We start from the raw sequence: 57,671 nt of genomic DNA on the forward strand, positions 1-57,671 counted from the left end.
CCCCGCGGAGCGGGTCCCACAGCGCTGCGCGCTGTGCAAGCGAACACCCCCGCTCCGCGGGGGTGTTGCGCTCCCGCTCCGCGGGAGCGCACATGGGACGCTGCGCGTCCCATGTCAACTACGTTGCTGCGCAACATAGTTGCGCTCCGTCCGCTGCGCTCCCGGAGCTTACGGAGGCTGCGCCCCCGTGGTGGCTTCCGCTGCGCTACAGCCACCTATGACGCTCCGCGTCACCAGGCGTGCCACGCTCCGCGCGGCCCACCAACGGGCCTGGCGGCCCGGCAGTAAGGCGTCGTCACCGGCTGGTGTGGTGTAGCCGGGTTGTGTTGTGCTTCAAAATTACGTGTGGCTTGAGTCTGGAACGGATGGATCACTCCGATCCTCCTGCCGGGTGATCAGTGTCGCCGGTCAGTGAACGTCTGCAGCCGCGACCACCCCACGCTCATGACGCGGATCACCAGCAAACGACGGCATCCACCGAGCGTAGCCAGACACGACCCGCCCCCACCCAGCGTTCCGCCACACCCACCCACAGGGGCGACAAGCACCCCACACACCAAACGACAACAACCTTCACCAACACAACGACACCCCCATACCGCCACACCCCAGCCCTGCACCAATGAAAACCGATGACCCACACCCAGTGCACACCACACGACGCCCATCAACTGTGCTGCAGATGCCGGGGCGGCTTCCGGGCTAGGCTGCTGCTGTGAGCGCCGGGAACGAAGGTCCTGAGGTCGGACGGTGGTTGGCGGACACCCGGGATTCCTACGATGCCGATGCCATCGGCTACGCGGACGAGACACGGAACCTTCTGGGCGAGCTGCCGGAGGAGCAGGACGTCATGGCGCTGTTCGCCGAGTGGGTGCGGGCTCGGGGCGGTGGGCCCGTCGCCGACGTGGGGTGCGGGCCCGGGAGAATCACCGCCCATCTGCGCAGTCTCGGCGTGGACGCCTTCGGTATCGATCTCTCGCCCCGGATGGTCGAGGTGGCTCGGCGTGAGCATCCCGGAGTGCGATTCGAGGTGGGGTCGATGACTCAACTTGAGATCGCAGAAGGTGCGTTGGCCGGTCTGATCGCCTGGTATTCGATCATTCACGTCCCCGACGACGCGATCGGTGCTGTTCTCGCCGGGTTCCGTCGGGTGCTGCGGCCCGGTGGCCTGCTGCTGGTGGGTTTTCATGTCGGCGACGCATCAGCGTCTCAGTCGACCGAGCACGGCGAGCGCTGGCCGGAGTCCTACGTCCGTCGTCGCCCGCCGAGTCAGGTGGCCGCCTGGCTCGACGAAGCCGGCTTCACCGTCGAGGACCACCCCACGCTCACGTCGGCGGCGCGCAAGCTCGGCGGAGTTCTGTTGGCGCGCCGCTAGGCCGCTGGGTGCGAGGCCCCGTGAGAAAACTATCTGCAATGAGCAGGCTGTTTTGCTGGCTCTTGGCGCCTGAGGAACGCCAACTGGGGTGTTGGCAGTGGGTGTTGGCTCTCGGCGTTGCCGTCGAGAGCCGCGGCTAGGGGCCGGCGGGGATGGCGTCCGCTGTGCCCTGGGAGCGGGCCGTCTTTTCGCCGACCTTGCCCACCTCGATGGTGCGGGGGTCGACGGCCTCCAGGGGAGAGCCGACCTTGTAGGGGCACTCGGGGTCGTCGAGCTGGTTGGGGCGGTCGTGCGGGAGCAGGTAGAAGGTGCGGCGGGCGAACAGGCCGCTGTCGGTGCTGCGGGGCGCCTTGGGGGTGAGGTTGGTGTAGCCGATGAGGCGGCCGTCGCGCTCGTAGCGTGGTTTGCCCCTGCGGGTGCCGACCTTGTCCAGGGCCTGGCGGACGTAGTCGAGGTCGGTGGGTTCCTCGAGCCACACGATCTCGGCCTCCTGGGCGAGATCGCCTTCTTGCGGCATCGCGCTCATCGGGCCTCCTGTGTGCGGGCGGCCGTGGGGCGGCCTGTGTCTGTGGTGTGGGTCGGGCTGAACGTCGGGCGGCTTGCGGAGCGCCGTACAAGAGAGCCTGCTCCATCGTACGGTCGCTGAACGCGGGGTTCCGCTGCGGCTGTGGGCCTCATGGGCGCCTCCCCGCGTCCGGCTCGGCGTCCTCTGCCAGCAGGGCCAGGCCGGGGTAGGACTTGGTGGCGTTGTTCTTGATCATTTCGGCGGGTGAGGCCAGGCCGAGTTCCTGGCGGATGCGGCCGGCGAAAGCGCGGGGTGTGGAGGCGCGGATGCCCTCCTCCGCGCACCAGCGGCCGTAGGTCTCGTAGAGGAGCTTCTGTTCGACGCGCAGGTCGGTCTCGCCCCGGCCGTCGGTGCCTCGGGTGCAGCGTTCGGTGATGAAGCGCCCGACGTGGTCCTCGGTGGTCTCGTAGGCGGCGGTGGCGACGCGGACCGATGCGGGGCCGGTGAGGGGGTCGCGGCTCGCGAGGTAGCGGGTGGCACCGTCGATGAGCCACTGCAGGATGCCGGGCCCTTCCTCGGCGACGAGTTCGGCGGCGAGGTTGTCGATCTTGCGGGCGTCGGGCACACGGCGTTCGAAGGGGATGATGCGCATCCGGCGCCAGAACGCGTGGCCGCCGGTGCCGACTTCGGGGCGGTGGTTGCCCAGCAGCCAGAGCTTGTGGGTGGGCGTGAACGTGAAGAAGTTCTGCCGCATGCGGCGTGCGGTGATGGTGTCGCCGCCGGTGAGGAGCTTGACGCGGGCTTCGTTGAACTTGTCGTTGGGCTTGAGCTCACTGCACACCACGATGCGCCGGCCGTGCAGTTCGGTCAGCTCCGTGGAGTGTTCGGTGAACTTGCCCTTCTCCATGAGGAATCCGGGCGGTGCGGCGTTGGCGTAGTCGCCGAGGATCTGCATGGTCACTTCGAGGAGGACCGACTTGCCGTTGGCCCCGGAGCCGTAGAGGAAGGGCAGGATCTGCGCGCCGACGTCGCCGGTGATGGAGTAGCCGAGCAGCAGGTGCAGGAACCGGGTGGTCTCCACGCCCTTCTCGTCGTCGCCGAAGGTGTCGCGCAGGAAGCTGTTCCAGCGGGGCAGCGGCATTTTCCGCGGAGCGACGGTGGTGGCGCGGGAGTGCATGTCGGTGAGGGGGTTGGGCTTGCGCAGCTCACCGGTGCGCAGGTCGACGACGCCGGAGGGGGTGCACAGGGCGTAGATGTCGCCGTCGAGGACGTCGGGGTCCAGGCGCAGGGCGGGTGCTGCCTGGGCCTGGTAGAGGAGTGCCTTGACGCCGGAGGTGGACTCGGAGTGGCGTCGGTGGGAGGCGACTTGCCGGTCCGTGAAGCGGCCCGAGGGGTCGTGGTCGGGGAATTGTTCGGCCATTTCGCCGGCAGCCCAGACGGCGGCTTCGTCGCCGCCGGTGAGCTTCCACCGGTAGGTGTCCCAGGAGTGCCAGCCCATGCCGATCACGTAGCGGAACTGGTCGCTGTAGAGGCGGGCGAAGAGTTTGGCGTTGCCGCGGTCGCTCAGGGAGTCCGGCAGGGGGGCGGCTCTGTGCGCGGCGGTGAGGCCGGCGCGGCCGTCGATCTGCTGGGCAGGCAGGCTGGGTCCTGGCAAGGGGTCCGGCAGCTGGATGTCCAGGGTCTGCTGGTGGATCTGCGCGGCTGCGGCTGCGGCGTCGAAGCTGACAGATTCGGCGCTCATGAACGTCCTCGGGGGTGGAGCGGGCGCTGCGCGCCGGCGGACAGAGCGGATTCGATGATGCTGAGGTTGCGGCGCTGTTGGTGGGGCCGTGCCGTGGCCGCGGCCTCCGACAGAGCTGTACGCGCTTCGGGTTCGGTGAGGTGTCCTGCCTGGACCAGGCCTCCCGCGGTGTAGCCGGCGCGGTTGAGCTTCTCCGTGAAGCTGGTGCCTTCCTGCGCGGCCGCGCAGGCCGCCACGTCGGCCAGGAGCGGATCCAGAAGGCGTTCGGCCGCTTTCGTGGCACGGCGTTGCCGCGGGGGCGGTCCGGTCACCGGTTGGGTCGGGGCGGGCCGGTCGACTGCGATGTGTCCAGTGCGTGCGAGTTCCGCCGCAAGCCAGTCGGGGAGCACGGCGGGCAGGCGGGTCTGTCCTGCGGGGCGGTAAGTGCCCGCCGTGGTGCGGGTGGTGGGGGCGACGATGTAGCCGTTGTCCGCCCGTACGTCGACCTGCCAGGCCAGAGCCACCTTGGGGCTCGACCCGGTCGATGAGCGGTACCGCGTCGTGGGGTCGGGGTTGCGGTACCAGATGTGCAGCCCGCCGGAGGGCGTGTGGACTCGCAAGGTGCTGTCGTCCCGGGCGGGATCGGGCTGGCCCCGCAGGGCTGCCAGCAGGGCCAGCGTGTCGTAACCCGTGGCGAGTCCTGCCAGGTTGACGTGGGCGCCGATCGGGATGCCCGGCAGGAGACGGGAGCGGTCCGGGACGTGCGCGGCGTGCGCGTCGACGTCCAGGACGACGAGGTCGGCGTGGCCGCAGGAGACGCCCACGCCGAAGCCCGGCTGGACCCGCCACCAGGTGTCGATGAGCTGGGCGTCGGTGGTCGCCGCGTGGAATCCGTGGCACCAGCGGCCGAGGTCCCGGCATGGGCAGTCGAGGGGAGCGTGTGAGTGCTGCCTGCACGCGGAGCAGTTGGCCGGGGGCACTTTCTGACGGGGCGCCAATGGGTGGACCGGCCAGCCTTGCCGGGCGCACCACCGCGCGACCGAGTGGCCCGCAGTGGCGCTCTCCGTCGCCGCGGGTGCTGTCGCGGACTGGCTGGCCAATGAGTGGTCCTTGCCGGGGTCTGGGCTGGGCTCTGGGCTGGGGGTGCGTCCTTCGCAAGCCCGTGTTGGGAGGGGGCTGACGGGACTAACGGGACTGACGGTACTAGTTTGCGGGACAGAGCGTAGCTCACGGGGACGGGGCTGTTGGGAGGGGTCGCCGCGTGTCGCGGAAGTTGAGTCCCGTCAGGCCCGCTGGCCCGCGAGGGGTACGGGACCGAACGCTCTCGCCGGACCCGTCCGGGGTTGAGACCCGTTCAGTCCCGTTCAAATAACCGCAGGTCACAGCGGTGTGCCAGGAAATCACGGGACTGACGGGGCTGGACCTCCTAGTTATCAGCTACGTAGAAACATCTCTCATATGCGCGCGCATACGCGCGACCCTAAATTTCTACGTAGCTGATAACTACAGGTCTGAGTCCCGTCAGTCCCGTTGTTGGGAAGCGCAAGGCTGTGACCTGCAGTTTTGTCAGCGGGACTGAAACGGGACCGAACGGGACGGGACTCAACTGCTGCTTCAGGCCCGTTGGGTGGGGGGGGGGGCGGCTCGGTGGGGCAGCCCGACGGGGCAGCAGAATCAGGAGGGCTGGTTGAGAGACGGCTCAGTGTGCTCAGAAGCAACACAGGCCGCCTCAGAGGCTCTTCCGCCCTTGCCGGGACCCCCCGGGCCACTTGGGGCGCGCCAACGCCGTACGGCGCCACTGAGGGCCCGTACGGCGGGAAATGTCTGAGACCGCTGTACGGGTCAGAGACCGTGGTACGTCAGAGGCCGATTTCGATGTCCTCGACGTCGGTGAACTCGACCATCAGGTCGTGGGCGCGGCGGCCGCTGTCGCGGAAGTACATCTCCCCCAGGCCCTGCGCGGCGATGTCCCGCAGTTGTTCCTCCGTGGACCCGGCGTCGCGTGCCTCGAAGAGCCGCTTGGCCCAATGCGGGGGCAGCGCCTGGGTGATGTGGCGGACCCGGGCGTCGTCGGTGCTGCCGGGGGCGGCAGTGAACCCGAAGCGAGCCCGGGTGGAGACGACGATGCCGTCCGAGCGGGCCGCCTTCTGCTTTGCCCGTGCCCGGACCTGCGGCTGCCAGCGCTTCTTGACCTCGCGTTCCATGCGGTCGGCCAGCGCCTTGCGGGGCCGCTTCAAATGCCCGGCCACATACCGCTCGACCGTACGCTGGGAGACTCCGAGGGCTTGGGCGACGGCTTTCGTGGACTTGTACTGCTTGACCAGGTACTTCATCCGGGCCTGCGCCGTTTTTGGGATCGGGCGTGTGTACGCCCCTTCCAGGGCCTGGTCCAGGCTGTCGCCTACTTGGTCCACGACCGCCTACTCCCCGTTGTCGGCGGCCTGGCCGCCGTCCTTGATGATGCGGGCGATGTTCACGGAGTCCCCGTACTTCTCGAACTGCTCCTCGGCCCACAGTGTGCTCTGGGTGCCCTCATGCTTGACCATCCCGGGCGACACGCCGAGCCGGAAACCGCCGGGCAGTGGCTTGCCCTCCGGGGTGTGCGGCAGGAAGTCCAGGGGTGAGGGCCCGTCGGAGGGATAGACGATGCAGTCCGTGCCGATCGCGACGGGGTACAGGTCGACGGCGGCCGCGACCTTCATCATCTTGCGGTGCATGTTGACCCGTGTCGTCGCGAGCACCGCCGCCCTGATGTCGGGACGCCACTCCTTGCGCTGCAGCGCGGGCCATGGCTCGAAGAGCGGTGTGGTGCGCGGGCGTTCACGGAGCTTGCCGATGCCGCCCTTGGCCGTCGCCTTGATCGCCTTCAGGACGAGTGCCATCTCGGGATCGACCTGCTTGTGCACGGCCATCGCCTTCAGGAACTCGTCCTCTTCCATCCCGGGCACCACACCGAGGTCGGCCATGGTCTTCATGTAGGCGTCGCGCAGCCGCTGGTACCAGGAGTCCAGATAGCCGCTGCTCTCGTGGCGCACGTACGCCTCGATCGGCTCGACCCGATGGCCGAGCTCCGCCGCGTACGCGACGGTCGGTGTGGCGTACCAGGCCGGTCCCTCCGGCGGAGTGCCCTTGGCCGTGAACGGGGACGGCAGGCGCTCGTCCAGGCTGATGTGGGAGAGGTCGACCAGCCAGGAACCGGGCAGCTTCGGGTCGAAGGCCGGCCGCGTCACGTGGGTGGGCCCGCCCAGGCCGACGGTGAGGCGGTTGGCGGCCGCGGCGAACGCCATGTTGATGTCGATGCCGACGACGAACGGCTTCATGCACTCCGCGTCCGTCAGCGGACGGCACCAGTCGTAGGACTCCTCCATCAGCATCTGGTCCGGGGTCCGTTGATGGTGCCGCGCGTACTTGCCCTTGAGGAGCGGATGGCCGTCGGGCACCTCGCACTCCACGTGGTCGTACACAGCTGTCAGCGCGCCGGGTGCGGGCGCGCTCCGCCACTCCCCCGTCGTCTCGTCCTTCACCGCCATGGTCGGCGGATGCAGGGCCGTCATCAGCTCCAGGCCGGTGACGGCGGTCGTGCCGCGCGGCGTCATCACGCGGGTCGCGTACGTCCCGAGGAAGCGGGCCAGGTCGGCCGCGTCCATGGTGGGCAGGAGGGGGTGTTCCCTGTCGTCCCACTCGCGTACGTCCAGTGCGTTCCAGGCCGGGATGCACAGCTGGACGCAGTTGCGCTGCGCTCCGTCCGCGGGACGGAAGATCCGCGCCCAGGGGCCGAAGCCGCGCTGGGTGAGCTGCCATTCGGCACGCTCCAGCTGCTTGAGGACCTTGTGTCCGGCCGCGATCCTGCCCGCGCGGCGCTCCTCCGGGCTGAGGGAGGCGGGCAGTCCGAAGTACTCGAGCGCGGCGGGGGTGAGGACCAGGATGGGGTCGGCGTCCCTGCCGTTGCGGTGCAGTCGCGGCTGCCCGAGGCGTGCTTCCTTCAGGGTCCACTCCACCAGGGCCGGGATGCTCTTGGCGGGCACGTCCAGGACCAGGCCGTCGACGCAGTACGCGGATACCTCGCCGTTGCTTTGCCCGTCCTCGCCGCTGCCTTGTCTGTCGTGGTCGATGACCGCGAGGGGGCCGTTCTCGAAGCGGGGGTCGAGGGTGGGTGGGGTGGTGGGTGAGGTGCTGGGCTTCTTTGTCTGGGGGCGGTTGGGGGTGGGCTTCCGGGTGGGTGTTGGGGTGGGCGTTGTCGGGGGGGCTTCCTGTGGGGGTACAGGTGCTGGGCAGGGGGAGTTGGGTGTGGGAGCGGGGGCCTCGGTGGTCGGGGTCCCGGTGGTCGGGGCTTCAGTGGCGGGAAGAGGGAAGCGTTCGGCGAGGCGCTCCAGGAGGCGGGCGTAGGCGGCGCGCTTCGGGGGGCGCGGCTCGGTTCTGCCCGACTCCCAGTTCCCCACGGCTTCCCGGCGGGCTTTCAGCGCCCTCGCGATCTGCTCCTGGCTCAGGCCCGCGGCCTCGCGCAGGCGCCTGCGTTCCGCCGGGGTGGGCAGATCGTCCTGCGCGACTTCCTCCAGCAGCGCGTCCACCGCGCTGAACAGCTCGTCCTCAGTTGGCACAGAGCACACCTCCGTAACGGACCCTACATCGATCGCGCATCGGATCACTCGTGGAACGCGCATGGCGGAGCGGCGGCTTCCGGTGGGTTCTCCGCGTGCTCATGGTCCTGGCCCGTCCCGTCCACTGCCCCGGCAGAAAAATCACGCCGTGATAATTCCGGGGCGAGGGCGAGGGCGAGGGCGACGGTGACGGTGACGGCGGGGACAAGGGCCAGCTAGCTAGTGCGCTAGGCGGCGGGCTAGTTGTCGTCATGTCTGATGTGCCCGACGTCGAGCTCTACGGCTTGACGGGTGCTCACGCCAACCAGGTGATTCCTTGTGCGCTCCTCGCGGCGCCCGTGTGTGTCGGCCTGGACGTGCGCCGCCTCCCCCATAACTTCGATCATCACATGATGTCCGGAATGTGACGGGAAGTGGTCCGTGTGGCCGTGCGTGCCGTGAAGCTCGACGCCGTCGACCTCGCCGGGGTGAGAGCTGCCCTGCGTCGCCGCGTTCAACTCATGACCGAGGGCGTGCTCGACCGCAAGGTCCTCGTCCTGATCAATGGCAAGGGAGGCGTCGGCAAGAGCAGTCTCGCCGTGGCGATCGCCACGGCTCTGGCAAAGACCGGGCTGCGCGTCCTCCTCGTAGAGATGGACGAACAGGGCAACCAGAGCGAGGACCTGGGCATCGCGGGCACTGAGCTCGATGACGACGGTCAGGCTCAGGCTGCCGCGATCCTTGACGGCAAACCGCTCGTACCGACCGGCGAGGCCCGGCCCAATCTGTGGGTGGTCCCGGGCGGGTCGGCACTGGACGACGTCGTCGAGGAGCTCTACGTCCAGCGGCGGCTGACCGCCCCCAGCGAGGACCCGGAGGAACGGCTTGCCTGGATGGGCATGTACGCCGCCGCGATCGGTCCGGTGCGTGATGACTACGACGTCGTGGTGCTTGATGTCGCTCCCGGCTGTGAGCCGCTTCAGCTCCAGGCACTGGTCGCCGGGGAGATGGTGTTCATCCCGTCCAAGAGTGATCCGTCGTCACGGAAGGGGCTGCGCACCGTGGCCCGGCGGTTCGGGCGGGCCCGTGCCGTCAACCCGATGCTGCGGCTCCTCGGTGTGGTCGTCTTCGGCACCAACTCGGCGGCCTCCCGGGTGCAGCAGAAGACCAAGGATCAGCTCACCGAGGATCTGGGCGGGGCAGCGCCCGTCATGGAGCAGACGATCCGGCATGTAGAGGCGGCCGCGGTCGCCTGCCGGGTGCACGGCAAGGTGCCGCAGGAGCTGGCCTCCGCACCCGAGCTCGATCCGAAACTGCGGTCCTCGATGAAGGCACTCGCCGGCGACTACCGCTCGCTGGCCCTGGAGGTCTTGCAGGCCAAGGCCGAGCTTGACCACGCCGATGCGCTCGACCACGCCGATGCGAATGACGGATGAAGGAGTGAGTGACGATGGCCAGGAAGACGACCGCCACGGCGGAGAAGCCGGGGACGCCGGGGACGCCGGGGACGAGCGAAGGTGCCGCTGTCAGTGACAGGGCGACGGGCAGGACCGCCGGTACCGGCAAGCGGGGTGGGTTGCCCGAGGATGATTCCTTGGGGGCGTTCTCCGTGGACACGGATGCAGCGCTTGCCGCGTTCGCGCCGCGCGAGAGGGCAGGGCGGCGGACAGTGGACCGTGCAGCAGGCGACTTGGCTCGGGCTGTTGGGGATGGGGGAGTGGCGAGCCCTGCCGCACCTGTCCCCGTGCGGGCGGTGGAGGTCCCTCCGGTGGTGCGGGGCGGGGGCGGGGCGGCGCCGACGCAGTGCACCGTGATGGTGGAGCGGGAGGTGCGGGAGCGGTTCGTGCACTATCAGACGTTGGCCAAGGCACAGACGGGGCGCGAGCCCACCAACGCGGTCGTTGTCCGGCGGGCTTTCCTGGCTGCCAAGAGGCAGGACCAGTGGGCGCAACTCCAGGAGCGGGTGCGCTCCCGGCGGCAGCCGCTCAGCGAGGAGGACTACGACCCTGACGGGCTGTTCGGTGATGTGCCCGCGCGGCGGGTGGAGCGAGGAGGCGTCAGGAACAGCACCCAGCAGTCGTTCCGGCCCTCGGAGCAAGAGCTGCGGGTGTACGACGCTTATGCCGCCGCCCACGGGTTCGCCAACCGCAGTGACTTCCTCGATGCCGTGCTCGATGCGTTCCTTCCCGCGCTGCCTGGCGGTCGGCGGGCCGGGCGTTAGCCGTGTGCTTGTCCGCCAAAAAAATCACGCCGTGATAATTGCGGGGCCGTGCTGATGTGAGTTCGAGGACCGGGCCCGCGCGCGGAGCTGGTTCGCACCCCGGGAAAATCACGGCGTGATAATCCCGGCGTGATACTCACGACCGGGGGAGCGTCCGGGCTAGAGGGTGGGCGTCCGACCGAGGGAGCAGTCCGGCCGGGGTGGCGGTGCCCGAGCGCCGGCGGGCCCGACCGCTCGTCCTGCTCGCTGCCGATGGAGCGTCGCGAAAAATCACGGCGTGATAATCACGGCCGACTGAGTATCCGGGCCGAGGTGTTCGCGTCCGGGCCGAGGGAGGTCCGGACCGGGGGAGCAGTCCGGGCCGGGGTGGCGGTGCGTGGGAGCCGACGGGCCGGCCGGCCGCCCGTCCTGCTCGCTGCCGACTGCCGATGTGGCGTCGCGAAAAATCACGGCGTGATAATCGCCGCTCGATGTCGACCTCGTAAGCACCGGCCCAAGTCTCAGGGAGGGCAGAGCTCCTGAGCCGTAGAGCCGTAGAGCTGTCGCGCTGCAACGCTGACGAGCCGGTAGCCGGTAGCCGGTGGCCGATGGGCCATCCGGACGGCCGGGCCAAGGACCGCAGAGGGAAAATCACGCCGTGATAATCACGAGCCCGGTGGGGTGAAACCGGGTCAGGAACCGCGAACCGGCTGACACTTCCTCCCCAGGCGTTAGTAAGGTAACGCCATGGCCTCTCCTTACCCCCAGGGAGACCGGGAAAAGGTAGCGTCCAAGCTGCCCCCGGCGCTCCGACAAGCACTCAAGGTCCGCGCCGCAGAACTGGGCTTGGACATCCAGGACGCCGTCACCGCGGCCGTCACCGACTGGCGTGCGAACGCCCAGAACATGCCGCCCGTGGAGACCGCCGGCGCGGAGTCCTTCAGCACGTGGCTTCCCACCGGGCTCTACGACGACTTCAAGGACACCTGCGGCACCCGCAACGTCTCCTTCATCCAGGGTCTCGCCCAGAGCGTCCACAGGTGGCTCGACCTCAACCCGTCGCCGCAGCAGGGCAGCAGCCCGGAGACCGACCCCGAGCGGAAGGTCGTCTGCAATCAGAAGGGCGGCGTCGGCAAGACGGCGGTCGCGGCCGGAATGGCCCAGGCGTATGCGGAGGCGGGCAAGCGGGTCCTCCTGGTCGACTACGACCCGCAGGGGCACCTCAGTGAGCAGCTCGGTATCCCGCAGATCCAGCCGGGGCAGGACAGCCTCGTCTCCCATATGTGCGGGGAGGGCAGGGGCGATCTGCGTGAGCTCGTGATGGCCATAGAGGACTCGCGTTTCGAGAAGCGGCTGCACCTGCTGCCCGCCTGTTACGACGGCTTCCTCCTGGACCCGCGGATCGCGGTCATCGCCACGCAGAAGCGGGGCTTCCAGAAGGAGACGGCACTCGAGCTGGCGCTGCGCCCGCTGGAGGCCGACTACGACGTCATCGTCATCGACTGCCCGCCGAGCCTCGGTATCGCGATGGACGCCGCGCTCTACTACGGGCGCCGCCGCCGCAATGAGCGAGGCGGCCGGTCCGGCGTGGTCATCCCGGTGCTCGCCGAGGACTCCTCGGCGACGGCGTACGGAATGCTCGCCCAGCAGATCACCGACCTGTGCGACGACCTCAGCCTGGACGTCGACTACTTGGGTCTGGTGGTGAACCTCTACGACAGCCGTCGCGGGTACGTCGCCACCTCGTCCCTCGCCGAGTGGCGCAAGCTCGGTGACCCGCCCGTCCTCGCCGTCATCGGCGACTTGAAGGAACAGCGCGAGACGGTACGCAAGCGGCGGCCGCTGCTGTCGTACGCCCCGCACAGTGACCAGGCCGAGGCGATGCGGACCATCGCCAAGGGAGCATCACGATGAGCAAGGCCGACGAACTCAGCGGATCCGCGGCGTTCGGCGCGGCCGCCACCGCCCGCAGCTCACGCAGGGCGGCGTTCGACAGCACCATAGGGGGCTCCAACGCGGCCGCCGCAGCCGTCACCGACCTGCCCCTCACGGTGATCAGCGACAACCCCGACAACCCGCGGGACCATCTGCGGAACCTCGACGAGACGGTCGACAACATCCGCGAGGTCGGCGTCCTGCTGCCCATCGTCGTCGCGACGATCGACGCCTACCTGGCGAGCCGGCCCGGTCGGGCAGGGGAGTTGCAGGACGGCGCCAAGTACCTGGTGATCGACGGACATCGGCGTCTCGAGGCGGCCCGGCGGGTGGGTCTGGCCACCATCCCGGTCCGCGTCGACGATGCCCGGGTCGCCACTGATGAGACGCTCCTCGAGGCCGCGTTCGTCGCGAACTACCACCGTGACGACATGACGGACCTGGAGGAGGCCAACGCCCTGCAGCAGCTGGTGACCTTCTACAACGGGCAGGCGCGGGCCGCCAAGCGGCTCGGTATCCCGCAGGCGACCCTGTCCACTAAGCTGTCGCTGCTCAAGCTCAGCCCTGAGCTCCAGGCCGACCTGGTGACCGGGGCCCGCAAGGTCGAGCACGTACGCAACCTCGGCAAGCTGGCTCCCGAGGAGCAGAAGCAGAAGGCGGACCAGCGGGCCAAGGAGGCCGAGGCGCGGGGGCGGTCGAGGGCGGCGGATGCGGTGCGACCCGGTGAAACCGGTGAGTCCTCTGGACGCGATGAACCCCTTGCAGAAAATCACGCCGTGATAATTCGGGATGCGGCGGTCAAGACGGCGGCGACTGCGGATGCGGAGCCGGAGGAGGCTACGGACGCACGGGACGCACAGGATGCCCGCGATGCCCAGGACGGGGAGCGCGTACGTCGTGACCCGCTGCCCGCGTTGGTGGGCATCACCTCCATGCCGTTCGGTAAGCCCGAGTTGGTCCTGCACATCCTGCGGGAGCACATGTCGCCGGAGAACCTCTCCCTGCTGTGGAAGCTGGGCAGCAGCTCGGACCCGGACGTTCACTGAGGCCCGCCACACCACCGGCCCGCTCCCGTTCAGGTAAGGGGAGCGGGCCCGGTCGTTCCTGAAAGCGACCAAGCGACCGAGCGACCAAAGCGCGGATGGGCCGGGCAGCGACCGAAGCCCAGCGACCGAAGAACCAGCGACTGAAGGGCCAGCGACCGAAGCCCAGCGACTGAAGCCCGTTCGGTCGCTTCCCGGTCGCTTCGAAAAAACCCTGGTCAGAGGCTTGTTACACGGAAAACAGCGACTGAAGCGACTGAAGGTCCGGGTATATGAAGACATTGGCGTGTGCGCGTGTATGCGCGTGCGCGTCATATATAGGGGGCTTGAGTCGCTTCAGTCGCTGTTTTGAGAAACGGACCGCCTTTGACCTGCGGTTTTTCTCGGCGCAACGGGCAGCGACTGAAAGGGCGTTGAGTCGCTGGGTCTGGCTTCAGTCGCTGGGAGGGCCGGTGATCGTCCCACCCGCCTCATCTGTACGAATTTTCATACCCGTTTCGCTAATCTGTTTCTGTCATTGAGTCGCTTCAGTCGCTGACGGGGGAAATACATGGCTGCTGAGCTGCGGGTCTCACGCAGCGAACAGTCGCTCAGCGGGGGATCGTCCGGGGGAGCGTGGGCCACGGCCCGGTGGTGTGCGGGCAAGGGCTGGCCGGTCCACCCGCTGGCCGCCGGGCGCAAGACCCCCGCGGGAAACTGCGCGGCGTGCCGGGCCCCTGGCCACACGCGGGACGGCTGTACGTGTGCGCGGGAGGGGCGTTGGTGTCACGGGTTCCGTGCGGCGACGCTCGATCAGGGCCGCATCGACAGCTGGTGGGGGAGCGGTGCCGGTGCAGGCCTGGGGGTGGGTGTCTCCTGTGGGCCCGCCGGACTCGTCGTCATCGATGTCGACGCGCACGCCCAGGAGCTGCCCGAGCGGGCGCGTCTGCTGCCGGGCATCCCCATCGCCGAGACCGTCGATCTGACGGGCCTCGCGAGCGGCTTCCACACGCTGGCCCTCCTTGCCGCCCTGCGCGGTCGGCCCAACCCCGTACACGACGACAGCACCCTGCGCGTACGCACTCCCTCCGGTGGCCTGCACCTCTGGTACCGGGCCCATCCCGGTCACCGCTGGCAGTGCTCGGCGGGCTCCAGCAGCGGCCGCGCGTTGGCCTGGCAGGTCGACGTTCGGGCCCACGGCGGCTACATCGTCGCGCCAGGAACCCGTACGCCACAGGGCAGTTACACCCCCGTCGGCGCCACCCGCGAGCCCGCCCTGCTGCCCGACTGGCTCGCCGCCGAGCTGGAACGCACCGGACATCTGGCCCCGGCCCGCCAGAAGCCCCCGTACGGCTCTGTACCGCCCCCCAGGGCCCGCATCGCCGTCGCGGCAGCCGGAGGCGGGCAGGGCGCCGCCTCGCGGGCCCTGGGGCGGGTCCTGGCCGACGTGGCGTCCTGTGCGGCTCTGCCGACGGGCGCCGCGTTCTCGGAGAAGCTCAACCGCGCCGCCTACACCGCGGGCGGGCTCGTCGCGGCGGGGCACCTCACCCGAGACGAGGCCGAGTTCACCCTCACCGAGCTCGCCGCCGACGTACGGCCCGGACAGGAGCGTCGCTGCGCGGCCATCATCCGCAGCGGCCTGCTCGCCGGTGAACGCCGTCCCCTCGCGCTCGGGGGCAGGCCATGAACACCCATGAGGACAACCCCCTGTTCAACATCGACCCCCAGTCTTTCGACGCCCGGACCTTCGACGCCGAGAGCGTGGCCGTCCAGATCATGGCCGAGGCCGAGCGCCCACAGCCGCCGCCCTCGACGCCCTCGCAGCGCCAGATCCAACTGCCCCAGCAGCGCGCCGATGAGGCCGGCCGCATCGCCCCCCAGGGTCTGTTGCCGGACACGCTCACCGACCGCGGCAACGCCAAACTGTTCGTGAAGCTGTACGGCACCGACTACCGCCATGTGCCCGGCCTCGGCTGGTACCGCTGGCAGGGCACCCGCTGGCAGGCCGACGAGGACGACACCGTCGTCTGGGCGGCGGGAGACCTCGCCGAGTCCTTCGCCACCACCGACCCGCGCGGCCTGTTCACCACCACCGCGCTCAACCAGCACATCCGCCGGGCCATGAGCACCTCCGGCATCAACGCCATGCTCACCCAGGCCAAGTCCGCCCCCGGGATGGTCCTCAACACCACCTCCCTGGACGCCGATCCCTACGTCCTGTGCACCCCCGAGGGCATCGTCGACCTGCGCACCGGACTGCTGCGCGCCCCCGACCCCGACAAGGACTTCCACTCCCGCTCAACCAGCGTCGGCCCGCAGCAGCTGCCCACCCCGCGCTGGCAGCGCTTCCTCACCGACACCTTCGGCGACGACGCCGATGGCCAGGAGATGATCGGCTTCCTGCAGCTCCTGCTGGGCTACTCCGTCACCGGCGACGTCGGCGGCCAGGTCATGCCGTTCCTCTTCGGCTCCGGCAAGAACGGCAAGTCCGTGCTCCTGGACGTCCTCATCAAGCTTCTCGGGGACTACGCGGACGCCGCGCCACCCGGCTTTTTGATGGCCCGTCCTTTCGAGGGCCATCCCACCGACCTCGCCGAACTGCACGGCCGGCGCGTCATCGTCTGCTCCGAGGTGAAACCCGGCGACAAGTTCGACGAGGCGCGGGTCAAGCTCCTCACCGGCGGCGATCGCATCAAGGCTCGCCGGATGCGCCAGGACTTCTTCTCCTTCGCCCCCACGCACAAGCTGTGGCTGCTGGCCAACCACCGGCCCGAAGTCGGCACCGGCGGCTTCGCGTTCTGGCGCCGTATGCGCCTGATCCCCTTCGAGCGTGTCGTCTCCGACGACCGCAAGATCGACAACCTGGCCGACATCCTCGTCACCGAGGAAGGACCGGGCATCCTCGGCTGGCTCGTCGACGGCGCCCGCCGCTACCTCGCCGGGGACAAGGACCTCACCGGACCCGAGCAGGTGCGCATCGCCACCACCGCGTACGCCGAGACCGAGGACCACATCGGCCGCTTCTTCGACGAGTCCTGCCTCCTGAGCCCGGACTCCCGGGCCGAGCAGGCCAGGCTCTACGCCGCGTTCAAGACCTGGTGCCGGCATGAGGGCGCCCCGGTCATCTCCTCCCGCGCGTTCGCCGCACGCGCCCGCGAACTGGTCGGCCTGGCATCGCCCAAGGAGATGATCCTTTCCAATTCGCGCAAGTACTATCCGGGCATCGGACTGCTCGCCGACGAGGAGAGGGCATGAGCTCCCTGATCACCGAGGACGAGATCCGGCACGAGAGCGCCCTCGTCTGGCTCGAGGACACCACCGACCTCGACTACGTGCGCCAGAGCCTGGACCGCCTGCCCACCCGCCGCGGCAAGCCCGCCTACCACCGCGACGGCCGCATGGTCGGATACGCGCTCCTCGCCCCTCAGGCGAAGGCTTCCCGCAGTTCCGGAACCTTCCGCCGCCGGGTGTTCTGGCTGCTCCCGCACGACCGCGACACCGAGCCCGCCGGCCTCTACGAGACGGGCGCGCCCGCTGAAGCCGTCGACCCCCGCACCCTGGACGCGGGCACCAAGGGCTACAAGACCGAACGCTCCGAGGGCGGCCCGCCCTCGACCGCCATGCAGGAACTGGGTATGACGTTGCCGCTCTGAGGGACGGTCGCCGGAGCCACGGACCACGGACAGGCTCCGAGTCCGGCCAAGGGATCAGCCCATGGGCAGCGTGATGCCCAGCTCGCGCATCGCCGCGGACTCGGGACCGCCCTCCGAACGCTGGGTCTTGTAGCCCTTGAAGCGGGGCGCGACGGTGCGTGGATCGACCGCCTCCGAGGGAGCCCCGGAGCGGTACAGACCGGTGGGCCGGCCGTCGCGGTCGTGCGGCAGCAGCCAGAACACCCGGCGCAGAAAAGTGCCCGAGGCGCGGGAGGCGGGCGCCGCGGGGCCGAGGACGGCATAGCCCACCATGCGGCCGCCACGGTGATACGCGGGGGCCCCGCCCCGGTTGGGCAGGCGGTCCAGGGCCTGGCGCACGTAGTCCAGCGGCCCGATGTCCTCCAGCCAGACGATGCCGCTCTCGTCGCTGAGCTGACGAGGCTCGATGAGAGCGCTCATGAGGTCTCTTCCATTTCTTCCCTCAGGCCGATGCCCGGATAGAACTTGCGCTGGTTCGACAGGATCATCGCCCGCGGCGTGACGAGACCGACGGTGTCCCTGACCTGTGCGGCAAAGGCCCGCGACGACAGGGGATTGGCCCCCTCGAGCTGGCACCAGTCCCGGTACTGGCTGTAGAGCTGGGCCTGTTCGGCGCGCATGGCCGGGCCCAGGACGCAGCGCTCGTCGAGGAAGCGTCCGGTGTGGTCCTCGGTCTCGGCGTACGCGATGGTGGCCGTCCGCACCTGCTCGGGTCCGGTGAGCTCGCGGGGCCCGTTGAGGTAGCGGCGGGCGCCGTCGATGAGCCAGCCGAGGATGCCGGGGCCCTCTTCGGTGACGAGGATGTCGGCCAGGTTGTCGATCTTGCGGTCGTCGGAGACGACACGCTCGAAGGGGATCAGCTTCATGCGCCGCCAGAACGCGAAGCCGCCGGTGCCGACCTCGGGGCGATGGTTTCCCAGCAGCCACAGCTTGTGCGTGGGGGCGAAGGAGAAGAAATCCTGGCGCATCCGACGGGCCTTGATGCGATCGCCGCCGGTCAGATGCTTGAAGCGGGCCTCGTCGAACCTGTCGCCCGGTTTGAGCTCCGAGCAGACGATCAGGCGCCGGCCGTGCAGTTCGGCAAGATCGGTGGGGTGGCCCTCGAAAGGACGGGCCATCAAGAAACCGGGCGGCGCGGCGTCCGCGTAGTCCCCGAGAAGCTTGACCATCACGTCCAGCAGAACGGACTTGCCGTTCCTTCCCTGCCCGTACAGGAACGGCATGGTCTGCGCCCCGACGTCGCCGGTGATCGAGTAGCCCAGCAGCTCGTGCAGGAAGTCGATCATCTCCTGGCCATCGGCGTCGTCGCCGAAGGTGTCGGTGAGGAAGCGCTGCCAGCGTGGAATGGGCATCGGGCGGGGCGCCACGCTCGTGGCCCGGGAGTGGTGGTGCCTTTCCGGATCGGGGGCGCTGAGCCGGCCGTTGGTGAGGTCGATGACGCCCTCGGGGGTGCACAGGGCGTAGGGGTCGGCGTCCAGGAGCGAGGGGCTGAGGACCATCCCGGGGGCCGATCTCGCCTGCATCAGCATGGCTTTCATGCCCGCCGTCGACAGGGCGCGCTGTCGGTGTGCGCGCAGCGCGGCAGTGCTGTGGCGCCCGTGCGGGTCGGTCTCGGCGAGCGACTCGGCCATCTCACCGGCGGCCCACAGCACCGTGTCGTCCTCGTCGATGGCCCACCGGTGCCCCTGCCACCGGTACCAGCCGAGGCCGGGCACGTGCCGGAAGTCGCGTCCGTACAGCTCGACGAAGAGTTTGGCGTTGCCCCGGTCGCTCAGGGACTCGGGGAGCAGCCCCTCCTCGCAGGCGACGGCGGACGGCGAAGGCGGTACGTCGTGGCTCAGGGGCCCGGCGGGGGAGTTGAGGAGCATGATCTGCCGGGCCGTCTCGGCCGCATCGAACAGCCCCTCTGTGGGGGAGGGCGCGTCGGTCACGGGCGAACTTTCACTTCGAGCGGCCGCCGACTGCCCGCGGCCAGGCCATTGCGGACGATGCGCATGGAGCGGTGGCGCTGGTCGGGCCGGGCCTGCGCGGCGGCGTCCAGGAGCACGTGCTCGGCATCGGCGAGCGTCATGCGCCCGGCCCCGACCAGGCCCCCGGCGGTGAAGGCCGCCCGGCCGAGTCGGTCGCCGAACCCGGCGCCCTCGGCGACGGCCCCGCAGTCGAGCACCGCGCTGAGCAGCGTGGCCAGCGTTCTGGCGGCCGCCGCCCTGCCCGCTTCCGCGGCGCGGACCGCGGCGCGGGCGCGGCCCGGCACGGGTGTCGCCGCCGGGAGTGCGGACGGTGGTGCGCGGTGCCCGGTGCGTTCCAGCTCCGCCGCCAGCCAGCCGGGTAAGGGGACCGGACCCCGTACGGGTGAGCAGGCGGTGTAGGTGCCGGAAGCGGTGGTGGTGCCGGGGGCGATGACGTACCCGTCCGCCGCCCGGACGTCGATCTGCCAGGCCAGCGCCCGGCCGGTGCCGGAACCGGTGGAGCACCGCCACACCTCGTCCCGGGGAACGGTGTACCAGAGCTGGAGGCCGCCGGCCGGGGTGCGCACCCGCAGGGTCGTCGTGTCCTTGGCGGGGTCGTCCTGGCCGCGCAGGGCGGCCAGCAGGGCCAGGCTGTGAAAGCCGTTGCGCAGGCCGCTCAGGGAGACCGACTCGGGGATGTGGATGCCGGGCAGCAGCCGGTCGTGGGCGGGGGGCGCCGCGGGATGCGGGTCCACGTCGATCACGATCAATCCCGCGGGACGGCAGGCCACGCCGACACCGGACCGCGGCTGACGCTCCCACCAGTGGGCGATGCGGGCCCGGTCCAGGGTGGCGCAGTGGATCCCGTGGCACCACCGTCCGGCGGGGATGCACGGGCAGTCCTCGGGTGGATGGCTGTGGGCCCGGCAGTCGTGGCAGTCGGCGGCCGGTGTCGTGCGGCCGGGGGCCAGCGGGTGGACGGGCCAGCCGCGTCGCGCACACCACAGCGCGGCACCCAGAGGAGTGGAAAGGCTGGCGACGTCAGCGTCGGCGCTTGCGCGATCGGCTGAGTCGCTCGGGGATGTCCCCAGGTCAAGGGGCATGGACATTTCCTCTCAGCGACCGAAGCGACCCAAGTTCGGATATGGGCTCACGCGTTCGGTGTGATGAGCCGTGTCCGACACGGGAGCGCTCGATGGGGCGCCGGACGTCGTGTGGGCGGCTCGCACCGGCGGGCGCGGCACGGCTCAGAGGGCACTCGTGCAGGCGGGTCCGGCCGGTCAGGGAAGTGCCGTGCGGCTCTCGGGACAGTCCTTGCCAAGGGTGGCGGGCCGCGCGCGACGGGCGGGCCGGGCTGCCACCTGGGCCGAGCGCGCGGGCGGTGGCGAGAGAACGAAGTCCTTGACGGTGAGCATGCCATCCCCCCGGGGCGTGCTGGATGTGTGCCATGACGTGATCTTTTGCCGAGACACTTGAGGCAGAAAGTATCGGCCGCTCGTTTTGTTTGTCGAGTGATGCATGCGCTCCGCCGCGTTAAGAAAGCATCAGAATTCTGCGTGCGCCGTGTTGAGCGGGTGAGGGCTTCGTGCTGCTTTCGGGTCGGGCCGGAGACCGCGGTGGCGGTATGTCGCACTCCGTTTCGGCGCACGAATCTCGCATCGTGCATGCGGCCGAGGCAGTTGCATACGACGTGCGCTTTCGGGAGGCCTTGTGTGTGCGGCGGACCTGGTCCAAGAGGAGATTGTGGCTCCACTTCTCGTTCCACCATGTGAGCCAGAACGCCTAGAAATTAAACCGGTTGGTACGTATCTTCAGTCGAGCGGGCCGGCTTCAAACGCCCCGCTCCGATGAAGTCGCGATCTTGGGGGAGACATGTCGACGGATACGTTCCAGTACGCAGCACCGGTCGTCCAACTGCCGCGTGTTGCGGCGGACCTGTCCCGGTATGGCTCGCTCACTTCGACGGTGCCCAAGGAGCTGGTGCACCGCGCCGCCGTCGCGGAAGTCCTGCTCACCGGGTGGGAACGGCACGACGAGAGCCGGTTCACGGTGACGGCGCAGTGGCCGCGCGGGCACAGCTTCTTCACGCCGATCAACGGTTCTCATTACGATCCGTTGATGGCGACGGAAACAATCCGCCAGGTCGGTTCTCTCCTGGCGCATGCCGAGTTCCAGGTCCCCCTCGGGCACCAGTTCCTGATGCGGGACCTCGAAGTGGCCGTGGACCCGCAGTACCTGGCCCTGGAGGGCGTACCCGCCTCCCTGGAGCTCGAAGTGACCTACACCGAGGTCAAACAGCGCCGCAACACCCACACGGCAGCCCGCTACGAGGCGGTCATCCGCCGTGACGGGCACATCGTCGCCACCGGCGGAGCCGCCTACACCTGCGTCGGGCCCGAGATCTACCAGCGCCTGCGCGGCAGCAAGCTCTCCAGCGACCGCCCCTTGCTCCGGCTCACCGCACCGGTCTCCCCACAGAGCGTGGGCCGGATGTCGCCCATGGACGTGGCGCTCTCACCTCTGGGGGAGGGCAACCGCTGGCAGCTGCGCGTGGACACCCGCCACCCCATACTCTTCGACCACCCGGTCGACCACGTGCCCGGCATGGTGCTCATCGAGGCCGCCCGGCAGGCCACCACGGCCGTCCTGGCGCCGGCCTCGCCGGGCACCGTCACCTTCCTGCCGACCCGTATCGCCAGCACGTTCCAGCGCTACGCCGAGCTCGACAGCCCCTGCGTGATCGAGGCGCACCAGGTCCCCACCGGCCCCGGCTCCGGCGACGACCTGGTCCTTGTCACCGGCACCCAGAACGACGAGCCCCTCTTCAGCACAACGGTCGCCGCCCGTCGCCTGCACGTGTGACCGCGTGCCCGGCACCGTGTGCGGGCAGCGGGGCAGGCGGCGCGAAGGCGCCCGCGTGATCCCGCGCCCAGGCCAGGAACGGCCTGGGCGCTGCCCCCGTCACCGCCCGGACGGTCTCAAGCACCTGCACCTTGGCCCCCGCCCGCTGTCGCAACGCGCTGTCGAGCAGCGCCTCCACCACCGCTTCGGGGTGTCTGCGCAGCAGCGACGCGCGCGCCTGTGCGGGCTCCAGTTCCTCGAACCGCAGCGGCCGGCCGAGCACCCCGCCGAGCTGCCGCGTCTGTTCCACCGCGCTCAGGGCCCGCGGCCCGGTCAGGACGTAGGCCCGGCCCGTGTGGCCGTCCTCGGTCAGGGCGCGTACCGCCACATCGGCGATGTCCCGCGGATCCACGCAGGCGTTGGGCGCCGCTCCGTACAGCGCGCGCACCACGTTCTCGGCGCGGACCGACGGCGCCCACGACAGGGCGTTGGACATGAACGAGCGGGGGCGCAGCAGCGTCCAGCCGAGCCCCGAGGAGGTCAGCGCCGCCTCGCTGTCGCGCTGCCAGCGGGTGATGAGGTCCTGCGCCCCGGCGTCGAGGACGGCGGCCGCGGAGAGCTTCACCACCTGGCGCACCCCGGCCTCGCGGGCGGCGGACAGGAAGGCCGCGTCGTCGTCCCCCGCCACCCGGCTGGTCACCAGCAGGGCCCGGCTCACCCCGGTGAGCGCCTGCCGCAGGCCGGTCCGGTCCTGGTAGGAGGCGCGCACCACCTCGACGCCCTCGCGTGCGGGGCCGACCCGGGCGGGATCTCTGGCCAGTACGCGCACCGCGCGGTGGGCGGGTAGCCCTTCGAGCACCAGCCGCCCCACCGTGCCCGTCGCTCCCGTCACGAGAATCATGTGCCCCCCCGGGTGCGGGCGTCCGACAACGGGACGCCCGGTCATCATTTTTGGCCGAAGAAAGTCTCCCTGCCCACAGACCTCAGCCGCTGCTAGTTGTAAGATACAGACTTGACGGTTTTTTTGATGGGGTCGACGGCCCCGTGACTGTGAGAATGGAGGGGGAGAAAGTGGCCAAGCAGGACAGGGCAATTCGTACGCGCAAGACGATCCTGGCGGCGGCGGCGCAGGTGTTCGAGGAACGGGGATACCAGGCCGCCACGATCACTGAGATCCTCGCCACCGCCGGCGTGACGAAGGGAGCGCTCTACTTCCACTTCGAGTCCAAGGACCAGCTGGCCCAGGGCGTACTGGAGGAACAGGGCCAGAGCCTGACCGTTCCCACCCGCAAGTGCAAGATCCAGGAGCTCGTCGACACCGTCGCTCTGCATGCCTACCGGCTGGAGACCGACCCGATGGTGCGGGCGGGGGTGCGCCTGTCCCTGGACCAGCAGGCCACCGAACTCGACCGCAGCGGCCCCTTCGTGGGCTGGAGCGAGATCATGACGGGCCTCCTGCGGGAGGCGCGGGGGGAACTGCTGCCCCACGTGAACGCCACCGAGACGGCCGACGTCCTCGTCGGTTCCTTCGCGGGCGTCCAGGCCATGTCGCAGATCATCAGCAACTACCAGGACCTGGGCCACCGGGTCTCGGAACTGCTGCGCCACATCCTGCCCAACGTGGTGCTCTCCTCAGTGCTCGCCACCGTCGACCTCACCGCTGAGCGCGGTGCCCTGGTCTACGACGAGGTGAGCGGGGCCGCGCGGATGGAGAACCTGCGCGAGAGCGTCGGCAGCGTGAGCTGACGGCCCACGCTGCGCCCGGCCCGCTTCCCGCGGGCCGGCCGCCCCGCCGTGCACCGCGTCGCCCTCGCAGGTCAGATACGCCGCCAGGGCCTCGTGCAGACAACCGCCGTCCGACGCCCAGGCGATGTATCCGTCGGGCCGCACGAGCAGGGCCTCGCACGGCACCACGGACACCGGCTGGGCCCGTACGACCCGCAGTACACCGGGCCATGCGCGCGCGGTCTCCTCGTACCGTTCCTCCTCGTGCCGTTGACTCTCGCCGGAGCCGAGGAGCAGCAGGAGCAGCCGGCCGTCCCGCAGCAGGCGCATCACATCGGTCGTCCCCGAACGCGTGGTCAGGGCGATGTTGCGCAGGAACTTCCCCTCCCACGGCGAAGGGCGGGCCGAGCGGGCGGGCAGCACGGTGTCCTGGGCGCTGAGCATCGCGCTGAGGTGGGCCCCGCCCTGGTCCTCGGCGAGCAGCCCGCTGAACACGTTGCGCAGCGAGTCCAGTCGCACCTCGGGATGCATCAGGGACACCTGCGCGCGGACGTTGTCGATGACGCGTTCGGCCGCCGGGCGGCGTTCGGTGTCGTAGGAGTCGAGCAGGCTCGTGCTCGCGCTTCCCCGCACGGTGAACGCCAGTTTCCAGCCCAGGTTCAGGGCATCGAGGAGTCCCGTGCTCAGCCCCTGCCCGCCGACGGGGAAGTGCAGGTGGGCCGCGTCGCCGGCCAGCAGGACGCGGTCCTTGCGGTAGGTGTGCGCGATGCGCGCGTAGTCGCTGAACCGGCTCAGCCAGCGAGCGGCGCTCATGCCGATGTCCCGGCCCATGATCTGCGAGGTCTCCCCGCGCAGCTCCTCCAGGGTCAGGGGGCGGTCCCGGTCGGCATGGGTGCGCGTGAAGTTGACCGTACGCACGTGCGTCTCGCCGTCGGGCGCGTCCTTGGCGACGACCCAGCCCTGTGGCGTGCGGTGCCACCCGGCCGTCAGAGCGTCCGGTTCGTCCAGGCGCACCAGGCCCATCATGGCCGAGACCGTGGCCTCGTACGCCTCGCAGGGGATGCCCGCCCACTCGCGCACCGTCCCGCGCGCGCCGTCGGCGCCGACCACATAGTCGGCCTCGTACGCCACGGCCCCCGCCGGCCCTTCGGCCACTACCCGCACGCCGTTCGGCCGACCGTGCAGCTCGACCACGCGGTGTTCGCGCAGCACTTGAGCCCCGTTGGCGCGGGCGTGTGCCTCGAAGAGCCGCTCAAGGTCGGCCTGCGCGCGCTTGAGTATGGGCTCGGGTTCGCCCGCGGGGGCGGATATCCGCAGGCCGGGGATGCCCGCGAAGTGGAACGGACTGCTGACGGGGCCCATCGAGGGGGAGAGCTCGGGGGCGGGCAGGTAGCCCCGGCGGGCCAGTGTCTGTGCCGTGCGGGCGTGCAGTGTGGTGGCCTTGGGCCGCTCCGAGGTGCGGGCGAGCCGTTCCAGGACCACCGTGGCCACGCCGTACCCGCTCAGTTCTGCCGCGAGGAGCATGCCGACCGGGCCTCCCCCGACCACGACCACGTCCGTACGTATCGGGCGCACCATCCGGGACTCCTCATCTCCCTGGTCTGCACTGTCGTGCGTCGAGACTGTCGTGCGTCGAGGCGCCTTGGTCGGCGGCAGCACAGTGGCTCGAAATGTACCGGAGCGTCAGGTCCCTGTGTGGTTTCCGTGAACCGTTCACGGGCATTTCGCAACGTCCGTTGCGGCGGCCACCCTGCCGGCCGTCGCGGCGGCCAGCCCGCGAGCCGTCGCGACGGATGGCCGGGCGGATGGCCTGGGCGGCGTCGAAGAGAGGGCAGTGCGGATAGAAACCGGTGAGCTGGTTTGTTAATGTGGTGGGGTGCGCAGCCCGGAACCGGCCTGCCTCCTCCCACCCCCGCTTCCCGCAGCAACGGAGTGCCGAGATGGCTCAGCAGGCCCGCGCGCAGCGCACCCGTAAGGCTCTGATCGAGTCCGCCGCCGAGATGTTCGACCGGCACGGCTTCGCGCTCGCCTCGCTCTCCACGATCAGCGCGCACGCGGGGGTCAGCAAGGGAGCCATGCACTTCCACTTCGCCAACAAGGAGTCGCTGGCCGAAGCGGTCGGCGCGGCGGCGGCCCAGCGCCTCGCCCGCATCACCGACCGCCGCCGCGGCCACCTCCCCGGCGGCGCCCTGCAACTCCTGATCGACGCCACCCACGACCTCGCCCGCGGCCTCGGCGAGGACGCGGTCCTGCGCGTCGGCCTCGGCGCGGGGCACGCGCCGGGGCACTACGGGGCCTGCGGCGGCGACCCCCGCGGCCTGTGGACGGCCTGGGTCGGCGAGGTGCTGCGGCGGGCCGCGGGGGAAGGCGCGATGACGCGGAGCGCACCGGCGGACGCAGTGACGGCCACCCTGGTGGCCACCACCCTCGGCCTCGGCACGCTCACGAGCCCACCGGACCCGGCCGCCCCCGCGCCGCGCACCGACGCGACCGTCACGACGCTGTGGAACCTGCTGCTGCCACGCCTCGCGACCACGGGCGCCGCCGGGGAACTGGTGCCATCGGGGACCCCGGGGCGCGGGGGGCCGCCGGGGGCTTCGGAGTAGGGGAGTTCGGCAAGGCGTAGGAGAGTCGTGGCGAGACGAAGGGGCGTCGTGGCGAAACGCAGGGACGTCGTGGCGAAACGCAGGGGCGTGGCAGGACGCCAGAATCAGGACCCGGCCGGTCCCCCGCCGCCGCCACCGTCCCCGCCACCCGGCAACATGCACCCCATGGTGGATGATCTTGACCTCGCACAGCGGGCGGCCCTCGCCGGGGCCGTCGTGGCCCTGCGGCACCGGGAACGGGTCGCCGCGCTCGACCAGCGCCTCAAGAGTGACGGCTCGGTGGTGACCGACGCGGACGTCGCCGTCGAGGAGGAGGTCCGCCGAGTGCTGCTCGCCGGGCGGCCGGGCGACGCCTTCCTGGGGGAGGAGACCGGCGAGTCCGGCTCCGGCGCCCGGCGCTGGATACTCGACGGCATCGACGGCACGGGGCTGTTCCTGAGCGGGGACGACCGGTGGCAGTCGCTGATCGCCCTGGAGGAGGACGGCCGGGTGGTCGTCGCCGTCGCGGTCGTCCCCGCGCAGGGAAGGATCTGGTACGCCGCTCGGGGGCGGGGCTCCTACCGCGCCGATGTCGAAGACGGCCGCCTGGTCCGTGCCCGGGCTCTGCGGGTGGCCCCACCGCAACCGGCCCTCGGCGCCTGTGCGCTGGGGGTCGTCCCCCCGGCCGAGATGGTTCCCGCCCGCTACCGGGCGCCCCTCGCCGCGCTGACGGCCCGTGCGAGGCCCGCTCCGTGGTCGGTGCACGCCGCCCTGCTGGTCGCCTCCGGAGAGCTCGGCCTGGCGGTACAGGTGGGCGGGCAGATATGGGATCACGCCCCCTTGGCGCTCATCGTCCAGGAGGCCGGGGGATCGGTCGGCGGTGCCGACGGAGAGCCCCATCCGATGACCGGCATCGCGGTCTTCGCCGCCGACGAGTCCACGCGCGCAGCGGCGCACACCGCGCTCGGCCTGGGCTGAGGCCAGGGTCGGGGAGGGTGCGGGTGCGGGTGCGGGTGGAGGCCAGGGCCGGGGCGGGCTGTGGCCAAGGTCGGGGTGGGGCTTAGACCGGGGTCAGGGCGGGATGAGACCAGGTCAGCACAGGCTGAGATCGACGTCGGGACAGGCTGAGACCAACGTCGGGACGCGCTGAGACCGGCGTCAGGGCAGCCAGGGCCAGGGCCGGGGCGGGGCCAGGGTCAGCACAGACTGCGACCAAGGCCGGGACGGGGGAGACCAGCGTCAGGACGGCTGAGGCCAGGGGTCGGGGCGGGCTGAGGACAGGTTCAGGACAGGCTGACATCCCCGCCCGGACCACCTGTCGTCATGCCCGGACCATCTGCCGTTACGCCCGGACCCACCTGCCGTCACCCCGGACTACCTGTCGTCACACCCGGACGGCCCGAGACCCAGGGCCCGAGTACGGGTACGGGTATGGGTACGCCGACGCGCAGCGCAGCAGTGTGCCGGTGGCGAGCGGACGGGCCGAGTACGGCTATCGCGGCTGTCCGACCGGTGTCCGCAGCGCGCGGACCGGCGAACCGCCGGGTTCGAGCGCCGCGAGAACCTCGGGACGGGCCAGGCACGGCAGGAGGAGCCGCCAGAACGCGGTGAGCGCCGTGTCGGAGAACCACGCGGGGTCCTCGCGCCCGAGCAGCTCGAAGCCGGTGGTCGCCGCGACGATCGTGTCGGCGATCTCCGCGGGTTCGGCCCCCTTGACGAGGAGGGACTCCTGCGAGGCCTCCGCCAGCAGCTGTCGTACGCACACCTGCCACTCCTGGGGGAGGGTGGGGCCCGCGTTGTGCGGCGCCTCGCAGCTCAGCTTGAAGCCGGCCCGGGTCACGACGTCGCGGCGCAGCCGTCCGGCCAGCGCGTGCGAGGTGTTCGTCAGGCGCTGCAGGGCGTTCATGCCGGGGCGCTGGGAGAGCCAGGCCTCCCGGCGCAGGCTCACGCCCGCCGAGGACTCGACGGTGGAGGCCACCGCTGCCTTGTTCTCGAAGTGGAAGTGCAGGGCGCCCTGGCTGACGCCGGCGCTGGCGCTGATGTCCGCCAGCTTCGCCTGGACGTAGCCGTACCGCTCGAACGTCTCGGCCGCGGAGCGGATGAGGGCGTGGCGGGTACGGGTGGCGCGCTCTTGTTTGGTCACTGGTGCTCCTTGCTACGGGGTCTAGCACCTTGAGCTTATAAAACCAGCATAGCGGTTTCGTTCTAAGTGTCGATGGCCTGGAGTGCTTCGGCCCGTAAAAGGGCTGGATGTGGGCGGTGTGGGGCGGGCGGGGAGGGGCTGGACCGGAGGTGTCGCTGCGGACCGGTACGGCGGGAGACCGTGCGAGCGGCTTGAAAACCGCGAGGTAGGTATGGTTTTCTCTCACTCATCCCGGTCGAGACGGTCGGCGTCAAGCCACCGCCGTCAACCCCCGCTCCATGTACCCGCCCCTGTTCAGGGGCTCGTCAAGGGGCGAAGTAACGGCCTGAGCAGGGCTTTTACCTGCTGAGCTCGATCGGGGCCCGCTCGTGCGGTTGCGCCGAATCCCCCGAGGCGCAACCGCACGAGTGTCCATCCAGCACCAGCGAGCAGCCCCGGTTTCCAAAAGAATCCGCCGAGAGCTCGATAAAAAACCCGCACACTGGTATTTTCTTGGTCCGAAGGTAGTTTGCGCCCGTCGAGGGGAGTCGCGATGCACCTGCAGCAGATGCATGTCAAGTGGCACGCGACGAACGGGCCGACTGCCGCCCGACGCGACGAACACGCCTGGTACCTACGGGGGACCGGTCAACCACCGGGGAGGAACCACCACGTCATGAACGTCTCGGACGCCCGCACCGCGGCCGTCGGAAGCCGGCCCGAAGGCAGTGGCCGGACCACGCCGCGCGAGTACGTCGAAGCAACCGTGAGCGGCGGCACGGCGCAGCCGGTGGGGGAGGAGCGATGAGCCTCCAACTCACTCTGCTCGCCGGGACCGCGTCAGGCACCACGCCTGCCACCTCGCCTGCCACCTCGCCCGCCACCGCATCGAACGCCGCAGCGAACACCGGGCTCGGCACCGAGCCCGGCGCAGCACACGCCGAGTCATCCGCCGAGTCTTCCGACGAGTCACCCGCCGACCGCCCGCGCGGTCAGCGCGCCACCGTCGCCATCGGCACGCTGCTGCCCTCCGACTCGCCGCGGGTCAACGGCGAGGTCAACGACCACGTCAAGCTGCTCGCCGAGCTGGACGCCCCGCTGCCGCCGATCCTCGTCCACCGGCCCACGATGCGCGTCATCGACGGCATGCACCGGCTGCGCGGAGCCGAGCTGCGCGGCGAGAAGGACGTCGAGGTGGAGTTCTTCGACGGCGAGCCGGAGGAGGCCTTCGCCCTCGCCGTCCGACTCAACGTCTCGCACGGCCTCCCCCTCACCCTGGCCGACCGCACGGCCGCGGCCACCCGGATCGTCGCCGCCCGGCCCCAGTGGTCCGACCGCCGCATCGCCGCCAACACCGGCCTCGCCGCGAGCACGGTCTCGGCCATCCGGCGCCGTTCAACCACCCAAGGCGAACAGTCGAACACCAGGATGGGGCGCGACGGCCGGGTCAGGCCGCTGCACGCGGCCGAGGGACGGCAGCGCGCCAGCCAGATCATCGCCGCCCACCCCGACGCCTCGCTGCGCGAGATCGCCCAGCGCGCCGGGATCGCCACCGCCACCGCCAAGGACGTGCGCGACCGCATCCGGCTCGGCCAGGACCCGGTGGCGCCCAAGCCCCGTACTCCGTCGGCGGTCGCGCAGTCCACCGCCTCCCGCCCGGCAGCGGGCCGGGCCGCCACGCGCACGTCGGCCGCCGCCATCAGCCTGATGCTGCCGAACATGAGCAAGGACCCCTCCCTGCGCACCGAGGCCGGGCGGACCCTCCTGCACCTGCTGAGCCTGCACGCCATCGGTGACGAGGCGAAGTGGAGCCGGCTCGCCCAGAGCGTGCCCGTGCACCGCGCCGGAATGCTGGCCCAGGCGGCCCGCCGGTGCGCCGAGCACTGGCTGCGCCTGGCGCACGAACTCGAGATGCGGTGCCCATGACGGCGCGCCCGCTCGGGCCGGGGCGGCACGGCCGCTCCCGGTCACACGCCGCCATCGGAGAACAAGGTGAATACCGACCAGGGAAAGAGAACCGGAACGCGGGGAAGCGTTCAGCGGCACGCACCGCCACGGAATCCCGGCAGGACCGGACCGACGACGAGCATCGTCGGTCTCTGCCGGAAACGGTTCACCAGCTGGTCCATTCAATTTCGGCGCCCGCCCCGGTGAATTACCCGCCGGCTATCGGCCGCGCAGAATTTTCTGAATTCACAGCAAATAATTTTGGAGGAGCGGTGCGAGCACGATCGCGGCGCATGCCGAACCCGAATTCCGCGGTGCGGACCCGTACGTCCGACGATGGCGAGGCGTGAGACATGACCGAGAATCCCGAGCTGATCGCCGAGACGCCCTACATATGGCGGGCCCGACGGGGCGACCACCGCCACCGCCTGATCTGCTTCCCGCACGCGGGCGCCGGAGCGGGCGCCTACGCCGAGTGGGCCGCCCTGACCCCGCCGGAGATCGAACTCGCCGCGGTCCAGCTGCCCGGGCGGCAGAACCGCATCGCCGAGGACCCGGTCACCGCGGTCGGACCACTGGTCAAGGTGCTCACCCAGGCGCTGCGCCCCGTCATGGACGGTTCCTTCTCCTTCTTCGGCCACTCCGGGGGCGCCGTTCTCGCCTTCGAGGTGGCCAGGGCCCTGCACGCCAAGGGCGGCCCCCGGCCCAGCCGGCTGTTCCTCTCCGCCCAGCCGGCCCCCGGCACCCCGGGCCGGGTCAAGCAACTCCACGACCTCACCGACGAGGAGCTCATCGGTGAGGTCGTGGACCTCGGCGGCATCGAAGCCGAGATCGCCGAGGACGAGGACGTCATGGACGCCCTCCTGCCCACCCTGCGGGCCGACTTCGACCTGTGGGAGCACCACCAGGTCGTCCCCGGCCCCCGCCTGAAGACCCCCATCACCGTGCTGAGCGGCGCCTCGGACCCCCGGGCCCCGCAGGACACGCTGGCGGGCTGGCGCGAGCAGACCGACGGCGCCTTCGACATCCGGCTCTACCCGGGCGGCCACTTCTACTTCCTCAACGACCCGGCCGAACTGGTCGGCGACATCAGCCACGTACTGCTGGAAGCCGAGAAGGCAGGGAGCCTCTCATGAGCACCTCCGGAGCTTTGGAACCGTCCCTCATAGCGGAGATGGCCGCCGCCGTCCGGGCCGTGCCCGGCGTGCGGGAGGCCGCCGCCGTGGTCCGGCAGGGCGCGCGGGCGGTGGGCGCCGAACTCGACCCGGCCGCCCCGGCCCCGACCGCCCCGGCCGAGCACACCGAGCAGGCCGCCGACGCCGGTCCCCGCCTCGATGAGCACAAGCCCTCCTCCGAGCTGTACGGCGGCTCCCCGCACGTTCCCGACGGCGGCCCGAGCACCCTTCAGGAGGCGCTGCGCCAGGCCGCCGAGCAGGCCACGGACAAGGGCACCGTCTACGTCCGCACCGGCCGCGAGCCGCAGTTCCAGAGCTACGCCGAGCTGCTGGCCGAGGCCGAGCGGGTCCTCGGCGGGCTGCGGGCCGCGGGCCTGGAGCCGGGCGACGCGGCGCTGTTCCAGTTCGACGACAACCGCGGCTACATGACCGCGTTCTGGGCGTGCGTGCTCGGTGGCTTCGTGCCGACGCCGGTGGCCGTGGCGACGACGTACGCCGCGCACAACGAGGCCAACCGCAAGCTCCGCAACGCCTGGGACCTGCTGGAGCAGCCCGCCATCCTCACCGACGCCGCCACCGCGCCCGCGCTGCGCGAGGTGCGCGCGCTGTGGAACGAGTCGACGGTGCGGGTCCTGGAGGTCGAGACGCTGGCCAGGCACGAAGCCGACACCCAGTGGTACGAGGGGAGCGCCCACACCCCCGTCATCAACCTGCTCACCTCGGGCAGCACCGGCGTCCCCAAGTGCGTGCAGCACACCAACGCCTCGGTCGCCGCCCGGAGCTGGTCGGTCATCCAGGGCCGCGGCTACACCAGCGACGACGTCAGCGTGATCTGGATGCCGCTCGACCACGTGACGATGGTCTTCTACAACATCCGCGACGTGTTCCTGAAGAGCCTGCACGTCAACGGCAAGATCGACGACTTCCTCGGCGACCCGCTCATGTGGCTGGACCTCCTGGAGCGTTACGGCGCGACCAACACCTGGGCGCCCAACTTCGCCTTCAACCTGATCAGCGAGTACGCCGACGAGATCGCCGGACGCCGCTGGGACCTGTCCCGCGTCCGGGAGTTCGCCAACGGCGGTGAGCCGGTCATCGCGGCGAACAGCCACCGCTTCCTGGAGCTGCTCAAGCCCCACGGCCTGCCCGCCGACGCCATGGCGCCCGCCTGGGGCATGTCGGAGACCTGCTCCGGGGTCACCTACTCCACGCAGAGCCGCGAGGACCGCACCGCGGGCACGGTCGTCGTCGCCCCCTCCTCCTTCGACGGCGCCCTGCGCTTTCCCGGCGAGGACCAGCGCGGCGGCCAGGACGCGGTGTCCTTCTCCACCGTCGGCGCGCCCCTGCCGGGTGTACGGGTCCGCATCGTCGACGCCGCCGGGGCGGTCCTGCCCCAGGACCGCATCGGCGAGCTGCAGATCCGCGGCGTGACGATGATGCGCGGCTACCACGGCAACGCCGAGGCCAACCGGGCCGCCTTCGACGCCGACGGCTGGTTCCGCACCGGCGACCTGGCCTTCGTCCACGAGGGCGAGCTCGTGATCGCCGGACGCAAGAAGGACCAGATCGTGGTCCGCGGCGCCAACTACGTCGCCCACGAACTGGAGAGCGTGGTCGAGGAGGTCGACGGCGTACGGGTCACCTACTCGGCGGCGGCCGGCGTCCGCGAGCCCGGCGAGGGCTCGGACCGGCTCGTCGTCTTCTTCGTCCCCACCCGCTGGGACACCGACTCCCTCACCCGCACCTGCCAGGACATCCGGGCCAGGCTCGGCCGTGAGGTCGGCCTGGCACCCGACCTCCTGGTCCCCGTCACCGTCGCTGAGTTCCCCAAGACCGCCAGCGGGAAGATCCAGCGCGCCTCCCTCGTCACCGACCTGCGGGCCGGCCGCTTCGCCGACCGCATCGAGCAGCCGGAGGAGGCCGAAGAGACGGCCACCACCTTCCTGCGCCGGCAGTGGTCGCGCCTCGAGGAGAGCACCGACCAGACCGACACCGACGGTGTACGCCTCGTCTTCGCCGAGCCCGGCGACGTCGCGCTCCTGGGGCTCGACCAGGGCCGTGTGATCGTCGTCCGTGACGGCGACGACTACGCCCAGGAGAGCCCCGTCGCCTTCCGCGTCGCACCCGGCGACAGCACGCACATCAGCCGGGTCATCGCCGAGGTGAGCGCCCGGCACGGCCACATCTCCACCATCGTGAGCGCGGCGTTCCCCGGCGGCGACGGCGAGCGCGCCGATCACACCGCACGGCTCGGCGAGGTGACCTCCCGCGTGAGCGCCCTGATGGCGGCGGTGGACGGCGCCGACTGGCGGGGCGGCGTCCGTCCGTTGCTCCTGCTGCTGACCACGGGGGCCGTCCACGTACGCCCCTGGGACCGCATCGACCTCGGTGTCTGCGCGCTGCCCGGCCTCGTGCGCACCGCCGTCACCGAGCTCGCGCAGGTCACCGTGCGCCAGCTCGACCTGCCCGCCGACCGGGACAAGTGGGCGGCCGCCGTCACCGCCGAACTGGCCGACCGCTCCCGCACCGGAGTGGTGGCCGCCCGCGAAGGCCTGCGCTGGCAGCCGCGGCTGCGGCCCGTCCCCGAGGCCGAGACCGATCAGGCCCCCTCGATCGTGCCCGGCGGCCTGTACCTGGTCACCGGCGGACTCGGCGGCATCGCCCACGACATCGCCGGCTATCTCCTGGCGGCCTACGGGGTACGGCTGCTGCTGGTGGGGCGCTCGGCGGCCACCGGTGAGAAGGCGGATTCCCTGGCCGAACTGACCGCCCTGGGCGACGTCGGCTACGTCCGGGCCGACGTCTCCGACGCCGTCGCGCTGGCCGCGGCGGTGGCCGGGGCCGAGGAGCGCTGGGGCCGCCCGCTGGACGGCGTGCTGCACCTGGCGGCCAGCGACGTCACCCACCAGTGGAAGGACCTGGAGCGCCACACGCTGGCCGCCGAGACGCAGGACGCCTTCACGGCCCAGTACGGGGCGAAGGTGGCGGGCACGCTGGCGATCGCCTCGGTCCTGGAGAGCAGGCCCAAGGCCTCCCTGACGCTCTTCGGATCGGTCAACGGCGAGTTCGGCGGCCGCTCGTTCGGCGCCTACTCCGCCGCCAACACCTTCCTGGTGGGCTTCGCCGACCACTGGCGCCACGAGCGCGGGCGTGACGTGCGGTGCCTGGCCTGGAGCATGTGGAGCGACGTCGGCATGAACCGGGGGCAGTCCGAGGCCCCTGCACGGCAGCGGGGCTACCGGGCGATCGACCCCGACGACGGGCTGCGGGCGTTCCTGGCGGCCACGTCCATGCCGTACCACTACCTGCTGATCGGCCTGGACCTGGACAACCCGGCGATCCTCTCCGAGCTCGCCACGGACGAACTGAGCGCCCGTGAGGTCCTGGTGGCCTACACGGCCGACGGGATCGAGCCGGAGGCGGTGCACACGGCCCTGGAGCCCGTCCTGCGTGAATTCCCCGTCCCCGTGCGGATGGTGGAAGTGACCCGTATCCCGGTGGACGCCGGGGGAGCGGTGGACACCACGCAGCTGCTCCTGGACGCCGCGCCCAAGCGGCCCGGAAGCCGGCGCGCCTACGAGGCACCCGCCACCGACCTGGAGCGCCGGATCGCCGAGATCTGGGGCGATGTCCTCACCCAGGACTCCGTCGGCCGCGACGACTCCTTCTTCGACCTGGGCGGCAACTCGCTGCGGGCCACCCGCCTGCTGGCCCGGATCGACGAGGAGCTCGGCGTACGGCTGACCGCCAACGAGCTGTACGAGAGGCCCACCGTCGCCGGGATGGCCGAGGCCCTGGACCGCCGGACGGAGCCGGTGACGGCCGGCTGACCCCGGGAATTCCTCTTTCCGGTTACCGGTTGTCGCTTTCGGCTCGCTTTTGACGCCGGTAAGAATTCCTTTCAAGCGCTCTCCCCCTTTCATTTCGAGGGGGAGGGCGCTTTCTTTGTCATGTGGCCCTGTCGTGCGGCCTGTCGTGCGGTTCCGTGTTGTTCGCGCCGGAGCCCTGAACGTCATTGTCCGTACCGTGAGGCGTGGTTAGGGTAATTCCTAATTCCGCTGCTCTCCCGGGGTTGGACAAGGGCTCTCACTCGGCAGCGATATCCAGGAAACGAATTTCTTCCTTCCGGTTGACACCGAATGAGAGACGAGGCGGACGAAATGGCCGGTCAGTGGTTTGCGGGACGGAGACCGTCCCCCCGTCAGGACCCCGGGTTCGAAGGCGGGGAGCAGGCCAGGCACCTGCGCATCGGCATGGAGTCCCTGCACTACGCCGACCCCGAGCTCGCCGGTCTGCTGGACGCGGAGATACGCCACCAGAACGCGACGCTCGCGATGATCGCCTCCGCGAGCGTGGCCGACCCCTCGGTCCTCGCCGCCGGCGGAGCGGCCCTGTCCAACGTCACCGCCGAGGGCTACCCCGCCGCCCGCTACCACCCCGGCGCCGCCCGCTTCGACGAGGTCGAGCGCCTCGCCATCCAGCGGGCCAAGGACCTGTTCGGCGCCCAGTACGCCAACGTGCAGCCGCACTCCTGCTCCTCGGCCAACCTCGCGGTGCTCACCGCGCTCATCCCGCCGGGCGGCACGCTCCTGGGCCTCGACCTCGACGCCGGCGGCCACCTCACCCACGGCTCGCCCGCCTCGGTGACCGGACGTCACTTCAACGCCGTGCACTACGGCCTGGACCGCTCCGGGCACATCGACCACGGCCAGGTCGCCGAACTCGCCCACGAGCACCGGCCGAAGGTCCTGATCGCCGGGGCCAGCGCCTACCCGCGCACCGTCGACTTCGACCGCTTCCGCGCCATTGCCGACTCCGTCGGCGCCTACCTCCTCGCCGACATCTCCCACATAGCGGGCCTGGTCGTCACCGGAGAGCACCCCAGCCCCATCGACGCCGCCCACATCACCACCACCAGCACCTACAAGCAGCTCGGCGGCCCCCGCGGCGGCCTCATCCTCAGCGGGCACGAGCACCGCACGCCGGGCCCCGACGGCCGCACGCCGCTGTTCCGCCTCATGCAGCGGGCGGTCTTCCCGCAATCACAGGGCACGCCGAGCCCGGCCACGATCGCCGCCAAGGCCCGCGCCTTCTCGATCGCGGCGGGAGAGGAGTTCAAGGACACCGCCCGGCTGATCGTGGAGAACGCGGCCGCCCTCGCCGCCGAACTCTCCGCCCTCGGCTACCGCGTACTGACCGGCGGCACCGACAACCACATGGTCCTGCTGGACATCAACGACCGAGGCCTGAGCGGAGTCGTCGCCGAGCGCGCCCTGGAGGAGTGCGCGATCCTCGCCAACCGCAACCGCATCCCCGGCGACACCAAGCCGCCGCTCGTCACCAGCGGCCTGCGCCTGGGCAGCAACATCCTCGCCCAGCGCGGGATGGGCCCCGCGCAGATGCGTGAGTGCGCCGACCTGATGCACACCGTCCTCACCGCCACCACCGCACTGAGCGACACCGAGTACGTGATCGACCCGGACCGGGCCGCGCGCATCCGCGAGGACGTCGCGCAGCTGTGCGCCCGGTACCCGCTGAGCCTCGAAGTCGACTTCAACACCCCCGCAGCCCTGATCGGAGCCGGACAGTGAACGACGCCCCCAAGGACACGGGTCCGGCCTCATCGCCGGTCCTCCTGCCCACGGACCGACCGCGGCGCCCCGGCACACCGCCGCGGTGCACGGCCGTCGAGAGCGCCGCCCTCGACGCGGGCACCCAGGCCGGCGGGATCGACCCGCACACGGCGCGGGCCGCCGCCTTCGCCGCCCTGCTCCACCGCTACACCGGCCAGGAGGACATCGGCTACGACCGCACCGACGCCTCGGGCACCGCCCACGTCCGGCTCGAGGTCAGCGGCGCGACGACCCTGCGCGAACTCGTCGGCCGCGCCACCACCGGTCCGGTCTCGGCGGCCGGGCCCGCCCCCGTCGCCCTGGCCTTCGGCGACCCGGCGGAGTCCGCCGGCGAACCGGCCCCCCACGAGCTGCGGATCGTCCACGGCGAGAGCCGCGTCGCCCTCCAGTACGACAGCACCCTCTTCGAGGCCGGCACCGCGCAACGGATCCTCGCCCACTACCGCACCCTCCTCGACGACGCCCTGAGCCTGCCGGACGCGCCGGTCGGCGAACTGCGCCTGCTCACCGACGCCGAACTGCGGCGCATGCTGGTCGACTGGAACCGCACCGAGACCGAACTGGCGGACGGCACCTGCCTGCACGAGGCGTTCGAGGCCCACGCGGAGCGCCGTCCGGACGCGACAGCGGTCGTCTACGAGGGCGCCCGCTTCACCTACGGCGACATCAACGCCGCGGCCAACCGCCTCGCCCACCACCTGCGTTCCCTGGGCGTCGGACCGGACACCCGCGTCGGGCTCTGCCTGGAGCGCTCACCCGAACTCCTCACCGCGATGCTCGGCATCCTCAAGGCCGGCGGCGCCTACGTCCCCCTCGACCCCGACTATCCCGCCCAGCGGATCGCGGACATGGTCAAGGGCACCACCTGCGCCGTCAACGTCAGCCGCCGCGAACTCGCCTCGTGCCTCCCGGCCTCCGACGACACCCCGCTGGTCCTGCTCGGACCCGGCGGCACGGACCTGTCCGCGAGCCCCGACCACGACCCCGCCCCCCTGGCCGCCCCCGACCACCTCTGCTACGTCATCCACACCTCCGGTTCCACCGGGGCGCCCAAGCCGATCGCGCTCCACCACCGCGGCGTGGTCAACAACCTCGCCGACCTCAACTCCCGCTTCACGGCAGGACCCGAGGACTCCGTCCTCTCCCTGTCCTCCCCGAGCTTCGACCTGTCCGTCTACGAGTACCTCGGCATCACCGCCGCGGGCGGCGCCGTCGTCATCCCCTCCCCGGCGCGCGGCAAGGACCCCGCCCACTGGGCCGAACTGCTCGTCGAGTACGGCGTCACCGTCTGGAACTCCGCCCCGGCCCTGCTCGACCTGCTGGTCGACCACCTCGAACAGAGCGGCGCCGAGCCGCTGCACGAGCTGCGGGCGGCGATGCTGGGCGGCGACTGGATTCCCGTGCCCCTGCCGGGGCGCTGCCGCGTGGTCGCTCCCCGGATGCGCATGATCACCATGGGCGGCGCCACCGAAGCCTCCATCCACTCCACGATCTACGAGGTGGAACAGGCTGACCCCAACTGGGCGAGCATTCCCTACGGCCGCCCGATGGCGAACCAGCGCACCTACATCCTCGACGACGCCTTCCAGCCCGTGCCGCCCGGCGTCACCGGCGAGCTGTACCTGGCAGGCACCGGCGTGGCCCGCGGCTACCTCGACCAGCCCGAGCGCACCGCCGAGCGGTTCATCGACTGGACGCACGGCGAGGTCAGCGACCGCATCTACCGCACCGGCGACATGGCCCGCTACGGCGCCGACGGCCTGATCGAACTCCTGGGCCGCCGGGACTTCCAGGTCAAGCTCAACGGGCTGCGGGTGGAACTCGGCGAGATCGAGGCCGTCCTGCGCTCGCACCCCACGGTGCAGCACAGCGCCGTGGTGGCCCACCGCAACCAGCTCGTTGCCTACGCCGTCGCGACCGACGGCGAGGACATCGACATCGACGCCCTGCGCCGGCTCGCCGCCGACCGGCTCCCGAAGTTCATGGTCCCCAAGGTGATCATGCCCCTGGACCGGCTGCCCCTGACCCCCAACGGCAAGGTGGACCGCAAGTCCCTGCCGGAGCCCGACCTGGGCGAGGCCGCCTACCGGGCGCCCGGCACCGCCCGGGAGAAGATCCTCGCCGCCGTCTACGCCGACGTCCTGCGCGTCGAACGCGTCGGCCTCGACGACGACTTCGTCGCCCTGGGCGGCGACAGCATCCGCGCCATCCAGGCCGTCACCCGGGCCAGGACCCACGGCCTCGCCGTCACCCCCCGTCAGATCCTCCAGCTGCGCACCGTCGCCCGCCTCGCCGAGGCCGCCACCGACGCGGCGGATGCCGCGGAGGAGAACGACGCGCCCCTGCTCAGCCTCGGCGAGCAGGACATCGAGGCCCTGCGGCAGCGCTACCCGCGGCTGACGGACGTATGGCCGCTGACCCCGATGCAGTCCGGCATGCTCTTCGAGTCGATGCTGGCCGACACCGGCGCCGACACCTACCACATGCAGACCGTCTACCACCTGAGCGGACCGGTCGACGCGGCCCGCATGCGGGCCGTGGGCCAGAGCCTTCTCGACCGGTACGCCAACCTCACGGTGGCGTTCGCGCCCGACGCGTCCGGCGACCTCGTACAGATCGTCAGCGACGGCGTCGAACTGCCGTGGCGGGAGCTCGACCTCAGCGACCTGACCGACGCCGACCAGGACGAGGCGTTCGCCCGCTTCCTGGCCGAGGACCAGGCCGCCCGCTTCGACCTGGCCACACCGCCCCTGCTGCGCCTGGCACTCGTCAGGCGCGGCCCGCGGAGCGCCGAACTGGTCATGACCGCCCACCACGTACTGATCGACGGCTGGTCGGAACAGCTCATCGCCGAGGACCTGCTGCGGCTCTACGCGGCAGGCGACGACGCGAGCGCACTGCCCCCGGTCCGCGGCTACCAGGAGTTCCTGGCCTGGCTCGCCCGGCAGGACCGGCAGGAGAGCGCCCGTGCCTGGGCCGACGAACTCGCCGGGCTCGACGAGGCGACACTCGTGGCCCCCGCCGCCGGCCCCCGGGGCACCGACACCGGCGTGCGGGAGGCGGAGCTCGCGCTGACCGGACAGGAGGTCAGCACGCTCGCACGGCGCGGCGCGGAGCTGGGCGTCACGGTGAACACCCTGGTCCAGGGCGCCTGGGCGGTCCTGCTCTCGGCGCTGACCGGCCGCAAGGACGTGGTGTTCGGCGCCGCCGTCTCCGGGCGACCGGGCACCCTGCCCGGCGTGGAGTCGATGGTCGGACTCTTCATCAACACCCTGCCGGTACGGGTGCGCTGCGAGCCGCAGAGCACCTTCGCCGAGTTCCTCACCGGCCTGCAGAACCGGCAGACCGATCTCCTCGACCACCACCACCACAGCCTGACCGACATCCACCAGGCCGCCGGGGTGGACGCCCTCTTCGACACCATCGTGGCCTTCCAGTCCTACCCCTCGGACCCGGCGGGCATCGCCGACGCGACCGCAGCGGCCGGCTTCGAGATCACCGGCCTCGACTCGCTCGGCGGCGCGAACTACCCCCTGGCGCTGATCGTCGAGGACGGCAGGCTGACCCTGCAGTACCAGTCGCACCTCTACGACGCGGCCGCGGCGCAGCACATCGCCGACCGGTTCCGGTCCCTCCTGAACCAGCTGGCCGCCGACCCCGGCACCCGCCGTATCGGCACGGCCGACCTGCTCCTGGACACCGAACGCGCCCAGCTGCCGAGCGCCGAACCCGCGCCGCGGGAGGCGGACGAGGACACCGTGGCCGCCCTCATCGAGCGGAGCGCGGCCGCCGCACCCGGCGCGAACGCGGTGACGTCCGGCGGTACGACCCTGACCTACGAGGAGCTCAACGCCCGCGCCAACCGCCTGGCGCACGTCCTGATCCGCCGCGGCGCGGGCCCGGAGACCGTGGTCGGGCTCGCCCTGCCGCGCTCCACGGAACTCGCCGTAGCGCTCCTGGCCACCTTGAAGAGCGGCGCGGGCTACGTGCTGCTGAACCCGGAACAGAGCCCGGTGCAGCGGCAGACGGCCCTCACGCAGGCGGCCCCCGACCTGATCCTCGCCCCGCCCGGCGCGGCACCGGAACTCGCCCCGCCCGGCACGCCGCTCGTGCACCTGGACGACCCGGAGTGCGCCAAGAGCCCCGGCACCGACATCACCGACACCGGCCGGAGCGCCCCCGTACTGCCCCAGAACCTGGCCTGCGTGCGCTATGCGCCCGGGGCCGCGGGAGGCACGGCGCTCAGCCAGCAGGGCCTGGCCGACGGCGTACGGCGCTTCGCCGCCGCCGCGGACATCGGCCCCGCCACGACGGTCCTCGCGGCCTCACCGCACCCGGACACGGCGGCCTTCGAGATGCTGGCATCGCTGGGCGCGGGCGCGAGCGTCGAGCTCGCCCCCGACCCCGAGACCCTCGGCACCCGCGGCTGGCGGGGCGATGTGCTCAGCACGGTCGCCCCGCTCCTGGCCGGGCTGCTCAACAAGGCCACGGCCGCCATCGAGACCCGAACAGTGGTGCTCACCGGGGACGTACTGCTTGGATCGTTCGTACAGCGGGTCCGGGGCGCCCTCCCGGGCGTGCGGGTGGTGAGCGCCTACGGGCCCACCGAGACCATCCGGGCCGCCGCCGAGAACCGGCACGGCGAGGAGGCGGCGCCGCTCGGCTCCGCGTCCGGAACCCTGCGCGCCTACGTGCTCAGCCCCGCCCTGCAACTGGTACCGCCCGGCGTCACCGGCGAGCTGTACATCGCGGGCGAGGTCGCGCGGGGCTACCAGGGCCGGCCGGCCCTGACCTCCCAGGCCTTCGTCGCCGACCCCTTCGGACCGCCCGGATCGCGGATGTACCGCACCGGCGACCGGGCCCGGTGGAACGCGCGAGGAGCCCTGGAGTACGTCGGCAACGGCGGCTGCGAGATCACCGTCAGAGGCCACCGCTTCCGCACCGAGGACGTGGAGGCCGCGCTGGCCGAGCACCCCGCGGTCTCACAGGCCGCGGTGGTGCCGGCGCCCGGCGGCGACGAGCAGCTCACCGGCTACGCCGTCGCACTGCGCGGCCACACCGTGGACACCACGGAGCTGCGCGAGTTCCTCGCCCGGCATCTGCCGGAGCACATGGTGCCCGCCACTTTCGTCCTCATCGAGGACATGCCGTTGGCGGCCGACGGCAGCGTGGACCGCGCAGCACTTCCCGAGCCCGGGGCCGAGCCGGCGGGCCAGGGGTACCGGGCCGCCCGCACCCCGCAGGAAGAAGCGCTGTGCGCGCTGTTCGCCGAGGTCCTGGGCCTCGAGCGGATCGGTATCGACGACAACTTCTTCGCCCTCGGCGTCAACTCGCTGAAGGCGACCCGGCTGATCGGCCGGATGCGCAGGACCCTCGGGATCGAGGCATCGATCCGGACGATTTTCCAGTATTCGACGATTGCGGAGCTTTCGGGTCAAGTCCAGGCCACAGGAACCACCAAGAGCCGGCCCCGTCTACGCAAAATGACCAAGGAGTAGACCCAAAGTGATCCCCTTGTCCTACGCTCAGCGCCGTCTGTGGTTCCTCGACCGCTTCGAGGGGGCCTCGGCGACCTACAACGTCCCGCTGGCCCTGCACCTGACGGGCGACCTGGACACCGACGCGCTCACGACGGCGGTCCGCGACGTGGTCGCCAGGCACGAGGTCCTGCGCACCGTCCTCTTCGAGGAGGCGGGCGTCCCCTACCAGCGGATCCTGTCCGTCGAGGAAGCAGTACTCGATGTGCCGGTCGTGCCGGTGTCACCGGACGAGGTGGACCACACCATCAGGGAGACGATCTCCTACGCGTTCGACCTGTACGCGGAGATCCCGGTCAGGGCGTGCGTCCTGCGGCACGCCCCCGACGCCCATGTACTGGTCCTGCTGTTCCACCACATCGCGGCGGACGGCGAGTCGGCGGTGCCGCTGCTGCGGGACCTGTCCGCCGCCTACACCGCCCGCCGCTCGGGCCACGCGCCCGGCTGGGACGAGCTGGAGGTCCAGTACTCCGACTACACGCTCTGGCAGCGCGAAATGCTCGGGGACGAGAAGGACCCCGAGTCCGTGCTGTACGGACAGCTCGCCTACTGGAGCGAGCAGTTGGCCGGCATGGACCAGCCGCTGAACCTGCCGCTCGACCGCCCCCGCCCGTCGGTGGCCTCGCACGACGGCGGCCACGTGGAGTTCCACATCGACCCCGAGCTGCGGGACGCCGTGGAGAAGCTGGCCCAGGAGCGCGGGCTGAGCGTCTCCATGGTCCTGCAGTCGGTGCTCGCCGTACTGCTGCACCACCTGGGCGGCGGCGACGACATACCCATCGGATCCCCGATCGCCGGCCGGGTGGACGAGGACCTCGCCGACCTGATCGGCTTCTTCGTCAACACCTGGGTGCTGCGCGTCGAACTGCCGGGCAACCCGAGCTTCGACGACGTCCTGGACCAGGTGAAGGACAAGGCCCTGGGCGCCTACGACAACCAGGACGCCCCCTTCGAGATGCTGGTCGACCAGATCAGCCCGGAGCGGTCCACCGCCTACAACCCGCTCTTCCAGGTCTTCTTCGCCTGGCAGAACATCACCCGGGCCGAGGTCGACCTGCCGGGTCTGGAGACCAGGCTCGACTTCGAGCAGCTCGGCACCCAGACCGCCAAGTTCGACCTCGAGTTCAACGTCGCCCCCGCCGAGAACGGCGGGGCGCGCGGCACCATCGAGTACGCCACCGACCTCTTCGACCGCGCCACGGCCGACTCCATCGGCTCCCGCTTCGTGCGGGTCCTGCGGGCGCTGATGACCGACCCCTCGGCGCCGGTGCGGCGCGTCGACGCCCTGGAGCCGGCCGAGCGCCGGCACCTGGACGCGGTCAACGCCACCGACACCCCCGTCCCCGAGACCACCCTTCCGGTGCTGTTCGAGCGTTGGGCGGCGCAGAGTCCGGATGCGGTGGCGGTGGTCTGTGACGGTGCGGAGCTGAGTTACGGGGCGTTGAACGCGCGGGCGAACCGGCTGGCGCGTGAGCTGGCCGGGCGGGGTGTGGGTGCGGGGTCGGTGGTGGCGTTGTCGCTGCCGCGGACTGCGGATCTGGTCGTCGGCATGCTGGGTGTTCTGAAGTCGGGTGCGGCGTATCTGCCGATCGACCCCAAGTACCCGAGCCACCGGCTGGCCCACATCCTGACCGAGGCGGCACCCGAGCTGGTGCTGACCGACACCGGCACGGAGTCCGTGCTCCCGGACACCGACACGCCCCGGCTGCACCTGGGCGACGTCGACCTTCAGAGCGGTACGGACACCGACCTCAGCGGCGACGGCGCACCGCGGCCGGAGGACCTGGCGTACGTCATGTACACCTCGGGTTCGAGCGGCACCCCCAAGGGTGTCGCCGTCACCCACCGCAACGTCGTCAACGGCATCACGCACCTGGCCGAGCGGATCGACGCCGGACCGGGGCGCACGGCCCTCGCGGGCACGTCGGTCAACTTCGACGTCTCCGTCTTCGAGATCTTCACCAACCTCTGCCACGGCGGCACGATCGAGATCGTCCGCGACGTCCTCGTCCTCGGCGAACGCGACAACTGGCAGGGCCACATCGTCTCCACGGTCCCCTCCGCCTTCGCCGAGCTCCTGGACCAGATCGCCGGACGCACCACGCTCGACACCCTCGTCTTCGCGGGCGAGGCCCTGCCCGCCGCCCTGGTCACCCGGGTCCGCGAGGCCTTCCCCGGCGTCCGTGTCGTCAACGCCTACGGCCAGACCGAGTCCTTCTACGCCACCACCTTCACCATCGCCGCCGACGACACCTGGGACGGTTCCGGCAACGTCCCCATCGGCCGGCCGCTCGGCAACATGCGTGCCTACGTCCTCGGCCCCGGCCTGCGGCCCGTCGTCCCCGGCGTCACGGGAGAGCTCTACATCGCGGGGAACGTGGCCCGCGGTTACCGAGGTCGCCCCGACCTGACCATCGAACGCTTCCTGGCCGACTTCTTCGGGCCGCCCGGATCGCGGATGTACCGCACGGGTGACCTGGCCCGCTGGAACAGCGAGGGCGAGCTGGAGTACGTCGGCCGCGCCGACTCCCAGGTCAAGGTCCGCGGCTTCCGCATCGAACCCGGCGAGGTCGAGGCGGCCCTGGTGGCCCACCCCGCCGTCGCCCAGGCCGCGGTCATCGCCCGCGAGGGCGCGGGCACCGGGACCAAGCAGCTCGTCGGCTACGTCGTCCCTGCGTTCACCAGCGACAAGGACAGCCACGACTTCCGCTCAGGCATCGAGGCGACCGAGCTGCGCGCCCACGCCTCGCAGCACCTGCCCGACTTCATGGTTCCTTCGGCGTTCGTGATCCTGGACCGGCTGCCGTTGATGCCCAACGGCAAGCTGGACCACAAGGCTCTGCCGGAGCCGGAGTTCACCGGCGGCGCCTACCGGGCGCCGGTCACCGAGCAGGAGAAGGTCCTGGCGGCTGTCTACGCCGAGGTCCTGGGGCTCGACCGGGTGGGTGTGGACGATGACTTCTTCGCCGTCGGCGGCGACTCCATCCGCTCCATCCAGGTCGTCTCCCGCGCCCGCACCCAGGGCCTGGAGGTGACCCCCCGGCAGATCTTCGAGTGCCGGACCGTCGCCGCACTGGCCGAGGTCGCCGTGAGCGACGACGGGACGGGTCCGACCCTTCAGGAGTTCGAGGGCGGCGGCATCGGCACCTTCCCGCTGATGCCCATCGCCCGGTACATGGCGGAGCTGGGGGGCGGTTACGACCGCTTCTCCATGTCCCTCGCCCTGGAACTGCCCACGGCGATCGACGCGGACGGTCTGGCCGCCACCATCAACGCGGTCCTGGACCGGCACGACATCCTGCGCTCCCGCCTGGTCATGGACGGCGAGGGCGTCATCGAGATCGGCCCCAAGGGCTCCGTCGACGCCGCCGCCCTCATCCACCGGGTGGAGTGGGACGGCGCCTTCGACGAGGCCTGGGAGCAGCGGGCCGCCGACGAACTGGACGCGGCGACGGGCCGCCTGGACACCGCGGCCGGCGTGATGGCGCAGTTCGTGTGGTTCGCCCCGGGCGACGCCTCGGTCGCGGGCCGGCTGCTGGTCGCGCTGCACCACGTGGTGGTGGACGGCGTGTCCTGGCGCATCCTGCTGCCCGACCTCGCCGAGGCCTGGCGACAGGTCAGCGCGGGCAAGACGCCCGAACTCCCGGCCGTCGGCACCTCCGTACGGCGCTGGACGCACGCGCTCATCGAGGAGGCCAACAGCCCCGGGCGCGTCGCCGAGATGGACGTATGGCGCCGCGTCCTCGACGGGCCCGACCCGCAGCTGGGCTCCCGCCCGCTCGACCCGGCCACCGACACCCGCACCGCACTTGACTTCGTGGAGCTGCAACTGCCCGCGGACGTCACCGAAGCGCTCCTGACGAAGGTCCCGGCCGCCTTCCACGGCGGAGTCAACGACGGCCTCCTCGCGGCCCTCGCCCTCGCGGTCGCCAAGTGGCGGCGTGCCCGGGGGATCGACGAGCCCTCGACGCTGATCAAGCTGGAGGGTCATGGCCGTGAGCAGGAGGTCGTGCCCGGAGCGGATCTGTCAAGCACGGTGGGCTGGTTCACCAGCATGTTCCCGGTGCGTCTGGACACCGCGGGCTTCGACATCGACGAGGCCTTCGCCGGGGGCGCGGCCGCCGGTGGTGTGGTCAAGGCGGTCAAGGAGCAGCTCCTGGCCATCCCCGACAAGGGCCTCGGCTTCGGACTCCTGCGCTACCTCAACGACGAGACCGCCGCGGAACTGGCGGGGCACTCCGCGGGGCAGATCGGCTTCAACTACCTGGGCCGCTTCTCCTCCGCCGACATGCCCGAAGACCTCCGCGGCCTCGGTTTCACCCAGCTCTGCGAGATGTCCGCGCCCCTGGACGCCGACATGCCCGCCATGTCCGCGCTGGAACTCAACTCCATGGTCATCGACACCGAGCAGGGCGCCCGGCTGGACGTCTCGGCCGGCTTCCCCGCCGGGCTGTTCGCCTCCGAGGACGTCCGGGAACTCATCGACCTCTGGTTCGCCGCCCTGACGGCACTGGCCCGGCACACCGCCGACCCGGCCGCCGGCGGGCTCACCCCCTCCGACCTGCCCCTGGTCAAGGTCACCCAGCAGGACATCGAGACCTGGGAGAGCCACTACCCGGGCCTGGCCGACGTCTGGCCCATGACGCCGCTGCAGGCCGGGCTCCTCTTCCACACCATGCTCAACGACGACTCCTGGGACGCCTACCAGATGCAGATGGCGTTCCACATCGAGGGCGAGGTCGACGCCACCCGCATGCGGGCCGCGGGCCAGGCCCTCCTGGACCGGCACGCCAACCTGCGCACCGCCTTCGTCCACGACGCCGAGGGCAACCAGGTCCAGATCGTCGTCGACGGCATCGAAGTGCCCTGGCAGGAGATCGACCTCAGCCACCTCGACGAGCTGGCCCGCGCCGACGCCTTCGACCGGTTCCTCGCCGAGGACCACGGCCGAAGCTTCGACCCGGCCGTCCCGCCCATGCTGCGGCTGACCCTGGTCAAGACCGAACAGGCCGCATCCGAGCTGGTCCTGACCGCCAGCCACGTCCTGTTCGACGGCTGGTCCCTGCCCGTCCTGATGCAGGACATCCTGCGCCTCTACGGATCGGCCGGAGACGCCTCCGTACTGCCCAGGGTCCGCGGCTTCAAGGACTTCCTGGTCCACCTCTCGCGGCAGGACGAGGAGGAGACGGCCCGCGCCTGGGCCGAGGACCTCGCCGGCGTGGACGAGCCGACCCTGCTGGTCCCCGACGGCGCCTCCCACGAGGGCAGTTCCGGGATCGGCCACGTCGAGCTCCCCCTGCCGCTGGAGGAGATCCGCGACCTGAACCGGCGCGCCTCCGAGCTCGGCATCACCGTCAACACCCTGGTCCAGGGCGCCTGGGCGGTGCTGCTCGGCCAGCTCACCGGACGCCAGGACGTCGTGTTCGGAGCCACCGTCTCCGGACGCCCGCCACAGGTCACCGGCGTCGACTCGATGGTCGGCATGTTCATCAACACCCTCCCCGTCCGTGTCGAGTACAGCCCGGCCGACTCGCTCGCCGACGTACTGCGCAACCTGCAGAAGCGGCAGGCGGCCCTCCTCGACCACCACCACCACGGCCTGACCGAGATCCACCGCTCCACCGGACTCACGACCCTGTTCGACACCCTCGTCGTCTTCGAGTCCTACCCGGTCGACCGGGACGGCCTCAGCGACGCCAACTCCGCGGCCGGTATCGCCTTCACCGGCATCCGCCCCTCCACCGGCACCCACTACCCGCTGACGGTCATGGCGGACGCCGACCCGCACCTGCGGCTCACCCTCCAGTACCAGAGCCACGTCCTGGACCGCGAGACCGTCGACGTCATCGCCGCACGCCTCGTGCGGGTCCTGCGCCAGCTGATCACCGACCCCTCCCTGCCGGTCGGCCGCGTCGACATCCTGGACCCGGCCGAGCGCGTCCGCCTCCTGGAGCGCTCCAACGACACCGACGCGCCGGCGCCCGCGCTCACATTGCCCGCCCTCTTCGAGACGCAGGCAGCCAAGAGCCCGGACGCACTCGCGGTGCTCTGCGAGGGCCAGGAACTGACGTACGCGGAGGTCAACGCGCGGGCGAACCGTCTCGCGCGGGAGCTGACCGGCCGAGGTGTGGGGCCCGAGGACGTCGTGGCCCTGTCCCTGCCCCGCTCGGCGGAGCTGGTCGTCGCACTCCTCGCGGTCCTGAAGTCGGGCGCGGCGTATCTGCCGATCGACCCCAAGTACCCCAGCCACCGGCTCGCGTACATCCTCACCGAGGCGGCCCCGCGGCTGATCCTCACCGACCACGACACCGCCGACGTGCTGCCCGACGGCGACACCCCGGTGCTCCACCTCGACGACGTCGACTTCGCGGACGTCCTGGCGGACGCGGCCGCCGGCGTCGGCGACCTCCGCGACGCCGACCGGCGGGCCCGGCTGCTGCCCCAGCACCTGGCGTACGTCATGTACACCTCGGGCTCCACCGGCACGCCCAAGGGCGTCGCCATCACCCACCACAACGTCGTCAACGGCGTCACCCAGCTCGCCGGACACATCGACGCGGGCCCCGGCCGCAGGGCATTGGCCGGCACCTCCATCAACTTCGACGTGTCCGCCTTCGAGATCTTCACCACCCTGTGCACCGGCGGCAGCGTCGAAGTGGTCCGCGACGTCCTGGTCCTCGGCGAGCGCGCGGGCTGGCAGGGCAACGTCATCTCCACCGTTCCCTCCGCGTTCGCCGAACTCCTCGACCAGATCGCCGACCACACACAGGTGGACGTCCTGGTCTTCGCCGGCGAGGCGCTCCCCGCCGACCTGGTCAACCGGGCCCGCGCGGCGTTCCCCGGCGTGCGGATCATCAACGCCTACGGGCAGACCGAGTCGTTCTACGCCACCACCTTCACCGCCTCAGGCACCCCCCGGTCCCTGGGCGCCGTGCCGATCGGCGCACCGCTCGGCAACATGCGCGCCTACGTCCTGAACTCCGGCCTCCAGCCGGTCCCCGCGGGCGTCACAGGAGAGCTCTACATCGGCGGCAACGTCGGCCGCGGCTACCGCGGCCGCCCCGGCCTGACCGCCGAACGTTTCATCGCCGACCCCTACGGCGAGCCCGGATCGCGGATGTACCGCACCGGTGACCTGGCCCGCTGGAACGACAGCGGCGAACTCGAGTACGTCGGCCGCGGCGACACCCAGGTCAAGGTCCGTGGCTTCCGCGTGGAGCCCGGCGAGGTCGAGGCCGTCCTGGTGGCCCACCCCGGCGTCGCCCAGGCAGTGGTCGTCGCCCGTGCCGCGGCGGCCACCGGTGCGGGCCGGCGGCTCGTCGGCTACGTCGTGCCCACCGAGGCCGGCGGCGTCACCGCCGAAGAGCTGCGCGAGACCGCGGCAGCGGGCCTGCCGGACTTCATGGTCCCCGCCGCGTTCATGGTCCTCGACCGGCTGCCGCTGATGCCCAACGGCAAGCTCGACCGGGCCGCGCTGCCCGAGCCGGAGTTCACCGCGGGCGCCTACCGGGCGCCGCGCAACGCCGCCGAGCAGACCCTCGCCGAGCTCTTCGCCGAGGTCCTGGGCGTCGACCAGGTCGGCATCGACGACAGCTTCTTCACCCTCGGCGGCCACTCACTGCTCGCGACCCGCCTGATCAGCCGGGTCCGTACCGTCCTCGGCGCGGAACTCCCGATCAAGACGGTCTTCGCCGCGCCGAGCGTCGCCGAACTCGCCACCCACCTCTCCGCGGGCGTCGAGGTCCGCCCGCCGCTCAAGAAGCTGGCCTCCCGGCCCGAGCGGCTCCCGCTGTCGTTCGCCCAGCGCCGCCTGTGGTTCATCGACAAGTTCGAGGGCCCATCGGCGACGTACAACATCCCGCTCAACCTGAAGCTCACCGGCGACCTGGACACCGAAGCCCTCGCGGCCGCCCTCGGCGACGTCGTGGCCCGGCACGAGAGCCTGCGCACCGTCTTCGCCGAGGACGCCGACGGCATCCCCTTCCAGCGGATCGTGCCGGTCGCCGAAGCCCAGCTCGACGTGCCGGTCATCGAGGTCACGGCCGACGGCCTCGACGCGGCGATCGCCGAGACCGCCGAGTACACCTTCGCCCTCGACCGCGAGATCCCGGTGCGGGCCCGCATCCTGGCGACCGGCGCCAAGGAGCACATCTTCTCGCTGGTCATCCACCACATCGCCGGTGACGGCGAGTCGATGGCGCCCCTGATCCGCGAGGTGTCCGCCGCCTACGGCGCCCGCCGCGATGGCCGCACACCGCACTTCGCCGAACTGCCCGTCCAGTACACCGACTACGCCATCTGGCAGCGCGAACTCCTCGGCGAGAACTCCGACGCGGACAGTGTCCTCGGGCAACAGTGCGCCTACTGGCGTACGGAACTGGCCGGCATCCCCGAGCCGCTCCAGCTCCCCGCCGACCGGCCGCGCCCGCCCAAGGCCAGCCACCGCGGCGACATGACCGAGTTCACCGTGGAGCCCGAGCTGTTCGCCGCGGTGGAGGAGCTGGCCCGAGAGCGTGACGTGACCGTCTCGATGGTCATGCAGTCGGTGCTCGCCGTGCTGCTGCACCAGGTCGGCGCCGGGGACGACATCCCGATCGGCTCCCCGATCGCCGGCCGTACCGACGACGCCCTGGACGACCTGATCGGCTTCTTCGTCAACACCTGGGTGCTGCGGGCCGAGCTCGCCGGCAACCCGACGTTCGACGAGCTGGTCGCCCAGGTGAAGGAGAAGGCCCTGGGCGCCTACGGCAACCAGGACGCCCCCTTCGAGCGCCTCGTGGAGATCCTCAACCCCGACCGCTCCACCGCCTACCACCCCCTGTTCCAGGTGATGTTCGCCTGGCAGAACTTCGCCCAGGCCGACTTCGACCTGCCGGGCCTGCGCGTGGACTTCGTGCCCATCGTCACCGGCACCGCCAAGTTCGACCTGTTCTTCAACCTCACCGAGGTCACCACGCCCGCAGGACGCGAGGCGCAGGGCCTCATCGAGTACGCGACCGACCTCTTCGACCGTTCGAGCGCCGAGGCCCTCGCGACCCGCTTCCTGCGGGTGCTGCGCGGCCTCGTCGCGAACCCCGGGGCCCCGGTGGGCCTGGTCGACGCCCTCGACCCCGCCGAGCGCGAACTGGTCGTACGCGGCCACAACAAGACCTTCGTGCCGGTACCGGCGCACACCCTTCCGGTGCTGTTCGAGCGTCGTGCGGCGCAGAGTCCGGATGCGGTGGCGGTGGTCTGTGACGGTGCGGAGCTGAGTTACGGGGCGTTGAACGCGCGGGCGAACCGGCTGGCGCGTGAGCTGGCCGGGCGGGGTGTGGGTGCGGGGTCGGTGGTGGCGTTGTCGCTGCCGCGGACGGCGGATCTGGTCGTCGGCATGCTGGGTGTTCTGAAGTCGGGTGCGGCGTATCTGCCGATCGACCCCAAGTACCCGAGCCACCGGCTGGCCCACATCCTGACCGAGGCGGCACCCGTGCTGGTGCTGACCGACACCGAGACCCTCTCGGTCCTCCCCGAGACCGACATCCCCGCCCTCTTCACCGACACCCTCGACCTGGACTCCGTCACCGGCCAGGACGGCGCGGACCTGACCAACCGCGACCGCACCGCGGCGCTGCGGCCGGAGGACCTGGCGTACGTCATGTACACCTCGGGTTCGAGCGGCACCCCCAAGGGGGTCGCCGTCACCCACCGCAACGTCGTCAACGGCATCACGCACCTGGCCGCGCTCATCGAGGCCGGCCCGGGACGTACGGCCCTCGCGGGCACGTCGGTCAACTTCGACGTCTCCGTCTTCGAGATCCTGACCAACCTCTGCCACGGCGGCACGATCGAGATCGTCCGCGACGTCCTCGTCCTCGGCGAACGCGACAACTGGCAGGGCCACATCGTCTCCACCGTGCCCTCCGCCTTCGCCGAACTCTGGGACCAGATCTCCGCGGGCGGCGCCCTGGACACGGTCGTCTTCGCCGGTGAGGCCCTGCCGGCCGCGCTCGTCGCCCGCGTCCAGGAAGTCCGCCCGGACATCCGGATCATCAACGCCTACGGCCAGACCGAGTCCTTCTACGCCACCTCCTTCGCGGTCCACGGCGACGAGGCCTGGGAAGGCAGCGGCAGCGCGCCGATCGGCCGGCCGCTGGGCAACATGCGCACCTACGTCCTCGGCCCGGCCCTTCAGCCGGCCCCCGTCGGCGTGGTGGGCGAGCTGTACGTGGGCGGCAACGTCGGCCGCGGCTATCTCGGCCGCCCCGGCCTGACCGCCGAGCGCTTCGTCGCCGACCCCTACGGCGAGCCCGGATCGCGGATGTACCGCACCGGTGACCTGGCCCGCTGGAACAGCGAGGGCGAGCTGGAGTACGTCGGCCGCGCCGACTCCCAGGTCAAGGTCCGCGGTTTCCGCATCGAGCCCGGCGAGGTCGAGTCCGCGATGGTGGCGCACGCCGGCGTCGCCCAGGCCGCGGTCGTCGTCAGGGAAGCAGCCGGCGCCAAGGGCGCCAAGCAGCTCGTCGGCTACGTCGTACCGGCCGGCGCCGACCGGCACGAGAGCGCCGAGAGCGTCGGCGAGACGGACTACGACCTGACCGCCGGAGTCTCCTCCCGCGACCTGCGGGCCTTCCTCGGCCAGCGGCTCCCGGAGTTCATGGTTCCTTCGGCGTTCGTGATCCTGGACCGGCTGCCGTTGATGCCCAACGGCAAGCTGGACCACAAGGCTCTGCCGGAGCCGGAGTTCACCGGCGGCGCCTATCGGGCGCCGGTCACCGAGCAGGAGAAGGTCCTGGCGGCTGTCTACGCCGAGGTTCTCGGGCTCGACCGGGTGGGTGTGGACGATGACTTCTTCGCCGTCGGCGGCGACTCCATCCGCTCCATCCAGGTCGTCACCCGGGCCCGCGCCCAGGGCCTGGAGGTGACCCCCCGGCAGATCTTCGAGCAGCGCACGGTCGCCGAGCTGGCCCTCGTGGCCCTCGACACCGGCACCGCGATCGTCCTCGAGGAGTTCGAGGGCGGCGGGGTCGGCTCCTTCCCGCTGCTGCCGATCGTCCACTACATGGCGGAGTTGGGGGGCGGCTATGACCGCTTCTCGATGTCGCTGGCTCTGGAACTGCCTTCGGGGATCGGCGCCGATGGTTTGGCGGCGACGTTGAACGCGGTGTTGGACCGGCACGACATTCTGCGCTCGCGCCTGGTCATGGGCGAGGGCGATGGCGTCATCGAGATCGGCCCGAAGGGCTGCGTGGATGCCGCCGCGCTGGTTCACCGGGTGGAGTGGGACGGTGCCTGGGACGAGGCGTGGCAGGAGCGGGCCGCTCTCGAACTGGATGTGGCGACGGGCCGGCTGGACACCGCTGGCGGTGTGATGGCGCAGTTCGTGTGGTTCGCGCCGAGTGACGCCTCGGTCGCGGGCCGGCTGCTGATTGCTCTGCATCACCTGGTGGTGGACGGGGTGTCCTGGCGGATCCTGCTGCCCGACCTCGCCGAGGCCTGGCGGCAGCTCAGCGAGGGCAAGACCCCGGAGCTGGCGGCCGTGGGCACGTCGGTGCGGCGCTGGACGCACGCGCTCATCGAAGAGGCCAAGAGCCCCGAGCGCGTCGCCGAGATGGAACTGTGGCGTTCGGTCCTCGAAGGGCCCGACCCCCAGCTCGGCTCCCGCCCCCTCGACCCGGCCGTCGACCTGCTCTCCACCCAGGAGCAGTTCACCGTACGGCTCCCCGTCGCCGTCACCGAAGCGCTCCTGACGAAGGTCCCGGCGGCTTTCCACGGTGGTGTGAACGACGGTCTGCTGGCGGCGCTGGCTCTGGCGGTCGCCAAGTGGCGGCGAGGCCGGGGGATTGTGGAGCCCTCGACGCTGATCAAGCTGGAAGGTCACGGCCGTGAGCAGGAGGTCGTGCCCGGAGCGGATCTGTCAAGCACCGTGGGCTGGTTCACCAGCATGTTCCCGGTACGCCTGGACACCGCGGGCTTCGACATCGACGAGGCCTTCGCCGGGGGCGCTGCCGCCGGTGGTGTGGTCAAGGCGGTCAAGGAGCAGCTCCTGGCCATCCCCGACAAGGGACTTGGCTTCGGCTTGCTGCGCTACCTCAACCCGGAGACGGCAGCCGAACTCGCCGGGCACTCCACGGGGCAGATCGGCTTCAACTACCTCGGCCGCTTCTCCTCCGCCGACATGCCCGAAGACCTCCGCGGCCTCGGCTTCACCCAGATATCCGACCTGGACCTGGCCGCCGACCTGGACGCGGACATGCCCGCCATGTCGACGGTCGAGATCAACTCCGCGGTCATCGACACCGAACTGGGCGCCCAGCTCGACGCCGTGGTCGGCTTCCCCAGCGGCCTGTTCACCCGCGCCGAGGTGCAGGAACTGGCCGACCTGTGGTTCGCCGCCCTGGAGGCGGTGGCCCGGCACGCAGCCGACCCGGCCGCAGGCGGGCTCACCCCCTCCGACCTGCCGCTGGTCAAGGTCGCCCAGCACGAGATCGAGACCTGGGAGAGCCACTACCCGGGCCTGGCCGACGTCTGGCCGCTGACCGCGCTGCAGTCCGGACTGCTCTTCCAGTCGATGCTCAACGACGACGACGCCATCGACGCCTACCAGATGCAGATCGCCTTCCACATCGGCGGCACGGTCGACGCCGCCCGCATGCGGGCCGCGGGCCAGGCCCTCCTGGACCGCTACGCCAACCTGCGCACCGCCTTCGTCCACGACGAGGACGGCAACCAGGTCCAGATCGTCGTCGACGGCATCGAAGTGCCCTGGCAGGAGATCGACCTCAGCCACCTGCCCGAGGACGAGCGCGACGCCGCGTTCGAGCGGTTCCTCGCCGAGGACCACCACCGGCACTTCGACCCGGTCCAGCCACCCCTGCTCCGCTTCGCCCTGCTCACCATGGGCCCGGACAAGGCCGAACTGGTCCTGACCGCACACCACGTGCTGTTCGACGGCTGGTCCTTCCCGATCATCATGACCGACCTGCTGCGCCTCTACGGATCGAGCGGCGACGGCACCGTCCTGCCCCGGACCCGCGGCTACCGCGACTTCGTCCTGTGGCTCTCCCAGCAGGACCAGGACGCCACAGCACGTGCCTGGGCCCGCGAACTCGAAGGCGTCGAGGAGCCCACCCTGGTCGCCCCCGTCACCGCCCGCCCGGGCGACGACGTGGACGACTCTGCGGCCGGCCAGGTCGACGTGGTGCTGCCCATGGACGAGGCCCGCCTCCTGAACCGGCGCGCCTCCGAGCTCGGCATCACCGTCAACACCCTGCTGCAAGGGGCCTGGGCGGTCCTCATCGGCGAGCTGACCGGACGCCAGGACGTGCTGTTCGGCGCGACCGTCTCCGGACGGCCGCCGACGGTCACCGACGTCGACTCCATGGTCGGACTCTTCATCAACACCCTCCCCGTACGGGCGAGTTACAGCTCCGGGGAAACCCTCGCCGACATGCTGCAGAACCTGCAGAAGCGGCAGGCGGCCCTCCTGGACCACCACCACTACGGTCTTTCGGAGATCCACCGCACCACCGGCCTGAGCACCCTGTTCGACACGCTCGTGGTCTTCGAGTCCTACCCCGTGGACCAGGAAGGCCTCACCGACGCCAACTCGGCGGGCGGCATCTCCTTCACCGGCATCCGCCCCTTCTCCGGCACCCACTACCCGCTGACCCTGATGGCCGACGCCGACCCCTACCTGCGGCTCGCCCTGCAGTACAAGGAGAGCGTCTTCGACCGGGCGACGGTGGAGTCCCTGGCCGGCAGCCTGCAGCGCATCCTGAGCCAGCTCGCGCAGGACCCCGCCCGCCACATCGGGCAGGTGGAGGTGCTGGAGGCCGCCGAACGCGACATGCTCCTCAACCAGTTCAACCACGTCGACACCCCCACCCCGCAGGTGACGATCCCCGAGCTGTTCGCCCAGCAGGTCCAGGCCACCCCGGACGCCGAGGCCGTCCTGTGCGACGGCGTCTCGCTCACCTACCAGGAGCTCGACACCCGCGCGGCGCGCCTCGCCCGCGTGCTCACCGCCCAAGGGGTGGGACCCGAGACGATCGTGGCGGTGGCGCTGCCCCGCTCCACCGACCTCGTGGCCGGCCTGCTCGCCGTCCTCAAGGCAGGCGGTGCCTACCTGCCCATCGACCCCAGGTACCCCAGCCACCGGCTGGCGTACATCCTGGGCGAGGCAGCACCGCAACTGATCCTCACCGACACCGGGACGGTCTCCGTACTGCCGGACACCGACCTTCCGCTGCTGCACCTTGACCAGCTCGACCTGACCGGCAGTCAGACATCGGACGGCGGACGGGCGGTGACGCTCAGGCCGCAGCAGCTGGCCTACGTGATGTACACCTCGGGCTCCACCGGAGCACCCAAGGGCGTCGCCATCACCCACAGCAACGTCGTCAACGGCGTGCTGCGCCTGGCCGCCCGCATCGGAGCGGCACCGGGCCGCAGGATGCTGGCAGGCACCTCGGTGAACTTCGACGTCTCCGCCTTCGAGATCTTCACCACCCTGTGCACCGGCGGCACCGTCGAAGTCGTCCGTGACGTACTCGCCCTGAGCGAGCGCGACAGCTGGGACGGCAACGTGATCAGCACCGTCCCCTCGGTCTTCGCCGAACTCGTCGACCAGCTCGCCGAGCGCACCCACGTCGACACCCTGGTCTTCGCCGGCGAGGCGCTGCCCGCCGGTCTCGTCCAGCAGATCCGCGAGACCTTCCCCGGCGTGAAGATGGTCAACGCCTACGGGCAGAGCGAATCCTTCTACGCCACCACCTTCACCGTCCCCGAAGCGGGCGAGTGGGACGGTTCCGGCAGCGCCCCGATCGGCTCGCCGCTCGGCCACGTCCGCGCCTACGTCCTCGGCCCGGGTCTGGCACCCGTGAAGGTCGGAGTGGTCGGCGAGCTGTACATCGCCGGCGATGTCGGGCGCGGCTACCGCGGCCGGGCCGACCTGACCGCCGAACGGTTCGTCGCGGGCCCCTTCGGACCCGCGGGGGAGCGGATGTACCGCACCGGCGACCTGGCCCGCTGGAACGAGCGGGGGCAGCTGGAGTACGTGGGGCGCGGCGACGCCCAGGTCAAGATCCGCGGGTTCCGCATCGAACCCGGTGAGGTCGAGGCCGCCCTCGTCGCCCACCCCGGCGTCGCCCAGG

At 71.0% G+C, this 57,671-nt stretch carries 30 protein-coding genes (1 of these 30 running past the window's edge); 19 read left to right on the plus strand and 11 right to left on the minus strand.

Annotated features, from left to right (window positions below):
* The first annotated feature begins 754 nt into the window (after positions 1-754).
* Positions 755-1,375, plus strand: coding sequence for a class I SAM-dependent DNA methyltransferase (locus ACIBCK_RS37800; protein WP_399397759.1), 621 nt, complete (start codon positions 755-757; stop codon positions 1,373-1,375).
* 136 nt (positions 1,376-1,511) lie between these two features.
* Here the strand turns inward: ACIBCK_RS37800 and ACIBCK_RS37805 are convergent, their stop codons facing one another.
* The 5 genes from ACIBCK_RS37805 to tap form a co-directional block, all read right to left on the minus strand.
* Positions 1,512-1,901, minus strand: coding sequence for a DUF6009 family protein (locus tag ACIBCK_RS37805; protein WP_399397760.1), 390 nt, complete (start codon positions 1,899-1,901; stop codon positions 1,512-1,514).
* 148 nt (positions 1,902-2,049) lie between these two features.
* Positions 2,050-3,621, minus strand: coding sequence for a phage/plasmid primase, P4 family (locus ACIBCK_RS37810; protein ID WP_399397762.1), 1,572 nt, complete (start codon positions 3,619-3,621; stop codon positions 2,050-2,052).
* Positions 3,618-4,700: a bifunctional DNA primase/polymerase gene (locus ACIBCK_RS37815; protein WP_399397763.1), complete on the minus strand. Its 1,083-nt coding sequence runs from the start codon at positions 4,698-4,700 to the stop codon at positions 3,618-3,620. The genes ACIBCK_RS37810 and ACIBCK_RS37815 overlap by 4 nt, the downstream gene beginning before the upstream one ends.
* Before the next feature lie 759 nt (positions 4,701-5,459).
* Entirely contained in the window at positions 5,460-6,014 is a 555-nt protein-coding gene (gene tpg / locus ACIBCK_RS37820; protein WP_399397765.1) for a telomere-protecting terminal protein Tpg, read from the minus strand.
* Positions 6,015-6,020: 6 nt separating this feature from the next.
* Positions 6,021-8,198 carry a telomere-associated protein Tap gene (gene tap / locus ACIBCK_RS37825; protein ID WP_399397766.1) on the minus strand — a complete coding sequence of 726 codons (2,178 nt, stop codon included), beginning with the start codon at positions 8,196-8,198 and terminating at the stop codon, positions 6,021-6,023.
* Positions 8,199-8,620: 422 nt separating this feature from the next.
* Between tap and ACIBCK_RS37830 the strand changes: the two genes are divergently transcribed.
* From ACIBCK_RS37830 to ACIBCK_RS37860, 7 genes are all read left to right on the plus strand, one after another.
* Complete coding sequence (locus ACIBCK_RS37830) at positions 8,621-9,613, plus strand: ParA family protein (protein WP_399397768.1); 993 nt, start codon at positions 8,621-8,623, stop codon at positions 9,611-9,613.
* 281 nt (positions 9,614-9,894) lie between these two features.
* Positions 9,895-10,398 (plus strand): hypothetical protein, encoded by a 504-nt coding sequence (locus ACIBCK_RS37835; protein ID WP_399397769.1) that lies wholly within the window; start codon positions 9,895-9,897, stop codon positions 10,396-10,398.
* A gap of 726 nt (positions 10,399-11,124) precedes the next feature.
* Positions 11,125-12,291, plus strand: a complete 1,167-nt coding sequence (locus tag ACIBCK_RS37840) for a ParA family protein (RefSeq protein ID WP_399397770.1) — start codon at positions 11,125-11,127, stop codon at positions 12,289-12,291.
* A complete protein-coding gene (locus tag ACIBCK_RS37845) occupies positions 12,288-13,358 on the plus strand; it encodes a ParB/RepB/Spo0J family partition protein (protein ID WP_399397771.1) in 1,071 nt (356 codons plus the stop codon). The genes ACIBCK_RS37840 and ACIBCK_RS37845 overlap by 4 nt, the downstream gene beginning before the upstream one ends.
* Before the next feature lie 547 nt (positions 13,359-13,905).
* The gene (locus ACIBCK_RS37850; RefSeq protein ID WP_399397772.1) at positions 13,906-15,021 is read left to right on the plus strand and encodes a bifunctional DNA primase/polymerase; all 1,116 of its coding nucleotides are present in this window, start codon (positions 13,906-13,908) and stop codon (positions 15,019-15,021) included.
* Positions 15,018-16,589 carry a phage/plasmid primase, P4 family gene (locus ACIBCK_RS37855; protein WP_399397773.1) on the plus strand — a complete coding sequence of 524 codons (1,572 nt, stop codon included), beginning with the start codon at positions 15,018-15,020 and terminating at the stop codon, positions 16,587-16,589. The genes ACIBCK_RS37850 and ACIBCK_RS37855 overlap by 4 nt, the downstream gene beginning before the upstream one ends.
* Positions 16,586-16,987, plus strand: a complete 402-nt coding sequence (locus ACIBCK_RS37860) for a DUF6009 family protein (RefSeq protein ID WP_399397774.1) — start codon at positions 16,586-16,588, stop codon at positions 16,985-16,987. Before ACIBCK_RS37855 ends, ACIBCK_RS37860 begins: the two co-directional genes overlap by 4 nt.
* A 54-nt stretch (positions 16,988-17,041) precedes the next feature.
* Here ACIBCK_RS37860 and ACIBCK_RS37865 read toward each other — a convergent pair whose 3' ends face one another.
* The 3 genes from ACIBCK_RS37865 to ACIBCK_RS37875 are packed head-to-tail and all read right to left on the minus strand — an operon-like array spanning position 17,042 to position 20,078.
* Positions 17,042-17,446, minus strand: coding sequence for a DUF6009 family protein (locus ACIBCK_RS37865; RefSeq protein ID WP_399397776.1), 405 nt, complete (start codon positions 17,444-17,446; stop codon positions 17,042-17,044).
* Positions 17,443-18,894: a phage/plasmid primase, P4 family gene (locus ACIBCK_RS37870; RefSeq protein WP_399397811.1), complete on the minus strand. Its 1,452-nt coding sequence runs from the start codon at positions 18,892-18,894 to the stop codon at positions 17,443-17,445. Before ACIBCK_RS37870 ends, ACIBCK_RS37865 begins: the two co-directional genes overlap by 4 nt.
* A gap of 59 nt (positions 18,895-18,953) precedes the next feature.
* A complete protein-coding gene (locus ACIBCK_RS37875; protein ID WP_399397777.1) occupies positions 18,954-20,078 on the minus strand; it encodes a bifunctional DNA primase/polymerase in 1,125 nt (374 codons plus the stop codon).
* A 769-nt stretch (positions 20,079-20,847) separates the two neighbouring features.
* Here ACIBCK_RS37875 and ACIBCK_RS37880 point away from each other — a divergent pair.
* Positions 20,848-21,837 (plus strand): ScbA/BarX family gamma-butyrolactone biosynthesis protein, encoded by a 990-nt coding sequence (locus tag ACIBCK_RS37880; protein ID WP_399397779.1) that lies wholly within the window; start codon positions 20,848-20,850, stop codon positions 21,835-21,837.
* On the opposite strand, the gene ACIBCK_RS37885 is transcribed toward ACIBCK_RS37880, so the two are convergent.
* Positions 21,800-22,717, minus strand: a complete 918-nt coding sequence (locus ACIBCK_RS37885) for an NAD(P)H-binding protein (protein ID WP_399397780.1) — start codon at positions 22,715-22,717, stop codon at positions 21,800-21,802. The two genes, ACIBCK_RS37880 and ACIBCK_RS37885, sit on opposite strands and share 38 nt — an antisense overlap.
* A gap of 170 nt (positions 22,718-22,887) precedes the next feature.
* On the opposite strand from ACIBCK_RS37885, the gene ACIBCK_RS37890 reads away from it, so the two are divergent.
* Positions 22,888-23,562, plus strand: coding sequence for a ScbR family autoregulator-binding transcription factor (locus ACIBCK_RS37890; RefSeq protein WP_399397781.1), 675 nt, complete (start codon positions 22,888-22,890; stop codon positions 23,560-23,562).
* Here ACIBCK_RS37890 and ACIBCK_RS37895 read toward each other — a convergent pair.
* Positions 23,449-25,119 (minus strand): FAD-dependent monooxygenase, encoded by a 1,671-nt coding sequence (locus tag ACIBCK_RS37895; RefSeq protein WP_399397782.1) that lies wholly within the window; start codon positions 25,117-25,119, stop codon positions 23,449-23,451. The two genes, ACIBCK_RS37890 and ACIBCK_RS37895, sit on opposite strands and share 114 nt — an antisense overlap.
* Before the next feature lie 362 nt (positions 25,120-25,481).
* On the opposite strand from ACIBCK_RS37895, the gene ACIBCK_RS37900 reads away from it, so the two are divergent.
* The gene (locus ACIBCK_RS37900; RefSeq protein WP_399397783.1) at positions 25,482-26,147 is read left to right on the plus strand and encodes a TetR family transcriptional regulator; all 666 of its coding nucleotides are present in this window, start codon (positions 25,482-25,484) and stop codon (positions 26,145-26,147) included.
* 165 nt (positions 26,148-26,312) lie between these two features.
* Entirely contained in the window at positions 26,313-27,104 is a 792-nt protein-coding gene (locus tag ACIBCK_RS37905) for an inositol monophosphatase family protein (RefSeq protein ID WP_399397784.1), read from the plus strand.
* A 514-nt stretch (positions 27,105-27,618) separates the two neighbouring features.
* Here the strand turns inward: ACIBCK_RS37905 and ACIBCK_RS37910 are convergent.
* Positions 27,619-28,269 (minus strand): ScbR family autoregulator-binding transcription factor, encoded by a 651-nt coding sequence (locus tag ACIBCK_RS37910; RefSeq protein WP_399397786.1) that lies wholly within the window; start codon positions 28,267-28,269, stop codon positions 27,619-27,621.
* A 655-nt stretch (positions 28,270-28,924) separates the two neighbouring features.
* On the opposite strand from ACIBCK_RS37910, the gene ACIBCK_RS37915 reads away from it, so the two are divergent.
* From ACIBCK_RS37915 to ACIBCK_RS37945, 7 genes are all read left to right on the plus strand, one after another.
* Complete coding sequence (locus tag ACIBCK_RS37915; RefSeq protein WP_399397787.1) at positions 28,925-29,056, plus strand: hypothetical protein; 132 nt, start codon at positions 28,925-28,927, stop codon at positions 29,054-29,056.
* Positions 29,053-30,174, plus strand: a complete 1,122-nt coding sequence (locus tag ACIBCK_RS37920) for a hypothetical protein (RefSeq protein WP_399397788.1) — start codon at positions 29,053-29,055, stop codon at positions 30,172-30,174. Before ACIBCK_RS37915 ends, ACIBCK_RS37920 begins: the two co-directional genes overlap by 4 nt.
* A 374-nt stretch (positions 30,175-30,548) precedes the next feature.
* Positions 30,549-31,331, plus strand: a complete 783-nt coding sequence (locus ACIBCK_RS37925; RefSeq protein WP_399397789.1) for a thioesterase II family protein — start codon at positions 30,549-30,551, stop codon at positions 31,329-31,331.
* Entirely contained in the window at positions 31,328-35,200 is a 3,873-nt protein-coding gene (locus ACIBCK_RS37930; protein WP_399397791.1) for an SDR family NAD(P)-dependent oxidoreductase, read from the plus strand. Before ACIBCK_RS37925 ends, ACIBCK_RS37930 begins: the two co-directional genes overlap by 4 nt.
* Before the next feature lie 423 nt (positions 35,201-35,623).
* Positions 35,624-36,961 carry a serine hydroxymethyltransferase gene (glyA, locus tag ACIBCK_RS37935; protein ID WP_399397812.1) on the plus strand — a complete coding sequence of 446 codons (1,338 nt, stop codon included), beginning with the start codon at positions 35,624-35,626 and terminating at the stop codon, positions 36,959-36,961.
* Complete coding sequence (locus tag ACIBCK_RS37940; RefSeq protein ID WP_399397792.1) at positions 36,958-42,501, plus strand: amino acid adenylation domain-containing protein; 5,544 nt, start codon at positions 36,958-36,960, stop codon at positions 42,499-42,501. Before glyA ends, ACIBCK_RS37940 begins: the two co-directional genes overlap by 4 nt.
* Positions 42,502-42,517: 16 nt before the next feature.
* Positions 42,518-57,671, plus strand: the 5' portion of a protein-coding gene (locus ACIBCK_RS37945) for an amino acid adenylation domain-containing protein (protein WP_399397793.1). The gene runs 1,193 nt beyond the window's last position; 15,154 of the gene's 16,347 nt are visible here — the first part of the coding sequence; its start codon is at positions 42,518-42,520; the stop codon falls past the right edge of the window.

The organism is Streptomyces sp. NPDC051218 (genome assembly GCF_044455475.1).
Lineage (GTDB): Bacteria > Actinomycetota > Actinomycetes > Streptomycetales > Streptomycetaceae > Streptomyces.

Excerpts from the sequence above, each read along its gene's own strand:
- ACIBCK_RS37810 (WP_399397762.1), bottom strand. The coding sequence starts at position 3,621 with ATGAGCGCCGAATCTGTCAGCTTCGACGCCGCAGCCGCAGCCGCGCAG.
- ACIBCK_RS37880 (WP_399397779.1), top strand. The coding sequence starts at position 20,848 with ATGTCGACGGATACGTTCCAGTACGCAGCACCGGTCGTCCAACTGCCG.
- ACIBCK_RS37905 (WP_399397784.1), top strand. The coding sequence starts at position 26,313 with ATGGTGGATGATCTTGACCTCGCACAGCGGGCGGCCCTCGCCGGGGCC.
- ACIBCK_RS37845 (WP_399397771.1), top strand. The coding sequence starts at position 12,288 with ATGAGCAAGGCCGACGAACTCAGCGGATCCGCGGCGTTCGGCGCGGCC.
- ACIBCK_RS37865 (WP_399397776.1), bottom strand. The coding sequence starts at position 17,446 with ATGAGCGCTCTCATCGAGCCTCGTCAGCTCAGCGACGAGAGCGGCATC.
- ACIBCK_RS37915 (WP_399397787.1), top strand. The coding sequence starts at position 28,925 with ATGAACGTCTCGGACGCCCGCACCGCGGCCGTCGGAAGCCGGCCCGAA.
- ACIBCK_RS37875 (WP_399397777.1), bottom strand. The coding sequence starts at position 20,078 with ATGCCCCTTGACCTGGGGACATCCCCGAGCGACTCAGCCGATCGCGCA.
- ACIBCK_RS37895 (WP_399397782.1), bottom strand. The coding sequence starts at position 25,119 with ATGGTGCGCCCGATACGTACGGACGTGGTCGTGGTCGGGGGAGGCCCG.
- ACIBCK_RS37925 (WP_399397789.1), top strand. The coding sequence starts at position 30,549 with ATGACCGAGAATCCCGAGCTGATCGCCGAGACGCCCTACATATGGCGG.
- ACIBCK_RS37930 (WP_399397791.1), top strand. The coding sequence starts at position 31,328 with ATGAGCACCTCCGGAGCTTTGGAACCGTCCCTCATAGCGGAGATGGCC.
- ACIBCK_RS37855 (WP_399397773.1), top strand. The coding sequence starts at position 15,018 with ATGAACACCCATGAGGACAACCCCCTGTTCAACATCGACCCCCAGTCT.
- ACIBCK_RS37870 (WP_399397811.1), bottom strand. The coding sequence starts at position 18,894 with ATGCTCCTCAACTCCCCCGCCGGGCCCCTGAGCCACGACGTACCGCCT.
- ACIBCK_RS37850 (WP_399397772.1), top strand. The coding sequence starts at position 13,906 with ATGGCTGCTGAGCTGCGGGTCTCACGCAGCGAACAGTCGCTCAGCGGG.
- ACIBCK_RS37805 (WP_399397760.1), bottom strand. The coding sequence starts at position 1,901 with ATGAGCGCGATGCCGCAAGAAGGCGATCTCGCCCAGGAGGCCGAGATC.
- ACIBCK_RS37885 (WP_399397780.1), bottom strand. The coding sequence starts at position 22,717 with ATGATTCTCGTGACGGGAGCGACGGGCACGGTGGGGCGGCTGGTGCTC.
- ACIBCK_RS37860 (WP_399397774.1), top strand. The coding sequence starts at position 16,586 with ATGAGCTCCCTGATCACCGAGGACGAGATCCGGCACGAGAGCGCCCTC.
- ACIBCK_RS37920 (WP_399397788.1), top strand. The coding sequence starts at position 29,053 with ATGAGCCTCCAACTCACTCTGCTCGCCGGGACCGCGTCAGGCACCACG.
- ACIBCK_RS37840 (WP_399397770.1), top strand. The coding sequence starts at position 11,125 with ATGGCCTCTCCTTACCCCCAGGGAGACCGGGAAAAGGTAGCGTCCAAG.
- glyA (WP_399397812.1), top strand. The coding sequence starts at position 35,624 with ATGGAGTCCCTGCACTACGCCGACCCCGAGCTCGCCGGTCTGCTGGAC.
- ACIBCK_RS37900 (WP_399397783.1), top strand. The coding sequence starts at position 25,482 with ATGGCTCAGCAGGCCCGCGCGCAGCGCACCCGTAAGGCTCTGATCGAG.